Genomic DNA, 56,892 nt, shown 5'->3' with positions numbered 1-56,892 from the left:
GCCCGCTGAGCGAGATCGTCCTGCGTACGGTGCTGCTCGCCGTCGCGGCGTTCGGCGTGGCCGTCATGTTCAACCAGTACAAGGGCCTGCCGCTGGCCACGCTGCTCTTCGTGATCGTGCTCGTCGCGACGGACTTCCTGCTCCGCCGCACCGCGTACGGCCGGAAGATCTTCGCGCTCGGCGGCAGCGTCGAGGCCTCCCGGCGTGCCGGTATCAACGTCACGGCGGTGCGGATCTCGGTCTTCGCCATCGCGGGCTTCTTCGCGGCGGTCGGCGGTCTCTTCTGGGCCTCCAAGATCGCGGCTGCCAACCAGAGCGCCGGTGCCGGCGACCTCCTGATGAACGTCATCGCCGCGGCCGTCATCGGCGGCACCAGCCTCTTCGGTGGCCGGGGCCGCACGTGGAACGCGCTGCTCGGTGTCCTCGTCATCACGTCGATCCAGTACGGCCTTGCCCTGGAGGGCATCGCCACGCCGATCCAGTACATGATCACCGGTGGCGTCCTGCTCGCCACGGTCGTCATCGACTCGGTCACCCGCAAGACCCAGAAGTCGGCGGGTCGCGCGTAACCCCGCTTGCTGTACGCCGAAGCCCGGCGCCTCCTTCACGGGGGCGCCGGGCTTCGGCGTGTGGTCGGCTCCTGTGTGGTCGACTCCTGTGCGGTCGACTCCTGTGCGGTCAGCTCACGAGCCCGGTGTCCCAGGCCCACACCGCCACGGCCACGCGGTTGCGGGCGTTCAACTTCCGTTGGATCACCGCGAGATGGTTCTTCACCGTGCCGGGGGCCAGCGTCAGGGCGGCCGCTATCTCCGCGTTCGTCTCCCCGCGCGCAACGCGCTCCACGACCGCCGACTCCCGCTCGGTCAGCGGCTCGTACGGGCCGGTCGTCTTTGTCGCCGTACGGGTACGGGGAGCGGGCGTCAACTGCCGCAGCAGCCGCACCGTCACCTGCGGGCTGATCAGGGTGTCGCCCGCGACCGCGGCGCGCACCGCCTCCGCGAGGAGCGCCGGGCCCGAGCGCTTGAGCAGGAAACCCGAGGCGCCGTTGCGCAGCGCGGTGTGCACGTACTCGTCCAGATCGAACGTGGTGACCACGACCACCCGCACCGGCTCGGCCACGTCCGGTCCCGCCAGCGCCCGGGTGACCTCCAGACCGTCGAGCCCGGGCATGCGGATGTCGGCGAGCACCACGTCGGGGCGCAGATGCCGGGCCTGTTCGACCGCGGAGATCCCGTCGGCGGCCTCGGCGACGACCGTCATGTCCGGCTGTGCGTCGAGCAGAATCCGGAACGCGCCCCGGATCGCCTGCTGGTCATCGGCGAGGAGGATACGGATCGTCATGGGGCGGCCGTTGCGGTGGGGGGCGCGGGGTGGTCCATGGCGGCGATCATGCCACGCGGGGTCTGCCCCTGACCGGCCCTCGTGCGGACCTCCTGCCGAGCCCGAGTGCCTCCTGTCCCCGCCCTTCGAGCCCACCCCCACCGGCGATCGGGGCGGCGGACTGCGGGCGCGCGGCAGGTGCCGGGCGATCGCGCCTGACGTCCGCCTGCTCTGGCGCCTTGCTCCCCTGCAAGGCCCCCACGTCTGCCCCCTTCCCGGTCCTCGTGCCTGCCTCCTGCCCCGTGATCGCCACTGTCTTCCGCCACGCCCTCGCGTCTGCCTCTGCCGCGCGGCTGTGTCTGCCCACTGCCAGGCCTTGGCGCCTGCCCCTGCCCCCTGCCAGGCCTTCGCGCCTGCCCCTGCCCCTGCCGCACGGCCGCGCCTGCCTTGCGCCGCGCGATCCCGCTGCCTGCCTCCCGCCGGTCCTTCGCGCCCCTCACCGCACCGGCAGCCGCGCCCTGAGATGCCAGCCGCCGTCCTCCGCCGGTCTCGCCTCCAACTCCCCGCCGAGCGCCCGCACTTGGGCGGTCAGTCCGGCCAGACCGCGGCCCCCGCCGGTCCGCCCCGACCGCCGGAATCCCGTACGGGCGAGTCTGCCGTCGTCGCGTACGTCCACCCGGAGCCCGTGAGGTCCTGGCCCTGTCACCGCCACCTCCACGCGGGTCGCGTCCCGTGCGTGCCGCCGTACGTTCGTCAGCGCCTCGACCACCACGCGATACGCGGTCATCGACACCTCACGGGAGACGTCCGCGGCCTCGGCAGGGCAGTCGAGCACCGCGTCCGCACCGCTCGACGCGTCGAACCGGCGTACCAGATCAGGGAGTTCGGCAAGCCCCGGCAGCGGCGCCCGCCCGGCGTCCGGCACACCGGGTACCGCGCCGTCCGCGGCCCTTGTTCCGGCAGCGCCGCCACCGCCGGCCCCCGCCCCGCCACCGCCGGCCCCGGCGCCCACCGCACCCCCATCCGCATGCAGCACATGCACCGTACGATCCAGCGAGGACAACGCCCGCTGGGTCGCCGCCTCGATCGCGACCAACTGGGCGGCCCCCGCGGCCGGATCGTGCACGGCGAGCACCTGCCCCGCCTGGGCCAGCGCCAGCATCTCGCTCACGTCGTGCGCCACGAAGTCGTGCAGATCCGCCGCGAGCCGCAGCCGCTGCTCACGCTGTGCCTCCCGTACCGACCGCACGCGGCGCCGGTCGAGGTGCCTCAGATACAGCCCCGTACCCACGGCGGCGAGCGACAGGAGCAGCCAGAAGGCGACGCCGGCAACGAGCGCCTGCGTCACCGGCGTACGGCGCAGCAGCGACAGCGGTCCTGCGGCCGCGGCCAGCCCCGTCGTCGCCATCCCCCGACGCCCGGAGATCCAGCGCGCCGCGAACGCCGTCAGGGCCAGCAGCACCCCGAGCTCCACAACAGCCAGTACGTCAGGGCCTGTTGGCCCGTCCGCCGCGATGACGACGGCCGTCGCCATCAGCGAGACACCACCGAAGCCACCTGCGACGGGACCCGCCCAACGCCCCGCCGCCCACCACCCCTTGACGTTCATGACCGCGACCCTACGACCCGCCCCGGCACCGGACCCCTGCCGTTCGGCACCCCCGCCCGAACCCACCCGCCGCAAGCGGTGCCGATCGGCACGGGCGCGCCTGCGGCCCCGCGGCGAAAGATCGAGTCATCGCAGTCCACGACGCGAAAGGCGGGGCCCGATGAAGGCCACTTGGTTGGGATACGCGGCGGCGCTCTGGTCGCTGCTCTACGGAGTGTTCGGGGTGTACTGGGCGCTCGGCGGCGACGCGGTGGCCTACCCGTTCGCGCCGATCGACGAGGACCACCGGTCCGCGTCCCTCTTGGAGGGCGCCCCGGCGGAAGCGGTCGGCGCGGCAGCGGGCGTCCTCGGGCTGACTGGTGTCCTCGCCGGGGTGGCGCTGGCGCGCGGCTTCGGCAGCGGACGGCTGCGCACAACCCTCCTCTGGTACGGCTGGGGGCTCGGGGCCGTTCTGGCACTGGTGATCCCGGACTACACGCTGATCGCGCTGGCCGCGCTGTGGCCCGTCCTCATCGTGTTCGCGTTCACCGGGGTGCCCGGGCCGCAGGACGGGGTGGCGGACATCCTCTACTGGCACCGCGTCCACCTGATCGTCGTCTTCGCCGGCGGTCTCCTGTGGGTCCTCGCCGCCCTCGCGTACCGCCGCAGGACCGCGGGCGCGTGTGTGCGCTGCGGACGGGACGGCCGGCCCGGCACGGATCCGGCGAAGCTGCGGCGCTGGGGCCGGCGCGCGGTGTGGGTCGCGGTGCTCTCGCAGATCCCGTACGAGGTCACCCGGCTCGCGTGGTACTTCGGATGGCCCCTGGGCATCACCGACGAGTTTCTGAAGGAGATACAGGAGACCCCGGGCATGCTGACGATGGGCCTGGCCGCGGGACTCCTGTCCCTGGGCGGTGCGGCGCTCACCCACGGTCTGACGGCGCGCTGGGGCGAAGTGTTCCCGCGCTGGACGCTGTTCCTGGCGGGCCGCCGGGTGCCGCCGCTGCTCGCCGTGATCCCGGCGACCGTGGTCGCGGTGGCACTGATCCCCGCGGGCCTGATGAGCCTGCGCCTGGTCGGCGACGAGGCGGGCTGGGGCGTCACCGGCCCGAGCGTCTTCTGGACGGCCTGGGGCGCGGCGCTCGGCGTGGCCGCCCTCGCGTACCACCTGAGGCGCCGCGGGGTGTGCAAGCGCTGTGGGCAGGACGACCGCTCGCCGGGCACAGCACAGCCCCGCACAGCGGAGCCGGCCCCCGGAGATATCCGCCCACCGCGGACGCAACCCGCACCATCCGCCCGGCGTCCTCTCCGGACAGGGCCGGGCACGGACGTGCACAGGTACGGACCGGCCGAGTACACCCCGTAAACCCGCTGCGTACCGCCGAACGCGTGACATACCCGACGGCGCTCCCGCCGGGCGGAACATTAGACTCGACAGACCCGGCAAAGCTCGAACAGCTCTACCGAATCAAGAACGCTAGGAGGCACGGGTGGGCCTGCTGACCCGTATCAAGGGGCCGCGCGACCTGGACCGGCTCAGCCATGAGCAGCTGGACCAGCTGGCCGCTGAGATCCGGACCTTCCTGGTCGACGCGGTCTCCAAGACCGGCGGCCACCTCGGCCCGAACCTCGGCGTCGTCGAGCTCACCATCGCCCTGCACCGCGTCTTCGAGTCGCCCAAGGACAGGGTGCTGCTCGACACCGGCCATCAGAGCTATGTGCACAAGCTGCTCACCGGCCGCCAGGACTTCTCGAATCTGCGCGCCAAGGGCGGGCTCTCGGGATACCCCTCGCGCGCCGAGTCCGAGCACGACGTGATCGAGAACAGCCACGCCTCCACGGTGCTCGGCTGGGCCGACGGTCTGGCCAAGGCCAACGAGGTCCTCGGCAAGGACGACCACGTCGTCGCCGTGATCGGCGACGGTGCCCTCACCGGCGGTATGGCCTGGGAGGCGCTGAACAACATCGCCGCCGCCAAGGACCGCCCGCTGGTGATCGTCGTCAACGACAACGAGCGTTCCTACGCCCCCACCATCGGCGGTCTCGCGAACCACCTGGCGACCCTGCGTACGACGGACGGATACGAGCGTTTCCTGTCCCGTACGAAGGAAGTCCTGGAGAAGACGCCCGTCGTCGGGCGCCCGCTCTACGAGACGCTGCACGGCGCGAAGAAGGGCCTCAAGGACTTCATCGCCCCGCAGGGCATGTTCGAGGACCTCGGCCTGAAGTACGTCGGCCCGATCGACGGCCATGACATCGCGGCCCTCGAATCGGCGCTGATGCGCGCCAAGCGCTTCGGCGGCCCGGTGATCGTGCACTGCCTCACCGAGAAGGGCCGCGGCTACCAGCCCGCCGTCCAGGACGAGGCCGACCGCTTCCACGCCGTCGGTGTCATCCACCCCGACACGGGTCTGCCGGTCGCCGCATCCGGCGCGGACTGGACCAGCGTCTTCGGTGACGAGATGGTCGAGCTCGGCCGCGAGCGCAAGGACATCGTGGCGATCACCGCCGCGATGCTGCAGCCGGTGGGCCTCAAGAAGTTCCAGGCCGCCTTCCCGGACCGGATCTTCGACGTCGGCATCGCCGAGCAGCACGGCGCGGTCTCCGCGGCCGGTCTCGCCACCGGCGGTCTGCACCCGGTGTTCGCGGTGTACGCCACGTTCCTCAACCGCGCCTTCGACCAGCTCCTCATGGATGTGGCCCTGCACAAGTGCGGTGTCACCTTCGTCCTCGACCGCGCCGGGGTCACCGGCACGGACGGTGCCTCGCACAACGGCATGTGGGACATGTCGATCCTGCAGTGCGTCCCGGGCCTGCGCCTGGCCGCGCCGCGCGACGCGCAGCAGCTGCGCGCCCAGCTGCGCGAGGCGGTCGAGGTGGACGACGCACCGACCGTCGTGCGCTTCTCCAAGGGCCTGGTCGGCCCGGCCGTGCCCGAGGTGGGCAAGGTCGGCGGCATGGACCTGCTTCGCAAGGCCGGCACCGACCGGCCCGACGTCCTCCTGGTCTCGGTCGGCGCCCTGGCGCCCATGTGCCTGGAGATCGCCGGACTCCTCGACAAGCAGGGCATCTCCACCACCGTCGTCGACCCGCGCTGGGTCAAGCCGGTGGACGAGGCGCTCGCCCCGCTCGCCGAGCAGCACCGCGTCGTCGTCACGGTCGAGGACAACGGCCGCGCCGGCGGCGTCGGCTCCGCCATCGCGCAGGCCCTGCGCGACGCGGGCGTGGACGTACCGCTGCGCGACTTCGGCATCCCGCCGCGCTTCCTCGACCACGCCTCGCGCAAGGAGGTCATGGCCGAGATCGGTCTGACCGCACCGGACATCGCGCGTCAGGTCACCGGCCTGGTGTCCAAGCTCGACGGCCGGTACGAGAGCGCGTCGGTGGAACCGGCCCGCGACTGAGGTCCTTCCGCCACGTCATCAAGGCCCGGCCGTACCACCCTCAAAGGGTGGTACGGCCGGGCCTTTCGTGTGACATCGGGCCCCGTCTCGGGCACCCGTGCGCCGTACGTCCCGATCATGGCCGTCGACACGAGCGCAGGGAGGCACACCGGTGACCACACCGCAGGGAACAGGCAACGCCGGGAGCGGAGGCATGTTCCGCACCAAGTCCGTCGAGCAGTCGATGCGCGACACCGAGGAACCCGAGCACGCACTCAAGAAGTCCCTCTCCGCGCTCGACCTGACGGTGTTCGGCGTCGGCGTGATCATCGGCACCGGCATCTTCGTCCTCACCGGAAAGATCGCCAAGGAGACGGCGGGCCCGGCCGTCGCCCTCGCCTTCGTCGTCGCGGGCCTGGTCTGCGCCCTGGCGGCGCTCTGCTACGCCGAGTTCGCCTCCACGGTTCCGGTCGCCGGATCCGCGTACACCTTCGGCTATGCCTCCCTCGGCGAACTGCCCGCCTGGATCATCGGCTGGGACCTGATCCTGGAGATGGCGCTCGGCTGCGCGGTGGTCGCGGTCGGCTGGTCCGGCTATGTGCGCTCCCTGATGGACACCGCGGGGCTGCACCTGCCGGACTTCCTCACCGGCACCCGCGACGGCGAGTTCGGCTTCGACCTCCTGGCCTGTCTGCTCGTCCTGCTGCTCACCGGCATCCTGATCGCCGGGATGAAGCTGTCCTCGCGGGTCACCGCCGTGGTCGTGGCGATCAAGGTCACCGTCGTCCTGATCGTGATCGTCGTCGGCGCCTTCTTCATCACCGGCTCCAACTACAAGCCGTTCATCCCGCCCGCGCAGAAGGTGGAGGCGGGCAACGACATCACCTCGCCGCTGATCCAGCTGCTGTTCGGCTGGGCGCCCACCAACTTCGGCGTGATGGGCATCTTCACCGCGGCCGCCGTGGTCTTCTTCGCCTTCATCGGCTTCGACATCGTGGCCACCGCCGCCGAGGAGACCCGCAATCCGCAGCGCGACGTCCCGCGCGGCATCCTCGGCTCGCTGATGATCTGCACGCTGCTGTACGTGGCCGTCTCGGTCGTGGTGACCGGTATGCAGAAGTACACCGAGCTGTCGACGGACGCACCGCTCGCCGACGCCTTCAAATCCGTCGGCCATCCCTTCTGGGCGGGCCTGATCAGCTTCGGCGCGGCGGTCGGTCTGACGACGGTCTGTCTGATCCTCCTGATGGGCCAGACCCGGGTGTTCTTCGCGATGAGCCGCGACGGACTGCTGCCGCAGACCTTCTCCCGCGTCCACCCCCGCTTCGGCACCCCGTACCGCTCCACGATCCTGCTCGGTGTGATCGTGGCGATCGTGGCCGGCTTCACCTCCATCGACGAGCTCGCCGAACTGGTCAACATCGGCACCCTGTTCGCCTTCGTCGTGGTCGCCATCGGCGTGGTGATCCTGCGCAAGAAGCGCCCCGACCTGCCGCGTTCGTTCCGCACCCCGCTGGTCCCGCTGATCCCGATCCTCTCGGTCGCCGCCTCGCTCTGGCTGATGCTCAACCTGCCCGCGGAGACCTGGCTGCGCTTCGGGATCTGGATGGTGCTCGGCGTGATCATCTACTTCGTGTACGGGCGCAAGCACAGCCGCCTCGGCAAGCACCTGCCGCCGCGGGAGCCCGTGAGCGAGTGACGGGCACGCTCCACCGGCTGCGCAACTCCCGGTAGTCACACGCGAGTTTCTGCCTTAACCCTTCGACCCCGTATGTCCCGCTTCGATCAGGCATACGGGGCCGTTAGCTTGGCCCCTATGCTCGTCGAGCCCTCCGCGTCGTCACGTTCCGTACAGGAGCAGCCCGTTCACGGCACGAGTCCGGTGCCCCGGCCGCGTGCCGGTGAGGACCGGCCCGCGCCCCTCGCACCCGGCACCCGCTACTGGCCCAGGCTGCTCGCGGTCCTCGCCCTGCTCGCCTGCGTGACCCGGATCCCGTCCTTCGTCTGGCCGGTGTGGAACCCCGACGAGGGCTTCCTCGCCACCCAGGCCAGGATGCTGGCCTCCGGCGGCACGCTCTACGAAACGGTGGTCGACCGGAAACCGCCCCTCGTGCCCTGGCTCTACCAGGGCGCGTTCGCGGTGTTCGGCGACGACTCCCTCGTACCGCTGAAGATCCTCGCCATCGGGGCGGTGTTCACCTCGGCGGCCCTGCTCGCCGCACTCGCGCGCCGCCGCTGGGGCGACCGCGCCGGCTGTACGGCCGGGATCCTCATGGTGCTGCTCTCCATCGGCCTCAACCCCGAGGACACCCAGGCCGCCACCTTCGAGGTCTTCATGCTGCCGTGCACCGCGGCCGCGATGTGGTGTGCGGACCGCCGCCGTTGGGGCTGCGCGGGTCTCGCCGTGGCCGCGGCCTTTCTGACCAAGCAGACGGGTGCGGCGGTGCTCGTGCCGGTGCTCTGGCTGCTGTGGGAGTCGGGCCGGCAGCGTGGTGCGCTGACCCGCCTGGCCGTCGGGGGCGTGGCACCGCTGCTCGCCGTGGCGCTGGCGACCACCCCGACCGGCTTCCTCTTCTGGACGGTCACCGGCTCGGGCGCCTACGCCTCCTTCACCGGGTCCGAACTCCACGTGCTCTTCCGCGCGTTGGGCAACACCCTGCTGCTCGCGGTGGCCTCGGCCGGCGTCCTGCAGCCGATCGTGCGCGTGCTGCGCATCGCCCGCACCGGGGCCGCGGACCTGTGGCTGTGGCTGGCCTCATCGGTCGCGGCGGTCTGCCTCGGCTTCCACTTCTTCGGGCACTACTACCTCCAACTCATCCCGCCGCTGGTCCTGTTGGGCACCGCCGCGCTGCAGATCCTGCCCCGGGTCTGGCTCCCCACGGCCCTGCTGACCACGGCCTGCACCTGCGCGTTCTTCCTGCTGTGGGGCCTGGTCGCGCCCCGCCCGGAACTGGCGCACGCGGCCCGTGTGGCCTCGGCCGTCCAGTCCCGTACGCAGCCCGGCGAGCGGGTGCTCGTGTGGGGCATACACCCCGAGACGTACTGGCTGGCGGACCGGATGCCGGCCAGCCGCTTCCTGACGGCGGGTCTGCTCACCAACTACAGCGGCGGCCGCAACGGCCCGCAGGTGGGGGAGAAGTACGCGGTACGGGGCGGCTGGACGACCTTCCGCGAGGAGATGACCACGCACCCGCCCGCCCTCGTCGTCGACGACGCACGGGGGAAGCCGTACGGAGTGGAGCGGGTGAAGGGGCTGCGGCGGGTGCTCGAGCTCGGGGGGTATCAGCGGGCGGGGGTGGTCGGGGGGACGGTGCTTTACGTGAGGTCGGGGTGAGGGCTGCGGGCCGGGGTGAGGGCTGACCGGTGTGCGGGCGGAGGGCTCAGCATCCGCGCCGCGGCCCCGACCCTCCGTATACGGAACGGGGCCCGACGCACTGTGCCCCCGACTCGGCCAGCCTTCGGCGCAGCTCTCGATCGGCGGTGACCACGGTGCAGGGCACGTCGGTCTGCGCGGCGAGTTCGACGATCCGGTCGTCGCCGCTGCCCGGGGCCTCATCGATCCGTACACCTGGCACGGCCTCGACGCCCCGTGCCGCCCCTTCGAGCACCAGGACGATGTCGACAGGACCGGGGAGGCCGGGCGGCAGACCCTCGGCGGCCAGCGGCGCCAGCGCATCGCGCAACCGTCCCGCGGCCGCACGACGGTCGCGCCACCATCCGTCGGGGACGGAGCCGACGACATTGGCTCCGTCGACGATCAGCATGGGACGCGTTCGCGTGGTGTCCGCCATACAGGGATCCTTCCGCATCCGGGCTCGGTGATGCCCGCATGGTGTGCGACCGCTGCCGGCCGGAGGAGGAAGAAGCGAGCGCACCCGCCGGTCGTGCAGGGAGACGAGCTCACCCGCCGGTCGCGGGCGACTTCTTGGCGGACTCCGGAACTTCGCGGTCCTCCCGCAGAGCCTTCCAGAGCTGATCGCTCTGCGGCCGCGCCGCCACCACACGGTTGGGGTCGGCCGTGTCGTAGGCGACCGGAAGCATGATCGTTTCCATGGTGGCGGGATCGATGCCGTTCATGCTGCGCCCGAAATCGGCGAGTGCCGTGAGCGAGGCGAGTTCCTGATCGGTGGTGAGGGCGGAGGTCAGCCGGTCCGCGATCTTGTACGCCTTCGTCGGGCTGCCCAGGAGGTCCTGCTTCTTGATCTCGGAGAGCAGGGCGACAAGGAACTGCTGCTGGAGGCCTATGCGTCCCAGGTCGCTCCCGTCACCGACGCCGTGCCGGGTCCGGACGAAGGCGAGGGACTGGGTGCCGTCGAGCTTCCGGGTACCGGCCTTAAGGTCGAGGCCGCTCGACTTGTCCTTGATCGGCTTGTCGATGGTGACGGTCACACCACCGATGGCGTCCACGAGCTCTTTGAAGCCGGCGAAGTCGATCTCCACGAAGTGGTCCATCCGGACGCCGGACATCTTCTCGACGGTCTTGACCACGCAGGCCGGACCGGCCGAGGAGTACACGGAGTTGAACATCACCCGCTTCGCCGAGGGCACCGCCTTCCCGTCCCGCGCGGTGCACTCGGGGCGGGTGACCAGGGTGTCGCGGGGGATGCTCACGGCGATCGCCTGCGTGCGGCCCTCGGGTATGTGCATCACCAGAGCGGTGTCGGAGCGGGCGCCCGCCACCTGTCCGGTGCCGAGCTCCGCGTTGGCGCCGGACCGCGAATCGGAGCCGAGCACCAGGATGTTCTGCCCGGACGTCGGCAGCTTCTCGGGCCGGTCCTCGCCGATGGCCCGGTCGAGATCGACCGAGTCGATGTTGCCGTTCAGATCGCTGTAGAGCCAGTAGGCCGTGCCTCCGAGTGCCAGCACGACAACCAGCAGGGACAGCAGCACGATCCTGCCGGTGCGGCGCTTCTTCGGCGCTCGCCGGCTTCCCTTCCTGCCGGGTGCCGCCTGGTCGGAATGCGGCGCGGAGGTGCTCACGTCATGACTCACGGATGGTCCTCGCAACTCGTGCCCAAGGGGGCAAGGGCAGCAGGCGCTCCCGTGAGGGGCCGGGTCGATGCTGCTCACACTTGGCCGGTGGTGGTTCTCGGCCGGCACTGAACTCCGGCACCGAACTATAGACATGGGTTCGAGATGCACCGGAGCGACCGGCGTCGGTCGCCGTGCTGGGGCGCGACGCAGGCGTCGTCGGCCGGCGCACCACGGCCCCTGAGCACGAAGGAGGGCGCCCCCCTCCCGGGGTGCGCCCTCCTCAGTTGCCTACGGCGGTTACGCCGGTACGGAAGCAACTCCCGCAGCCAGGAACCGCTTCCCGTTCACGCGCTCGCTGACACCCTCACGGTCCAGGTACGGCGTGACGCCGCCCAGGTGGAAGGGCCAGCCGGCGCCCGTGATCAGGCACAGGTCGATGTCCTGGGCCTCCGCGACGACGCCCTCGTCGAGCATCAGCCCGATCTCCTGCGCCACCGCGTCGAGCACCCGGGCCCGCACCTGCTCCTCGGTCAGGACGACATCGCCCTGGACGAGCAGCGCGGCGACCTCCGGGTCGAGCTCCGGCTTGCCCGAGTCGTACACGTAGAAGCCGCGCTTGCCGGCCTTGACGACGGCGGCGAGGTTCGGGGACACGGTGAAGCGGTCCGGGAAGGAGCGGTTCAGCGTCTCCGACACGTGCAGACCGATGGCCGGGCCGACGAGCTCCAGGAGCACCAGCGGCGACATCGGCAGGCCCAGCGGCTCGACCGCCTTCTCCGCGACGGCGACCGGGGTGCCCTCGTCGATCACGTTCTGGATCTCGCCCATGAAGCGGGTGAGGATGCGGTTCACGACGAACGCCGGGGCGTCCTTCACGAGCACCGCGGTCTTCTTCAGCTTCTTGGCGACACCGAAGGCCGTGGCCAGGGAGGCGTCGTCGGTCTTCTCGCCGCGCACGATCTCGAGCAGCGGCAGGACGGCGACCGGGTTGAAGAAGTGGAAGCCCACCACGCGCTCGGGGTGCTTCAGCTTCGAGGCCATCTCCGACACGGAGAGCGAGGAGGTGTTCGTCGCGAGGATCGCGTGCGCCGGGGCGACCGCCTCGACCTCGGCGAACACCTGCTGCTTGACGCCCATCTCCTCGAAGACGGCCTCGATGACGAAGTCGGCGTCCGAGAAGCCGGCGGCCTTGTCGAGCGAACCCGTCACCAGGGCCTTGAGACGGTTGGCCTTGTCCTGGTTGATACGGGACTTCAGAAGCAGCTTGTCGATTTCGGCGTGGACGTAGCCGACGCCCTTGTCGATGCGCTCCTGGTCGATGTCGGTCAGGACGACCGGCACCTCGAGGCGGCGCAGGAAGAGGAGCGCGAGCTGCGAGGCCATCAGGCCCGCACCCACGACGCCGACCTTGGTGACCGGGCGTGCCAGGTCCTTGGACGGGGCGCCGGCGGGGCGCTTGCCGCGCTTCTGGACCAGGTTGAACGCGTAGATGCCGGAGCGCAGTTCGCCGCCCATGATCAGGTCGGCGAGCGCCTTGTCCTCGGCGTCGAAACCGGCCTGCAGATCACCGGACTTGGCGGCCTCGATGATCTCCAGGGCGCGGTACGCGGCCGGGGCCGCGCCGTGCACCTTGCTGTCCGCGATGAACCGGCCCTTGGCGACGGCCTGGTCCCAGGCCTCGCCGCGGTCGATCTCGGCGCGCTCGATCTTGATCTCGCCCTTGAGCACGGACGCGGTCCAGATCAGCGACTGCTCCAGGAAGTCCGCGCCCTCGAAGATCGCGTCCGCGATGCCGAGTTCGTAGACCTGCTTGCCCTTGAGCTGCTTGTTCTGGTTGAGCGAGTTCTCGATGATGACCGAGACGGCGCGCTCCGCACCGATGAGGTTCGGGAGCAGCGCGCAGCCGCCCCAGCCGGGGACGAGACCCAGGAACACCTCGGGCAGCGAGAAGGCCGGGATGGCCTGCGAGACGGTGCGGTACGTGCAGTGCAGACCGACCTCGACACCGCCGCCCATCGCGGCGCCGTTGTAGTACGCGAAGGTCGGTACGGCCAGCGCCGACAGACGCTTGAAGACGTCGTGCCCGCCCTTGCCGATGGCCAGCGCGTCCTCGTGCGTCTTGAGCAGCTCGACACCCTTGAGGTCGGCGCCCACGGCGAAGATGAACGGCTTGCCGGTCAGACCGACACCCACGATGTCACCGGCGGCGGCCTCGGCCTCGACCTGGCTGATCGCCACGTCGAGGTTGGCCAGGGACTGCGGACCGAAGGTGGTCGGCTTGGTGTGGTCCAGGCCGTTGTCCAGCGTGATCAGCGCGAATCGCCCGGCGCCGAACGGCAGTTCCAGGTGACGTACGTGCGCCTGCGTGACGACCTCGTCCGGGAAGAGCGCCGCGGCACCCTTCAGAAGCTCGGCGGTGGTGCTCACTTGCCCTCCCAGTGGGGGTTCTCCCAGATGACGGTCGCGCCCATGCCGAAGCCGACGCACATGGTGGTGAGGCCGTACCGCACCTGCGGCTGGTCCTCGAACTGCCGCGCCAGCTGCGTCATCAGACGCACACCGGAGGAGGCGAGCGGGTGACCGAAGGCGATCGCGCCGCCGTACTGGTTGACGCGCGCGTCGTCGTCGGCGATGCCGTAGTGCTCGAGGAACGCGAGCACCTGCACGGCGAAGGCCTCGTTGATCTCGAACAGACCGATGTCCTCGATGGACAGACCGGCCTGCGCGAGGGCCTTCTCGGTGGCCGGGATCGGGCCGTAGCCCATGACCTCCGGCTCGACACCGGCGAAGGCGTACGAGACGAGACGCATCTTGACCGGAAGGTCGTGCTCCCGGGCGAAATCCTCGGAGGCGATCAGCGAGGCGGTGGCGCCGTCGTTCAGACCGGCCGCGTTGCCCGCGGTGACCCGGCCGTGCGTACGGAACGGGGTCTTCAGACCGGCCAGGTTCTCAAGCGTGGTGCCCGGGCGCATCGGCTCGTCGGCCGTGACGAGACCCCAACCGGTCTCGCCCACATCGGGGTTGGTGTTGCGCACCGAGATCGGCACCAGGTCCTGCTGGATCTTGCCGTCGGCGTACGCCTTGGCGGCCTTCTCCTGCGAACGCACCGCGTACTCGTCGGCGCGCTGCTTGGTGATCGTCGGGTAGCGGTCGTGCAGGTTCTCCGCCGTCATGCCCATGAACAGGGCGGACTCGTCGACCAGCTTCTCGCTGACGAACCGCGGGTTCGGGTCCACGCCCTCACCCATGGGGTGACGGCCCATGTGCTCGACACCGCCGGCGATCGCGGCGTCGTACGCGCCGAAGGCGATGGAGCCCGCGGCGGTGGTCACGGCGGTCAGCGCGCCGGCGCACATACGGTCGATCGAGTAACCGGGCACGGACTGCGGCAGACCCGCGAGGATGCCCGCGGTACGGCCGATGGTCAGACCCTGGTCGCCGATCTGCGTGGTGGCGGCGATGGCCACCTCGTCGACCTTCGCGGGGTCCAGGTTCGGGTTGCGGCGCAGCAGCTCCCGGATGGCCTTCACGACGAGGTCGTCGGCGCGGGTCTCGTGGTAGATGCCCTTCGGGCCCGCCTTGCCGAACGGGGTGCGGACGCCGTCGACGAAGACGACTTCCTTGACGGTACGAGGCACGATGGCTCTCCTCCAGGGGGGTGCGGGATCGCTGCGTACGCACACGCCTGAGCGCGCGCTCACCCCCTCATGCTACTTGTCGGTAACCAAACGCGACAGGTCCCACGGCCCAAGCGGCGAAGGTCACACTCCGTCAGGCCGCGGCCTTGGCCCCGTCGAGCACCCGCAGCACCGCGTCGCGCACGAAGGAAGCGGCCGTGGCGGCGTCGTCGAGATCGCAGGCGATGGCGAGCCCGTCCCTGATCAGCATCAGCAGACCGGCCGTGCGCTCGGGGTCCGCGTCCCCGGCTTCGGCGAGCAGGTCGCGCATCAGGGTCCGGAACCAGCCCCGGTACTCCTCGACCGCCTGCCGTACGGGATGGGCCGGGTCGGGGTACTCCGCCGCCGCGTTGATGAACGGGCAGCCGCGGAAGTCCGCGAGGGCGCCGATCTGCCCCATGCGGTCGAACACGGCGAGCAGCTTCTCGCGCGGCCCGCCGGCGGCCAGCTCCTCGACGGCCGTCTGCTGCAGCCGCATCTGCTCCTCGATGTACGCCTTGACGAGGGAGTCCTTGGCCGGGAAGTGGTGATAGAAGGTCGCCTTCGCCACGCCGGCCTCGGCGATGATCCGGTCGATGCCGACCGAGTGCACCCCTTCCGCGTAGAAGAGGCGGGTCGCCGTGTCCAGGACGCGGCTTCGGGCGGGGCTCTTCGGGCTGTTCGCGGACATGACTTGACCGTACCAGACAGACCTGTCTAGTCTGCTGTCCATGGGAACAGACAGACCTGTCTGTTCGGCAATCGATGTTCGGGAATCACGTCCAGGAGGACCTCATGAGCGCTCTGTACACCGCGGTGGCGACGGCATCCGGCCGAGAGGGCCGCGCGGTCACCTCGGACGGCAAGCTCGACCTCAAGCTGTCCCACCCCGTCGAGCTCGGCGGCGACGGCTCCGGTACCAACCCCGAGCAGCTCTTCGCCACGGGCTACGCGGCCTGTTTCGCCAGCGCGATGCAGCTCGTGGCCCGCCAGCAGAAGGTCGATGTCTCGGACGTCTCGGTGACGGCCGAGGTCGGCCTCCTGAAGAACGACCCCGGCTTCAGCCTGGAGGTCACCCTCCGCGTCGAGATGCCGGACACCATCTCGCCCGAGGCGGGCAAGACCCTCCTCGACGCCACCCACCAGGTTTGCCCGTACTCGAACGCCACCCGCGGCAACATCCCGGTCAACCTGGTCGTCGAGTAATACGTAGCTGTGGGCAGTCGTGCCGCCCCCACCCACCCAGCTGTGGGCAGTCGTGCCGCAGGGCGGCACGGGTGGGCACAGCGGCACCCCAGCCGGAGGCGAAAAAAGAGGTGCCCCCGCGACCGAAAGGCCGCGGGGGCACCGCCACGTAAAACTCAGGCCGTCGCCGAAAGCGCCGCCACCAGCACCGGAGTCACCTGCTCCACCTGCCAAGCCCGAGCCCCGTACGAGCTCAGCACCGCGGCAACCGACTCCGCATCCGGCACCGCCGGCGGCTCCCAGCAGAGCCGGCGCACCGTGTCCGGAGTGATCAGGTTCTCCTGCGGCATGTTCAGCTGCTCTGCCAGCGCCATCACCGCCGCCCGCGCCGCCGTCAGACGCGCGGCCGCCACCGGATCCCGGTCGGCCCACGAGCGCGGCGGCGGGGGACCGGCATGCGGCTGGCCCGGCTGCGGCAGCTCGGAGTCGGGCAGCGCCTTGGCCCGGTCGACCGCGGCCTGCCACTGCTCGAGCTGGCGCCGCCCCATCCGGTGCCCGAACCCGGTCAGCGAGCTCAGCGCATGCACATTGGGCGGCAGCGCGAGCGCGGCCTCGACGATCGCGGTGTCGCTGAGCACCTTGCCGGGCGAGACATCGCGCCGCTGCGCGATCCGGTCCCGCGCGTTCCACAGCTCGCGCACCACGCCCAGCTGACGGCGCTTGCGCACCTTGTGCATGCCGGAGGTGCGGCGCCACGGGTCCTTACGGGGCTCCGCGGGCGGCGCCGAGGCGATCGCGTGGAACTCCTGGTGGGCCCAGTCGAGCTTGCCCTGCCGGTCGAGCTCCTTCTCCAGGGCGTCGCGCAGATCCACGAGCAGCTCGACATCGAGCGCCGCGTAGCGCAGCCAGGGCTCGGGCAGCGGCCGTGTCGACCAGTCGACGGCGGAGTGCCCCTTCTCCAGGACGAAGCCGAGCACCGATTCGACCATCGCGCCGAGCCCGACGCGCGGGAAGCCCGCGAGCCGTCCGGCCAGCTCGGTGTCGAAGATCCGCTCGGGAATCATGCCTATCTCGCGCAGGCACGGAAGGTCCTGGGTCGCCGCGTGCAGCACCCACTCGGCATCGGCGATCGCCGCGCCGAGCCCCGACAGATCGGGGCAGGCCACAGGGTCGATCAGCGCGGATCCCGCGCCGGCGCGGCGCAGCTGTACGAGGTACGCGCGCTGTCCGTAGCGATAGCCGGAGGCACGCTCGGCGTCCACCGCGACAGGGCCGGTACCGGCGGCGAAAGCGGAGACCACCTCGGCGAGCGAGGCGGCGTCGGCGATCACCGGCGGAATGCCGTCACGGGGTTCGAGCAGGGGAGTCGGCGACGCTGCATCAAGAGCGACGTCGTCCGGAGGGCCGCCTCCGGTGGTTCGCAGTGAGCTGTCTGCTGCGGTCTCTTGGGCGTCGGTCACCAGTCAAGGGTATCCGTGTATGAACAGCGCCCGTCGACGGAACGTTCCGTCGACGGGCGTCTGAGCTGAGTGGAACAGGGATCAGTGGATGATTCCGGTCCGCAGAGCGACCGCGACCATCCCGGCGCGGTCACCCGTGCCGAGCTTGCGGGCGATGCGGGCGAGGTGGCTCTTGACGGTCAGCGCGGACAGGCCCATCGAGACGCCGATCGCCTTGTTGGACTGGCCCTCCGCCACCAGTCGCAGGACCTCGACCTCACGTCCGGACAGTTCGCGGTAGCCGCCCGGGTGGCTCGGGGCACCCGGCGGGCGCCGGTGCATCCGGGAGGCTGCGGCACCGATCTGCGCGGCGCCGTGGCGCGTGGGCAGACCGATGTTGGTGCGGGTGCCGGTGACGACGTAGCCCTTCACACCGCCGGCGAGGGCGTTGCGAACGGCACCGATGTCATCGGCCGCCGACAGGGCCAGGCCGTTCGGCCAGCCCGCGGCGCGGGTTTCGGAAAGGAGGGTCAGGCCCGAGCCGTCGGGCAGGTGGACATCGGCGACGCAGATGTCGCGCGGGTTGCCGATGCGGGGACGGGCCTCGGCGATCGAGGACGCCTCGATGACGTCGCGTACTCCGAGCGCCCAGAGGTGACGGGTGACGGTGGATCGGACGCGCGGGTCCGCCACGACGACCATGGCGGTCGGCTTGTTCGGGCGGTAGGCGACCAGGCTTGCGGGCTGCTCGAGGAGAACGGACACCAGGCCTCCTGGGTGCGGGACGGGGGGAGCCGGCTGCGGGGAAGAAGCCGGGCGAACCGTGCTTTCAGGGTCACGTTCGTCTTCGGCACGGTTGCCGTTCGGCTTTAGCGAATGATCACGAATTAGTGAAACGGGTTGGTTTCGTCCGCGTCTGCCGCGGTTCGAACCAACCCGTGTGATCACATCCGCCCGCGCACGCCCCCGGGCGCGCGAAAAGCGCGTCAGTGCGCCTGAGGACCCCGGCGCTGGGGCAGCGAGACCACCGAGGCGTCCGGCGTCGCGACCGGCGGCAGGCCCGCGATCTGGCACAGCAGATCGCACCAGGCGGTCAGGTGCGAGGCCGCGTCCGGAACGCCGCCCATGCCCTCACGCGGGGTCCAGGAGGCGCGGATCTCGATCTGGGAGGCGGGCGCACGTTCGGAGAGGCCGCCGAAGTAGTGCGATCCTGCGCGGGTGACCGTGCCGCTCGGTTCTCCGTACGAGAGGCCTCTGGCCTGCAGTGCGCCGGTCAGCCAGGACCAGCAGACCTCCGGCAGGAGCGGGTCCGCCGCCATCTCGGGTTCCAGCTCCGCGCGCACGAGCGTCACCAGGCGGAACGTGCCCTGCCAGGCGTCGTGGCCCGACGGGTCGTGCAGGAGCACGAGGCGCCCGTCCGCCAGGTCGTTGCCGTCGTCGACGACGGCGGCCTCCAGGGCGTATGCGTACGGGGCCAGCTTTTTCGGTGCACGTACCTGCTCGACCTCGATCTCCGGCCGCAGCCGCGCTCCACGCAGTGCGTCCGTGGCCGCGCGGAACGGGAGCGGCAGGGCATGCGCCGCGTTCCCCTCCGTACTGTCCATCCCTTCAGCACCCTCCGACAGTCTTCCCTGAGCCGCAGCCATGCGGGGAAGGTTAAGGGGAACAGGGCCCTCGCGCAGTCAGGGACACTCGGGCCGGGCCGGGCACTTCACGGCACATGGGAGACTTTCCGGTGTGAGTGCCATGGACAGCCCGAAGGGCCAGCAGAGCAAGACGTACGATTCCGCCTTCCTGAAGGCGTGCCGGCGCGAGGAAGTGCCGCACACTCCGGTGTGGTTCATGCGCCAGGCCGGGCGCTCACTCCCCGAGTACCGCAAGGTGCGCGAGGGCACCGCGATGCTCGAGTCCTGCATGATGCCGGAGCTCGTCACCGAGATCACGATGCAGCCCGTGAGGCGGCACAACGTGGACGCGGCGATCTACTTCAGCGACATCGTCGTGCCGCTCAAGGCGATCGGCATCGACCTCGACATCAAGCCCGGTGTGGGCCCCGTCGTCGAGCAGCCGATCCGTACGCGGGCCGATCTGGCGCGGCTGCGGGACCTGACGCCCGAGGACGTCTCGTACGTCACCGAGGCGATCGGGATGCTGACCGAGGAGCTCGGCGAGACGCCGCTCATCGGTTTCGCGGGTGCGCCGTTCACTCTTGCGAGCTATCTCGTCGAGGGCGGCCCGTCCCGCAACCACGAGAACACCAAGGCCCTGATGTACGGGGACCCGCAGCTGTGGGCCGATCTGCTCGACCGGCTCGCCGAGATCACCGGCGCCTTCCTGAAGGTGCAGATCGAGGCCGGCGCGAGCGCAGTGCAGCTCTTCGACTCGTGGGTCGGCGCGCTGTCCCCGGCCGACTACCGCGCCCAGGTGATGCCCGCTTCGACGAAGGTCTTCCAGGCCGTCGAGTCGTACGGCGTGCCGCGGATCCACTTCGGTGTGGGCACCGGTGAGCTGCTCGGGCTGCTCGGCGAGGCCGGCGCGGATGTCGTCGGCGTCGACTGGCGCGTGCCGCTCGACGAGGCCGCGCGCCGTGTCGGTCCCGGCAAGGCGCTGCAGGGCAACCTCGACCCCGCGGTCCTGTTCTCGACGACCGAGGCCGTCGAGACGCGCACCCGCCAGGTGCTCGACGCCGCCGCCGGGCTCGAAGGCCACATCTTCAACCTCGGCCACGGCGTGCTGCCGACCACCGACCCGGACGCCCTGACGCGTCTCGTCGAGTACGTGCACACGCAGACGGCTCGCTGAGCGCTCAAGGACCTCTCAAGTCCCAGGAACCTCAAGGGGATCGGCAGACGTCGTACCGGGCATGATCGTCATTGATGATGCCCGGACGGCCGAGCTGTACGAGCAGTGGCGGCATGTGCACGCCACCACGGAGCGGGCGGTGGCCGAGCCGCTCGCCCGCGACTGCATCCGCCGTCTCGCCGCCGAACCCGGTGGCGGGGCGGCGCACATCTGGGTGGCCGGGCTCGCGGAGCTGACCGCGTATCTCGCCTGCCGTCCGGAGCCGGGGATCGCGCGGGCCGCCGCCGACGCGCTGGCCGCCGCGGCTGCCGCGCTGGGCGAGCGGGAGTGCGGGCACGGCACGCACCCTTACGAGGAGGACCTGACCCGGGTCGGCGGGCCGACCGGCTGGTATCTGATCGGCGAGCACCCCGAAGTCCCCCGCGGGGAGGCCGACTTGTGCCCGCGCAATGTTGCGGGCGTGGCGCGGTTCGCTGCCGATGTCATCGCCCCGTTCTCGGTGGCCGGGATACCCGCGGCCGTGTCCGAGGACCACGAGCAGGACGTGAAGGATCTGCTCGACTTCCTGAACGACTACCCCTACGGCGATCCCGCTTCGACGATCGAGTCCAACGCCGGTGCTCCGCCGGCGGACTGCACCAGGGGAGTGCTCGCCGGGTACGTCATCACGCAGCACGTCTCGACCCCGTACGTCTACTACCGCATCGGGGTCCGGCCGGTCTTCGACGCCATGATCGAGGGGCTCGGGCAGGCGCTGGAGATGCTCGACGCGACGGGTGCGCAGTGCCCGCATGAGGCGGGCGAGCACCCGGACTTGGAGGAGATCTACTACGAGACCGAGGCGGAGATCGCGTGCCATGTGCGGACTCCGGGCGGCCGGGCGTACCTCGTGGAGAACGCGCTCGACGAGGGCGAGGGGCCGCTGTGGGTGTGCCCGGGGTTCCTGCGGGAGCTGGCCGAGGACGCGCTCGGGCAACTGCGGCCGCGGTACGCGGAGTTGTTCGGGCGGCGAGACACGAGCGGCCTGGACGCCACGTTCGTACGGTCGGACGGCAGGCTGGACATCGACGCGCTGACCCGGGTGGTCGTCGCGGCCGACGAGTACTCCGCCTCGGGCGAGGCCGGCGAGAACGCGGGGCTGTGGGCCGCCCGCCGGCACGCGTCCGCCACCGATCCGCACGAACGGCTGCTCCTGCTGCACCTCGCCCTGTGGTGCGCCTCCGTCTTCGACCTGCCGTACGGCGTGGGCCGCGAGGTGCGCGCGCTGCTGCGCTCCGTGGAGCAGGAGCCGCTCGACCACGACTGCCCGCACGGTGACGGCCACCCGGACTCGGGGCTGCGGGACAACGCCTACCGGCGCGCCGAGATGAAGCCGCACCTCGATTACCTGTACGCGCCGGGGGAGTTCACGGCGCCGGAGGATGCGTCTCCGGCGGACGCGTGGGCCTGCCCGAAGCTGCTTGCGGCGTGGGCGCAGGGGCCGATCGAGGAGATGGACGAGCGGTACGAGCAGATGGACGAGGAGGACGGCGACGACGCATCCGTCCTCCGGTGAGCAGGTGCGCGCCGCGTCGGCGTCCGTGGACGAACTGATCGAGGCCTGGGACGAGATGAGGGAGTCCGTCGACCTGGACCCCTCCGCGTACGACCGGCTCGTCCTGCAGTGCGCCCGCGAACTGTCCGCCGACCCGGGCGGACCGCTCGCCCACCACTGGACGACGGGTCTGGTGATGGGGCTCGGGTACCTGGCCACGGACCCGGGGGCCGGTGTGGCCGAGGCGGCCTTCGACGCGGCGCGGGCCGTCGATGCCGCGTCGCGGGACCTCTCCAGGACCGTCGACGTGGCCCTGAATCTGTCCCTGCGGGCCGCGGCGCTGAACGAGGCCGAGGCGGACGGCACGGTCGGCATCCAGGAACTCATCGAGGGGCTGACCGGCGCCTTCGAGCGTGCCCTCGGCCTGCTCGACCGCGCGGCCTGCACCCATGACGCCCACCCCGAGCTGCCTGCCGACTGCACCCAGACCTTGTCGATCGGCATACATCTGGCCAGTGCCCGGGGCCGCGCGACGTACGAGAGATGGCCCGAGGAGTGGGCGATTCCCCTCGGCACGGCCCTGTGCCCCGCCTTCGTCGCCGCCGTGGCCGAGGACTCGCTGAGACGACTGAGGAACACCCCATGACGTACGAAGAGTTGGTCCGCGCCTGGAGCGGGGTCGCGTACGACCGGCTGCCCGCCGAGGAACAGGACCGGCTCGCCCTCGACTGTGCGCGGGAGATGGTGGCGGCGGCCGGTGGCGAGCGGGCGTATCGGTGGGTGCTCGGGCAGGTCCTGATGCTGCCGCACACCGAACTGGCCGGCGGGGATGTGCCGCAGGTGGTGGCGGGCGCGGCGCGTGCTGTGCGGCGGGCGACTTCCGTCGCGGACTGTGCTCACGAGGAGCACCCGTACGACGAGGAGTGGGTGGACCTGGCCGACTGGATCCCGGACGCGCTGCGCATGCTGGCCGACGACCGCCTGGAATGGCTGGACAACTACGACAAGGACGTCTGGCTCTGCCCGCGTACCGTCGACGCGTTCGCGGCCATGATCCTGGGCGTGCTGGAACCCGGCTCGGCTCCGGAGGCTCCGCCGCTGCTGCCGTTCTCGGACCGGCGCGTCATCGAATCGTTCACCGCGGTCCTGGAGGGCTACCCGCAGGCGGGTACGGACATCGGCTGGGAAGTCGCCTGCGCAGGACAGGAGTTGGCGCGGTCGCGGGGAGAAGACCGCGCGGGCCGGGTGATCGCGGCCGCCGCGCTGACCTGGTGGCGCGGGACCGCCGAGAGCTCCGACGCGGCGTATGACGCCCTCGTGCGGGGGTTCGAGACGGTGCTCGCCGCAATCGTGGACCCGCCGTGCTCCCACGATGAGCACCCCGCCCTGCCGCGGTGGGCAACCGACGCCGTCAGTCTGGGAGTTCACCTCAGCAGCCCCGGCGGACGCGGTGTCTACGAGCGGCACGGTCCCGGTCTGAAGAACCCGCCGCCCCTCGAGCCGCTGCTCTGCCCGCAGTTCACGGCGGCGGTGGCAAGGGACTCGCTGGCCCGGCTCCGGGAGATGCGTGCGGAGCCGGGCGCCGACGAGACTCCCTAACCCGCCTTCCGTACCGCCGTCACCGCCTTGCGGGCCGCGACCAGGATGGGGTCCCAGACCGGGGAGAACGGCGGGGCGTAGCCCAGGTCGAGGGAGACCATCTGGTCGACCGTCATGCCCGCCGTGAGGGCGACCGCCGCGATGTCCACGCGCTTGGCGGCGCCCTCGCGGCCGACGATCTGGACGCCGAGCAGCCGGCCGCTGCGGCGTTCCGCCAGCATCTTGACCGTCATCAGGGCCGCGCCCGGGTAGTAACCCGCCCTGTTGGTCGACTCGATGGCCACCTTCACGTACTGCAGGCCCGCGGCCCTCGCGTCCTTCTCGCGCAGGCCCGTGCGTGCGATCTCCAGGTCGCAGACCTTGCTGACCGCCGTACCGACGACGCCCGGGAAGGTGGCATAGCCGCCGCCCGCGTTGGAGCCGATGACCTGGCCGTGCTTGTTGGCGTGGGTGCCGAGGGCGATATGGCGTTCGCTGCCCGAGACCAGGTCGTGCACCTCCACGCAGTCGCCGCCCGAGAAGACGTTCTCGTGCCCGCGCACCCGCATCGCGCGGTCCGTGAGCAGTCCGCCGTGGGTGCCGAGGGGCAGGCCCGCCTCGCGGGCGAGCTCGGTCTCCGGGCGTACGCCGATGCCGAGGATCACCACGTCGGCCGGGTACTCGGCGTCCTCCGTGGCCACGGCGCGGACCCGTCCGTCGTCGCCGGTGAGGATCTTGGTGACCTCCGCGTCGTTCACCATCTCGATGCCCATCCCCGCCATCGCCTCGCCGACGAGGCGGCCCATGTCGGGGTCCAGGGTGGCCATGGGCTGCGATCCGCGGTTGACGACGGTGACCTCGTAACCGCGGTTCATCAGCGCCTCGGCCATCTCGACGCCGATATAGCCCGCGCCGACCACGACGGCCTTGCGCCCCTCCGTCCGCTGCAGGGTGTCGAGCAGGGCCTGGCCGTCGTCGAGGGTCTGCACACCGTGCACGCCAGGGGCGTCGATGCCCGGCAGCTGCGGGCGGACGGGCCGGGCGCCGGTGGCGATCACGAGCTTGTCGTACGAGGTCCAGTACTCCTCGCCGGATGCCAAGTCCTTGGCCCGTACGCGCTGTTCGGCCACGTCGATGCGCACGACCTCGGTCTGCATCCGCAGGTCGATGTCCCGCTCACGGTGCTCCTCCGGGGTGCGGGCGATCAGCTCGTCGCGCTCGGCGACGTCGCCGCCCACCCAGTACGGGATGCCGCAGGCCGAGAAGGACGTGAAGTGGCCGCGCTCGAAGGCCACGATCTCCAGCTCGTCGGGGCCCTTCAGCCTGCGTGCCTGGGACGCCGCGGACATTCCCGCGGCGTCTGCTCCGATGACCACCAGTCGTTCGCTCATGCGTTCACGCTACGTCGAGGCTCGGACAACTAGCTCGGGAGTACCACGTTCTGGCCCACCGACAGCTTGTCCGGGTCCTTGATGTCCGGGTTCAGGCGGCGGAGTTCGTCCACCGACGTGCCGTATGCCTCCGCGATCCAGCCCAGGGTGTCGCCCGCGCGGACCGTGAACGTGGGGGGAGCGCTCAGGCGGGCGGCGATCGACGTGCGGAAGGAGTCCATCGAGATGCCCGGGCCCTTGGGGTCGATCTTGCCGGGCTGCCATTCGGAGTGGCCGATCACCGAGGTCATGCCGGTGGTGCCCCAGCCGTGCGCCCTGCACAGTGCCGCACCGACCCGTACGACCGCGTCCACCTGCGCGGCCGGCCAGGGGTCCTTGCCGTCGCCGAGGTTCTCGCACTCGAAGCCGTAGAAGTGCCGGTTGCCGTCCTTGGACGCCTCGTTCACCTTGGGCAGCGGGCCCTCCGCGATCACCGCGTCGAGGACCGCAGGGTCGCCGAGGCCCGCGTGGTTGGCGCGCCCGTACCCGATCACATGGACCGTGCCGTCCTTGGCGATCACGGCGTGGCACAGCGGGCCCGGCAGATCGCCGTGCCCGTCCACGCAGAGCTTGACGGTGGCGTCGGTGCCGCGGGTGACGGTGTGGTGCACCATCACCCCGTTCACCGGGCCCCACTTGCCCTTGTGGTTGCGGTTGCGGGTGCGCCAGCCGTCGTGCTCGACGACCTTGACGCCCTCGCCCTTGAGCGCGGCCACAAAAGCGTCGGCGCTGAGCGGATCAGCCACGGGAAGTTCCTTACTTCGGCGGGAGCTTGAGCTACTTCGGCGGGAGCTTGAGCTTCTGACCGACCGTGATGTGGTCCGGGTTGGGGATGCCGTTGAGCTGGGCGATCTCCGGATAGCGCGCGGCGTTGCCCAGTTTGGTCTGCGCGATCGCACCGAGCGTGTCGCCCGCCTTCACGGTGTACGTGGAGGGGCGGGGCGCGGCCTTCTTGGCGGTCGTCTTGCGGGCGGTGGTCTTCTTCGCCGCCGTCTTCCGAGCCGTCGACTTCTTCGCACCGCCCGCCTTGGCGACACCATGGCTCGCGAGATACGCCATCGGGTCGGTGTGGCTGTTGTAGTTGTTCGCCGTACGGGCCTCGAAGTGCAGATGCGGGCCGGTCACATTGCCGGTCGCGCCCGACAGGCCGAGCCGCTGCCCGCCGGCCACGCCCTGGCCGGTCTTCACCTCGACCGAGCTGAGGTGGGCGTACAGCGTGAAGCGGCCGTCGGCCATCTGCACGATCACGCAGTTCCCGTACGCGCCTTGGTCACCGGCGACCACCACCGTGCCCGGGCCCACCGAGTTCACCGGGGTGCCGGTCGGGCAGCCGAAGTCGACGCCGGTGTGGAAGCCTGCGGCCCAGCCGCCGGGCTGCTTGTACTTGGCGGTCACGCGGCCCTTGCCGACCGGCATGGTCCAGGAGCTCATCTTCCGTGTCCTCTCGGGTGGTTGGGGGCGGGGTCTCGGGGGCTGAGGGGCGGGTGTTGTCAGTGGTGGCCGATAGCCTGGAAAGGGCTTCGGCCCCCGGGAGGGAGGGGACTGTCCGGCCCGCCGCTACAGGAGCAGCCCGAAGACGGTCGCGATCAGCAGCAGGATGGTGACCACCGGCCAGTACAGAAGACGTGCGGCCGCGTTGCCGCGCCAGTCGACCACCGGGACGGTCTTGTTCGCGGTGTGCTCGATGGCGTTCAGGGCGACCAGGCCGATCACCAGGTAGAGGATGAAGTAGAAGTACTCGGCGTAGACCACGCCGTCGGACTGCGTCTCCGCGCGCAGACCGCTGTGCTGCACCGAGACCACCAGCATCATCGAGCCGCAGAAGCCGATCACGGCCCAGGTCGTGAAGCCGGAGAGACTGCGCCGGTCCGAATCCGTGGTGATCACGAAGAGCGAGCCGAAGACGAGGAGCGCGATCACGAGCAGCGGCACGAGCCGGTTCAGGAGCGGGCTCAGATACTGCCGGCCGACACCGATCGAGTACGTCAGCTCGGAGTGCGTGCCGTCGACGGCGCGCTGAGGCCGCCCATAAGTGGTCCGGTCGGCATCCTGCGCCATGCCGTACGTGGTGAACTGCGCCTTCCAGTCGCCGCCGACGAGCCCGCTGTAGATCCCGTAGTTCTCGTCCGGGTCCCAGGGCGGATACGCGGAGAAGTCGGGCACGAGGACCGTGTCGACGGCGCGGGGCCACATGACCAGCCAGACGGCCTGGTTGTCGAGCGGGTAGTGCGTGTAGTCGAAGGCTTCGCGGAGTGTGGTCTTCAGTCGCCAGCCGACGACCTGGCCCTCGGGGGTCTCGTCCCGGTAGAACTCGTCGCCCACACCGCCGTCGATGGCGTCCGGGAACTCCACCTCCGGCCGCGTCACGTCCTCGCCGGCCGGCAGATGCTGCCAGAGGAAACCGGTGAGCCGGACGTTGTTGGCGCCCGTGAACTCCATGGTCTCGATCATCACGCCGGTACGGATCTGCCGCTTCTCGCCGTATCCCTGCCGCGCGAGCACGGCCGTGGCCTGGTCCTGGGTGGACACCCGTGAGCCCAGGGCGCTGTCGAGCGAGTGCCCGGTGCCGACCGCGACCCAGATGAACGCCGTCGCGAGGACACAGAGCGAGCTCACCACCATGGCCATCCAGCCGAGGCGGCGCGGCCGCGCGGGGGAGGGGCGGAGCAGCAGGGCGGCGATGATCGACAGGCCGAGTACCGCGCAGACCACGGTCACGGCCGCGCGTGTGTGGTGCGGGCTGAAGTCGTGCAGCGGATTGCCGAGGCCGCTCGCCGCGACCGCCGCGATCACCAGCAGGGCCACCGCCACGACGGCGGCGAGCACAGTGCGGGGCTTGCGGGCGGCAGGCGGCATCGGCACCTCACGGCTGTGGGGGCGGGACTCCTGCCAGCTTCGGCGGCAGGAGTCCCGCTCTCACTCGCTGCGGGGCCGAACGGGTGACATCAGGAGTCCGGACCTCCCGGGGCCTTCGGGGGCGTGGACGGGCTCTGACCAGGTGTTTCACCCGGAGACTGCGGGGCGGTTCCAGGGCCGCCGCCGAGGCCTGTGCCGGGACCGCCGCCGAGGCCGGGGCCGCCCGCCGGCTCCAGGACCGGGGTGCGGCGGCGCGGCAGCCGCGCGGCGAGCACACGCCAGAGAAGGAAGAGCAGCAGCAGGACGGCCGCCCACGGGGCGATCGCGGCGAGGACGATGACGATCCACTTCGCCACGCTCACGAGCGCGTTCCAGCCGCCCGACAGCGCGTCGAGGAAGCCGGGGTCGTCGTCGTCCTTCGGCTCGGGCTTCTCGCCGGTCTCGTTGAGATGCAGCGTGATCGTGGCGAGGCTTGTGCGGTCCTTGAGGGAGGCCTGCTGGGCGAGCAGGGACTCCAGGTCCGCCTGCCGGGTGCTCAACTCCCCTTCCAGTGTGACCACATCGCTCAGCTTGGTCGCCTTGTCCATCAGCTCACGGATACGCGCGACGCTCGCCTGCTGCGTCTTGATCCGGCTGTCCACGTCCACGACCTGCTCGGTGACGTCCTCGGCGTTCTCCTTGCGCTCCAGGAGCTTGCCCGTGCCTTCGAGGTCCTCGAGCACCTGGCCGTAGCGCTCCTGCGGGATGCGCAGGACGATCCGCGAGCGCTCGTTGCCCTTGCCGTCGCGGTCCGTGGTCTCACTGCCGACGATCCCGCCGGCGTTCTCGGTGGTCGTGCGCACCTTGTCGAGCGCGGACGGCACGTTCGAGACCCGGACCCGCAGGGTGGCCGTACGGATGATGTGCTGGGTGAGCTTCGGGTCCTTGGCCTGCTCGTCCGTCTTGCCGCCGCCCGGCGCGCCTTCGGCGCTGTCTGCCGCGCCGGCCCCGTCGGCCCTGCTGCCCTCTCCTGCCTCCTCGGGAGCGGCCACGCCGTTCTTGGCGTCACCGCCACTGTCGGAGTCCCCGGCCCCGACCCCGCTGCACCCCGCCCCCGCGAGGGCCACCGTCAGGAGCAGCGCGGCCATGGCCGTGCCCCGCCTTCTGTTCCTCCACGCTGCACGCATCTCGACGTCATCCCCCAAGGTCCGTTGGCTGTTGCTCCTTCGACGCCCAGCGTCCGGGAAACGTTTGGTGCCGGACGATTCCGAAGCGGTCACGGTCCGGACGCGAAAGGGGTGGTGCGGAGCGCCGGACGCCATCTGAGAGGCTGGGGCCATGCGCGAAACGGACACACGTACGGAACCTGGACACGTCGTGGTGATCGGCGGGGGTATCGCAGGGCTCGCCGCAGCCCACCATCTGCTGCAGCGCGGTGCCCGCGTCACCGTCCTCGAAGCCTCGGACCGGCTCGGCGGCAAGCTGCACGCCGGTGAGATCACGGGTGTACGGGTGGACCTGGGCGCCGAGTCGATGCTCGCGCGCCGCCCGGAGGCCGTCGCGCTCGCGCGCGAGGTCGGCCTCGGCGAACGGCTGCAGGCACCGGCCACGGCGAGCGCCTCGCTGTGGACGCGGGGCGCGCTGCGGCCCATGCCCAAGGGGCATGTGATGGGTGTGCCGGCCGATGCGGACTCGCTGGCCGGCGTGGTGTCCGAGGAGGGGCTCGCCCGCATCGCGCGCGAGAGCGAGCTGCCGCCGACCGAGGTCGGCGAGGACATCGCGGTCGGTGAGTACGTGGCGGCCCGGGTCGGGCGCGAGGTCGTCGACCGCCTGGTCGAGCCGCTGCTCGGCGGGGTGTACGCGGGAGACTCGTACCGCCTTTCGCTGCGGATGGCCGTACCGCAGCTGTACGAGGTGGCGCGGGCCGGCGGGTCCCTGCTCGACGGGGTGCGGGAGCTGCAGGAGCGCGCGGCCGCACGCCAGGCGGCCGGCCCGGTGTTCATGGGCATCGAGGGCGGGGTCGGTCAACTGCCGCTCGCCGTGGCGGAGTCGGTGCGGGCGCGGGGCGGTGAGATCCGTACGGGGACCCCGGTGACCGGGCTTTCACGGGACGGCGGCTGGACCGTCCGTACCGCAGAAGGCACCGTGCAGGCGGACGCGGTGGTCGTCGCGCTGCCCGCCCCGCAGGCCGCGCGGCTCCTCGACACCCTGGCCCCCGCCGCCGCCACGGAACTCCGCACCGTCGAGTACGCCTCCATGGCGCTGACCGCCCATGTCTTCCGCCGTGACGAGACCGATCTGCCGCCGGGCAGCGGCTTCCTGGTCCCGCCCGTCGACGGACAGCGCATCAAGGCCGCCACCTTCGCCTCGCAGAAGTGGCAGTGGATCGCCGACGAGGACCCCGAGCTCGTCGTCGTACGGACCTCCGTCGGGCGGTACGGCGAGACGGAGATCCTGGAGCGCGAGGACGGCGAGATCGTCGAGATCTCCCGCGAGGACCTCAAGTCCGCACTCGGCGTGACCGCCGAGCCGGTCGCCTCACGCGTCATCCGCTGGAACAACGGGCTGCCCCAGTACCCCGTGGGCCACCAGGCCAAGGTCGCCCGCATCCGTGAGCACCTCGCCCACCTCGAGGGCCTCGCCGTCTGCGGAGCCGCGTACGACGGAGTGGGCATTCCGGCCGTGATCGCGAGCGCACGGGCCGCCGCCGACCAGGTGCTGCAAGGCACAGGTCAGCTGAGCGTGAACCCGGGCGAGACCATGTTCGGCGGCGCGGGACAATAGCGGCATGAGTGACGCCCCTGAGAAGATCCCGAACGCCGGCAAGAAGGCCAAGGACCTCAACGAGGTCATCCGCTACACGCTGTGGTCCGTCTTCAAGCTGCGCGATGTGCTCCCCGAGAACCGGGCCGGTTACGCGGACGAGGTGCAGGAGCTGTTCGACCAGCTCGCCGCCAAGGACGTGACCGTGCGCGGCACCTACGACGTCTCCGGTCTGCGCGCCGACGCCGACGTCATGATCTGGTGGCACGCGGAGACCGCCGACCAGCTGCAGGAGGCGTACAACCTCTTCCGCCGCACCCGGCTCGGCCGCGCGCTCGAGCCGGTCTGGTCGAACATGGCGCTGCACCGCCCCGCGGAGTTCAACAAGTCCCACATCCCGGCGTTCCTCGCCGACGAGACGCCCCGCAACTACGTCTCGGTCTATCCCTTCGTGCGCAGCTACGACTGGTACCTGCTGCCCGACGAGGACCGCCGCCGCATGCTCGCCGACCACGGCAAGATGGCCCGCGGCTACCCGGACGTGCGCGCCAACACGGTCGCCTCGTTCTCGCTCGGCGACTACGAGTGGCTGCTCGCCTTCGAGGCCGACGAGCTGTACCGCATCGTCGACCTGATGCGTCACCTGCGCGCCTCCGAGGCGCGGATGCACGTACGCGAAGAGGTGCCGTTCTACACCGGCCGCCGCAAGAGCGTCGCCGACCTGGTGGCCTCGCTCGCCTGACATACACGGGCATACGAAAGGGCCGCAGCCGGACATCCGGCTGCGGCCCCTTCGCTTACGGGGACGGCTACTTGGCCGCGCCCGCCGGCTTCGGCTCCGGGTGCGGGGCGCAGGCCGCCGCGCGCCGTACCGGCAGCTGGCCGTTGATGAGGTACGCGTCCATGTGCCCGTTGATGCACGGGTTCGGACCGCCGCTGATGCCGTGCGTACCGGCCTCGCGCTCGGTCACCAGGGCCGAGCCGGGCAGCCGCCGGTGCAGTTCGAGCGCACCCTCGTACGGGGTGGCCGCGTCGCGCTCCGCCGCCATGATCAGCGTGGGCGGCAGCGCGCCCTCGGCGACCCGGACGTCCACCGGCCGCTGCCGGGGCGCGGGCCAGTAGGCGCACGGCAGGTTCATCCAGGCGTTGTCCCAGGTCTCGAACGGGGCGATACGGGCCAGACGGCTGTTGTCGCGGTCCCAGACGCGCCAGTCGGTCGGCCAGGGCGCGTCATTGCACTCGACGGCCGTGTAGACGGCGTTGCCGTTCTCGTCCTCGGCCGCCGCCTCCGGGTGGTTGGAGGCCTGCGCGACCAGCGGCTTCTCGTTGCCCTTCAGATACTCGGCAAGGGCGTGCGCACGCTGCGGCCAGTAGTCGTCGTAGTAACCGGCCTTGAGATACGCGGCCTGCAGCTGGGCCGTGCCCACCTTGCCGCCGGCCGGCTTCGCGGCGATCTGCGCCCGCGCCTTGTCGTAACTGCGCTGCACCTCCTCGGGCGTGCTGCCGAGCCCGTACGTCTTGTCGTGCTTGGCGACCCAGGAGCGGAAGTCGGCCCAGCGGCGCTCGAACGCGAGCGACTGGTCGAGGTTGTTGCGGTACCAGATCTGGTGCGGCGCGGGGTTGACCGCCGAGTCGAAGACCATGCGGCGCACGTGGGACGGGAACATCGTCGCGTACACGGCGCCGAAGTACGTACCGTACGAGGCGCCCACGAAGTTGAGCTTCTTCTCGCCGAGCGCGGCCCGCAGGACGTCCAGGTCGCGGGCGTTGTTGAGGGTGTTGTAGTGCTGCAGCGCGTCGCCCGCGTTCTTCAGACAGCCCTGCGCGTACGCCTTGGCGCGGGCGATCCGCTCCTTCTTGAAGGTCAGGTCCGGGTCGCTCGGCGAGACGGTGGGCGCCTTCGCGAAGTCCTTCGGGTCCTGGCAGGACAGCGGCGCCGAACGGCCCACGCCGCGGGGGGCGTAGCCGATCAGGTCGTAGGCGCGTGCGATGTTCTTCCACTCGGGCATGGAGCCGACGAACGGGAAGTACATCCCGGAGGCGCCGGGGCCGCCCGGGTTGAAGACCAGGGCGCCCTGGCGCTCGTCCTTCTTGCCGGCCGCCGGCATACGGCTGACCGTCAGCTTCAGCTGACGGCCTTCCGGCTGGGCATAGTTGAGGGGAACGAGCATCGTGCCGCACTGGATGGGCGAGGGCAGACCCTCCACCGTCGGGCACTTGCCGAACGTGATCCCGGCGGCCGCGGCGCGCTCCGCGGCGAGGGCGACCCCGCGCATCTCGGACGCGCCTGCGGGCGGCTGGTCCGCGGGGACGCCGCCCGCAGGGCCGACGGAAAGAACGGTCAGGGCCAGTGAGCCGGCGAGGCCGTACAGGAGAGGCGCTCTCATCGCGCTGCGGCATCCCTTCGAGCGGTACAGGGTGGGGTGAAAGGGATACTTCGGCGGTCAGTTGAGCTTGGCAAGCACCGGGTGCGGCGCTGTCGGGGCAACAACCCCGATGCGCGAGTGCGGGGCTGTCCTCAGGCGCGGTCAGGTGTCGCGGTCAGGTGCGCAGGCCGCTGCCGTACGGCGCGCGGCGGGTGGCGTCGAGGAGCGCGTGGATCTGCGGCCTGACCTCGTCGGGGTGGTCGACGGGGGAGGAGAACGGCAGCCGTGCGTCGGTGTGGGTGTCCGCGTATTCGAGGCGGAGGGTCATGCCGTAGCGGTCGAGGGCGACGGGCAGCACCCGCAGCAGACCGGGCCGCGGATACGGCCGTACGAGACGGACGAGCAGTGGGACGAGTTCGCTGTGCCGGTCGACGAGATGGGTGAGCATGCCCGCCTCACAGGCCGCGAGCGGATCGGCCTCGCACGCGTGGAGTTCTTGCAGCGTGACGAAGGTGCGTCCCCGCTCGGTCTCCAGGAGCGCCTGGCCGTACTCCATGCAGAAGCTTTCCGTGGCGTGCGCCGCGTAGGGCGCCTCCAGGATCCCCGTCACGGTGAGCCGGGCGCGCAGCCGGTCGCGTACCGCGGTGGGCGCGATGTCCGTGAACTCCAGGCGCACCGGCGTGCGTCGGGCCTCGGGGTGCAGCGCCGCCTCGGCGGGATCGTGCAGATGGACATGGCCCATGGCGTCGGAGCCGTCGAGCCGGTGCACCTCCTCCGCCCGGCCGTCCGCGACCACGGACATGGAGTGGGCGGTGGCAAGGAGGGTGCGGACCCGCTCGGCCGCGGTGGGTTCGAGGGCGCGGACGCGCTCGGCGGGGTCCGGCTGCGGCGTGCGGGGGCGGTAAAGGCGCATGGATGTTCTCCCGAGGGCAGGTGGAGACGCCCGAGTCGCAGTCCCTTGCGACTTAGGCATGCCTAACCTAACCCCATGGGGGAGGTGGAGGGAAACCCCTGCGCCGAGCCGTTGCGCCGAACTCCTGCGCCCGGCTGTCAGCGGCCCTTGTCGAACGCGGCGCGCAGCGCGGGGTCGGTCACGGCGCGCGGACCCCGTACCGCCACCGCCGTCAGGAAGCCGCGCTCGTCGTCGGGGCGGTCGGTGTCGAGCATGCCGAGCAGCTGCTGGCCCTCGCTCGAAGCCCAGCGCGTGTACGGGTGCACCTCGAAGCGCGCTATCGCCAGGCAGCCCAGCGTCAGGATCAGCGGGAGCAGGAACCAGGCGACCAACGGGCCCATGCTGCCCTCGTGATGGGGCCACATCAGCAGTGATACGGCGCCGAGCGCGACCACCGCGAGGGCCGCGGCCTGCACCTGGCGCACCGCAGCCTCGATACCGCCGCGTGCCCCGTCCGGTACGGCGAGTCCCGCGGACGTGAGGCGTTCGGCGAGGCTGTGCACCGCCTCGCCGCCGGCGGCGCGATGCCGTACGGGAGCTATCGGCGACTGGCCGTCCGGTCCGAACGCACCGAGCACCGAGCGCTCCAGATCGTCCTTGCCGTCGGGGTCCACGACGGTGGCCCAGCCCGTGTGCGCGAGCAGCAGCCGGCGCTGGCGGGCCATCGCGATCATCGTCGTGGCGGCGACGCGGTCGGGGCCGCCGGATAGGAAGGCCGCCTCGTAGATGCTCAGCTCGGCCTCGAGGCGCGCATCGGCCGGGTGGCCGGCGCCGCGGCTCGCGACGAGGCAGAGCCTGATGCAGGCGATGCCTGCCACGGCCCAGGCGAGGAGGAGGAAGGGGACCCAGAACATGGCGGTGTTTCTATGGGAACGGGCGGGTGTTGCGCCATGGGGTGTTCATTATCCGGACGTCAGGTGACGGAAATGTGACCAAGCGTTGTTCCGCTATCCACCAGTATCCGTCGGCTTCGGGTGGGATGCGCACCCGAAGCCGACGGACACGGAGAGTTCCGGTGTGCTCCTGCGGGTGTGCACCTACGAGGAGCTGCCGCAGCTGGAGCCGCCGCCTCCGCCGCAGGAGGAACCCCCGCTGCTCGACCCGCAGCTGGAGCTCGAACCGCCCCCGCAGGAGCTGCTGCCGGACGAGCAGCCGCCGCCGGAGCTCCAGCCGCTGTCGCCGGACGAGGATCCGCAGGAGGAGCCGCCGCACGCCGAGTGGCCTGAGCCGCCGCCGCACCAGCTCACCGTGGTCGCGAACAGCACCGGGCCGGGGTCCGTGGAGGTGGACGAAGCCTGGTAGCGGGCGCCGGGGCCGGTGGAGTTGGTCAGCCGCAGGTACAGGGCACGGTCCGGGATCTGGGTCCGGCCGTGCAGGGCGACCCGGACCGCGAGGTCCGTGCTCGACTCGTGGATGCGGCGGTACCGGGCCAGGGCGGCGCGTCCCTCGGTGGTGATCCGCAGGTGCGGTGTGCCGATGACCACGAGGAGCGCGATCAGGCCGAACACGGCGAGCGGGACGGCGGCGAACGGTTCGACCAGCGCCCCCACGCACAGCACCAGACCGATCACGGACAGCGGAAGTCCGGGGCGCGACGGGGGATTCGGGTCGGTCGGCCGGCGCGCCAGACCACGATCCGCCAACGCGTCCCCGAGCGCCTGTACGGCGGCTGAGCGCATGACCGCGATCCGCAGCCAGTACAGCGAACTGGTCGGTGTGGTGCGGAAGGCCTCGAGGAAGCCCGCCTCGACGGGGTGGCGCGGCGCGAACTCCCGTACCGACACGATGCCCGGGTCCCGGATCTCGATCCGTCCGTCGGACGCCAGGACCGCGAGCACGGTGTCGGCGACACGTCCGGGGCCCGCGCTGAGGAAGGCCGCCTCGTACGCGTCGTTGATCGTGCCCTGCGGTCGCGCCGGCTCGTGCCGTGCGCGGAACCTGCGGACGAGGTGGACCAGGCACGGCAGACCCACGGCCGCGCTCATGACGTAGGCGAAGATCTCCATGCGGTCAGCCCCTTCCCAGAGCGAGTCGTACACGGCGCGCGATCCGTGCCACAGGACGCTGAGACAGCGGCTTCGGGCCGACGCGGTCCAGCCACCAGTCGGTCAACGCACGGCGTGCGTCCGGGTCTTCGGGCTTTCCGGCCGCGAGCAGGTGCTCGGTGAAGTCGAGCGCGTCATGGCGGTAGCCGTTGGTCATGGGCCGCCTTTGCGCGTACGAGACGAACGCGGGCCGGTAGATGTCGCCGAGGATCACCGGGAGTTCGGGCGCGACCTTCGCGACCACGTCCGCCCGCTTGCCGATCAGCGCCCGGCTCTGCACGGCGAGCCGCTGCCGGTCGAAGCCTTCGGGCGCCGGGGTCCCGGCGACCAGGGCCGAAAGCAGCGAGGTCTGGGCGAGCGCGAGGCGGTCGCGGGCCGGTTCGGTGGACGCGCCGGTCGGTGCGGCGGGCCGCGGCGGCTCCGAAGTGACGGGTGCGGCAGGGCGGTTGACCCGTACCGTCTCGCGGATCGCGTCGAGCTCGCGCTCCAGCTCCGCGGGCTCGGGGAAGTGCTCGTCGCGCTCCAGGAGCACACCGGGCGGGGTCACGCGGGAGGCGAGGTCGGCCAGGATGTCGAGCACCGGCTGCGGCACCGGGTGCGCGTGGCTGTCGTGCCAGACGCCGTCCCGCTCGAAGCCGCCGGCGACGTGCACGTACGCGATGGCCTCGACCGGCAGCTCGGACAGGGCCTTCGCAGGGTCCTCGCCGCGGTTGACGTGGTTGGTGTGCAGATTGGCCACGTCGATGAGCAGCCGTACGCCCGTGCGCTCCACGAGCTCGGTGAGGAACTGCCCTTCGGTGAGCTCCTCGCCGGGCCAGGCGACGAGCGCGGCGATGTTCTCCAGGGCGAGCGGAACGGGCAGCGCGTCCTGGGCGATCCGTACGTTCTCGCAGAGCACGTCGAGCGCGTCCCAGGTGCGCGGCACCGGAAGCAGATGCCCGGCCTCCAGCGTGGTGGACGCGGTCCGCTCGCCTCCTGCCCGTACGAACGCGATGTGCTCGGTGACCAGCGGCGCGCCCAGGGCCTCGGCCCGCTCGGCGAGCGCGGTGAGCCGGCCGGCGTCGGGCCGCTCGGCGCCCCCGAGGCCGAGCGAGACGCCGTGCGGGACCACGGTCACGCCGCGCTCGCGCAGCCGTGTGAGCGAGTCGGGCAGATGGCCGGGGCAGGTGTTCTCCGCCACCACCTCCACCCAGTCGATCCCGGGCATCCGTTCCACGGCTTCGGCGATCTCCGGTCGCCAGCCGATCCCCGTACCCAGTACTGGAAGTGTCTTCATCTGTCGCCCCCCTTGCTCCTGCGGCTTGCACCTGTCCGGCCTTCTGGAGCACGACGCTGTGCTGTGCAGGTGTCATGGCCCCGGCGTGCGGCGGTGAATCCCTTCAGGGGGACGTTCAGAGCTTGATTTGAGGTTTCGCCGCGAGGTCTCGCCGTACGGGGCGGGGTCAGTCCCCGGGCTCCGGGCGGGAGGTGTTGATGTCTCCGGAGCCGGGAGCGGACGGCCGTGACGTGAAGGACTTGTCATCGGCGGTCGGTGAGACCGGCGGCGCGCTCGGCACCGGGTCGTCGGAGGGCGGCGGGGGGCCGGTCGGGCTCGCGGTGAGCTTGCCTGCGGCCTCGTCGGCGATGCCGTCGAAGTCGACGCGGCCGGTGCGTTCCAGCATGGTGATGTGGTCGAGCACGGTCTGGTTCGCGTCGGTCGCGAGCTGCCGTACGAGGGTGTTGCGCGTGGTGTGCCGTACCTCGGCGATCAGGGCGAAGACCTTGCCGTGCGCATTGCGCAGCAGATTCGCGAACTTCCGCTCGTACTCCACCCCTTCGGCGTCCGTCAGCTCCTTCAGCCAGCCCTGCTGCTGCTCGTTGGGCTGGTTGGGCAGCTCGATGGCCAGCTGCGCCGCCACGGAGCGCACCCGCCGGTCGAGATCGGTGTGGCCGACCACGAGATGGTCGCCGCACTCCTTGATCGACTCGGTCGGCGCGCGCTCGATGGCCTGCTGTCCGGCGGGCAGTTCCCACAGCCCTGCCAGCCGGACCTTCACTATGAAGTCACGGTCGGTCGCGGTCAGCGGCCCCCACTGCGTGGCGACCGTACCGGCGTCGACATTGGCCTGTCCGGTGCCCGAGCGGTCCGCGTACGACCAGACCGGAAAGGCGAGCGCGCCGAGCGTGGCCACGAGCGCCGCGATGATGAGGGCTGTTCCGTTGACGCGTCGCAGCAAGGGTGCCTCCCGGGGTAGTGCGTCGTTCCCGCACGAACCAACCGCCAACTGACCGGTCGTTCAACCGAGTTGGAAGTATTGAGAGATACGCAATGCCGGGATGTTGTGTTCAGAGTGACCGTGGCGGTTCCTGGTCGTCCGGTGACCAGTGAGGGTCGCGGCCGAGCAGGTTCAGGGTCGCGGTGAACGGGTCGGCGTCCTCGGGCGGCCGCAGCGCGGGCCCGAAGAACGGGGCCCGGCCCTCGTCGGGGATCCGGCGGGCGATGCGCAGCGCCGCCTCGCCCACGGCGGACGGCAGCCGGGGCGTGCTGCCGAGGGCGGCCGCCAGGTCCCACGCGTGCACCGCGGAGTCGAGCAGATGGAAGGATACGGCGACGCGGGCCGGGAAGGCGCCGCCGAGCAGGGGAAGGGTGAACGGCCGCTCCCCGCCGCCGTGTTCGGCGAACGGCACGATGAGTGCGGCCACCGATTCCCCGTGCGCGCGCACCGGATCCGTGCCGAAGGCCGCCGGCACCCGCCAGTGCGCGGGCAGTCCGCCTTCGCCCCGTGCGGCGGCCGCGTAGCCGTTGTTCTCGGCCGTCATGTGGGCGACCAGATCGCGGACCGTCCAGTCGGTGCAGGGGGTGGGACGGTCCCAGTCCTTGTCGTCCGTCATACGGACAAGTCGCAGTGTCTCCTGTACGGCGAGGCGGTCGAGCTCGACGTAGTCGGGCAGCCGGTTGTGGGTCGTCACGCTTCCTCCAGGTGAACGGGGGTGTGGAGCGCGGGAGTTGTGCCGATGAGGGGCCAGGGGGCGGCGCCGGTCAGCAGTGCGTGGGCCCGGGTCCACACCTCGTCCGGCTCGAAGTCCTCCAGCGCCCAGGAGGTGGCGCGCAGGGCGCCGCGCCCCCGGTGGGCCCGGACGGTCTCGATGTGGTCGGGGCGGCCCACGAACTCCTTGAGCGCGATGTCGTCGCGCCACACGGATACGGAGCCGGACCGCCGGCCGGCGAGGTCGGCCCAGAGCCACATGCCGAGCGCGCCCGGTGTCGTCGGCCAGGTGCGGCGCAGACGCAGTCCGGCGAGGGCGACGGCGGCGGCGTGCGCCCGGGTCCCGGCGGTGAACTCGGTGACGCTCACGTGGGCGCCGCACAGGGTCAGGGGGACGGGACCGTGCTTCCAGCGGGTGCGCAGCAGACGGGGTGGTCGGGACGCTCGGGTGGTCTCCATGCGCCGAGCTTAAAACTAAACGACCGGTCGTGCTACTTCTTTTTCAGCCTTCGAGAACCTTGCTGAAGGCTTCGAGAGAGCCCCAACACCCGGGCGTATCAGGAGATTTGAGGCACACGATCCGCATTCGTCGCGGCCGCGCGCAGCCGGGACACGATCCCGGTGCGCGCACGGTCGTACGGAGTGGAGGCGCCGGTGAGGAGCGAGTGGGCGTTGGCCGCCTCCTGCAGCGCCACGAGCTCGAAGGCCAGCTGAGCGGGGTCGATGCCCGGGTCGATCTCCCCGGCGGTCTGCGCCTCGGCGACCAGTTGCTCCACGTAGGCCATCCAGTGGTCGAGCGACCTCACGACGGCGTCGTGTACGGGGCCCTGGCGTGCGTCGAACTCGGCCATCACCGCGTAGAAGAAACACCCTCCGGGAAACACCCGGCCCTGCGAGTACCGCAGCCACTCCGCGCACAGCCGCGCCACCTTGCCCACGCCGGCGGGCAGGTCGGCGACCGGGGCGAGGACCTCGTCGCTGTAGATCCGTCCGGCGGCCCGGATCGTGGCGAGCTGCAGCTCCTCCTTGGAGCCGAACAGCGCGAACACCCCGCTCTTGCTGAGCCCGAGCTCGGTGGCGATCCGCCCCACCGACAGCGCTTCGAGTCCTTCGACGGAGGCGATGTCGACGGTGTGGCGCAGGACGAGGCGCCGGGTGCGATTCCCTCGCTCGACCCGCCCGTCGACCCCTTTGGCTGCTGCGGTCACCTGCGGTTGTTCCTCCTGGGTGCGTGCCTTCCTGGAAGCATAGGCGCACCGCGCGGGCGGGGGAGGCGGTGCGGGCGAGCGCGCTCCCGGGCGCCTGAGTCAGGTCGCCGTGCCGCCGGGGTGGATGGTGCGGGCGGTGACCAGAGGGTTGATGGGTACGACGAGTTGGGCCAGGGCCACGGTCACGAACTCCCGCGGCGCCCGCCCGCCGAGCAGCCCGTCCGCATAACGGAGGGCTTGGGCCGGGGAAAGGCCCCGCAGGCGCCCCCGAAGCATCCGCGCGGCCTGCAGACGCCCGTGCAGTCCGGCGGTCTCCCGCACCTCGTCATGCAGATCGTCCACCGCTGTGCGCACGGGAATGCCGCGGATGCGCGCGCGGTAGTCCGGCTCCCATTCCCCGGTCCGCTCGGCGACGGCACCGATCTCATGCAGGCCGCCGTCCACGCGGTCCACCAGATACGGCCCGTGGCCGACCAGCATGCTGCGCATGTCCCGTGTGCGGAGGTACTCCACGGACTGGACGTAGACCTTCCACACGAGTTCGTGCTCGGCGACGCGCAGCACCGCGACGGGCGCGGAGTCGATGCCGAGCCCGGCCTGGAACTGGTGCTCGCGGACCAGCTCGTCCTCGACGATGCGTACCGCGGTTTCCCGGTCGATCATTGGGGCAGCATCGCCGATGACCGTCGAGCCGACCAGCGAATTCGCCGCGCGAGGGGTGCGAGGGACGGTGCCGGAGACGGACTCTCAGACGTGGCCGGGCGCGGACTGGCCCAGGACGGCGGCCAGTTCGTCCTCGGTCAGGGTGAGGTCGAAGGTGTCCGTGAGGAGTGTGCCGAGCCGGGACGGCTCGATGTCCTTCTCCACCGTGATGCCGTCGGGGGTGTGGGTCTTCCAGGTGGTGCCGTCGAGCTGGTGGTGCTCGGGGCCGGTGAAGCGCTGGGCGAACAGGCGGGTGACGAACGGCGAGCGCGGGTGCGTGCCGACGTAGTGGCTGCCGACGCGGTAGTCGATCGGGTACTGCTGCACGGGGACGAAGGTGTTGCGCTCGAACCAGCCGTCGGCGCCGCGCTGTTGCAGTGACCAGACGTCGGTCAGCGGCCCGGTCCTGCGCAGGAGGCGGTAGTGCCAGCCGTCGGCCTCCAGGGTCGCGCCGTCGGCGAGTTCGATCGGGGCGGTCGGGCCGCTGCCGAAGCCCACGTCGCACAGCCGGAGGCGCGCGTCGCCGGGGAAGCGGACCACGACCATGGCGTGCGTGGCCGGCGTGACCTTGGACGGGTCGATCGTGACGCGCCCGGTGATCCCCGTGAAGTCGAACCCGAGCCGCTCCAGCGCGGCGGCGAAGAGCAGGACGTGTTCGAAGCAGTAGCCGCCGCGGCGCCGGCGCACCAGGCGTTCCTGGACCGAGGCGAGGTCGAGAGGCAGGGGGACGCCCCGGACGGCGTGCACGTTCTCGAAGGGGATCGAGGTGGTGTGGGCGCGCTGGAGCCGGGCGAGGGTCTCCAGGGTCGGCTCGCGCGGACCGTCGAACCCGATCCGCTCCAGATAGGCCTCGAGGTCCAGTTCCCCGCCCTGCCATACCAATGCCACTGCGTCCCCGCTGTTCATCCCGCACCTCTCGTACGTGTTCCGGTGCGGCTGCCTGCGCCCGCTTCCGTATGCGCGGCAGCCACCCTCACGAACCTAGCCTCCGTGCCGTACGGACCACCTCACCGGAAGGTCGGGACCGGCCTCCGCCGTTGGACCTAGGGCGTGCGGCGGTGGGAGCGGTGGGAGCGGTGGGCAGGGGCGGGGCGAGCGGCTACTTCTGCAGCCGTCCGATGGGGCAGTAGTGCAGACCGCCCTCGGAGACGACCGTGCACGAGCCCGGGGCGATCTCCGTGAAGCCCGCGTCGCGGACGACCGGGAGGCCGCTCGTCGTCAGGGCCGCCCATCGCTCGGGCGTCGCCGTGCGGACCGCGAGCGGGAAGCCCGCCTCGCGCCATGCGTCGCGGTCGGCGTCGGACAGTTCCCACCAGGCCAGTTGGGCGCCGTGGCCCGCCTGCGCCATCGCCTTGCCCGCCGACATGTCGACATCGGGGCTCATCCACAGGACCGGGGCGGCCGGGTCGGGCGCGGGCGGCTGCTCGGGGTCGTCGAGTTCCGTGCCCGAGACCTGGAGCTTGGCGAGCTCCTTGGGCCAGCCGTCCAGAGGGACCGGCGGGAAGACGCGGACCTCGGCGGACTTGCCGGTGACCGTGATGCCGGGCAGGGCCGAGGCCTTGCGCCACTCGCCGCCCCGAGCGCGCCGGACCACCTTGCGGATCCGCGCGTCCTGCCAGTCCGACATCGCCTGCGCCCACTCCCCGTCGCCGACCGAGCGCGGATCACTGAGCATCACGAGCACCGCACGGGCCGCCGTCTCCAGGGCGTCGGTGCGCGCCGGGGGAGCGGTCTTCTCCAGGCGGACGACGAGGGGGAGGACGAACTGAGGGGCCTCGTCCCGCGACACGTTCTCGTGCTGGAAGGGGCTGTCCGGGACCGGGGCACCGCCGGGCTCCTGGGAGGTGCTGGTGGCCGGGGCACCGCCGGGGTCCTGGGAGGTGCCGGTGGCCGGGGCGCTGCTGGGGTTCTCGCTGCTCACCCGCCCAGTCTGCCAAAGGCGGCACGGGCGCGATCCGGCCGTATACGAAAGTACGTCCGCCCTTGGCCCTTGGTCTCTTGGCGTCGTCGGGACCGCACGCCAGGATGCACAGCATGAAGAGCGACCTCTTTGCCACGCAGCACATGGCTCAGCCGGCCACCGTGCCGGGGATGAGCCTGCAGAACTCCAAGTCGATCAAGTACGTGGTCAACGGTGAGATGTTCGCCCGCCAGGGCGCCATGGTCGCCTACCGCGGAAGTCTGCAGTTCGAGCACAAGGGGCAGGGCGGGATAGGCGGGCTGCTCAAGCGGGCCGTCACAGGCGAGGGGCTGCCGCTGATGGCGGTGCGCGGCCAGGGTGAGGTCTGGTTCGCGCAGCAGGCCGCCAACTGCTTCGTCGTCGACATCGAACCGGGGGACGCGCTCACCATCAACGGGCGCAACGTCCTGTGCTTCGACCCGACGCTCTCGTACGAGATCAAGACCGTGAAGGGGGCGGGGATCGCCGGGGGCGGTCTGTTCAACAGCGTCTTCACCGGACACGGCAAGCTCGGCGTGATCTGCGAGGGCGAGCCGATCGTCATCCCCGTCACACCGCAGGCCCCGGTCTTCGTGGACACCGACGCCGTGGTCGGCTGGAACTCCTCCCTGCACACGTCCCTGCAGCGCTCGCAGAGCCTCGGCTCGATGGTGCGCGGCGGTTCGGGAGAAGCCGTACAGCTCAAACTGGAAGGGGAGGGATACGTCATCGTCCGCCCCAGCGAAGCCCCTGCCGTCCAGCCGAAAGCACATTGATGCCCCGCACGTTCCACCAGGTCGGACGCCGCTACGGGCTGCGCGGACCCTGGGTGCTGCACGCAGTCGGCCTCGCGCTGTCCGCCGGCACCCTGGTCCGCGTCGGCGGCGTCAACGGCTCAGGAAAATCAACTCTGTTGAGACTCGCGGCGGGCATCGACACCCCGAGCGCGGGCCGCATCGAGGGCAGGCCGCGCACCGCGTACGTGCCCGAACGCTTCCCGCCCGCACTGCCCTTCACGGCGTACGGCTACCTCACTCACCTCGGCCGCATCCACGGTCTGTCCCGGCGTACGGCGCGGCTCCGCGCGGAACACTGGCTCGACCGGTTCGGTGCGGGCGCCTACGGGGACATGCCGCTGTCCGAGCTGTCCAAGGGCACCGCCCAGAAGATCGCCGTGGCCCAGGCCCTGCTCGCCGAGCCGGAGTTGCTCGTCCTCGACGAGGCCTGGACGGGTCTGGACGCCGAGGCCCGCGACGCGCTGGACGACGCGGTGACCGAGCGGGTCGCCGGGGGTGCGACGGTGCTCTTCGTCGACCACGATCCGGGCCGGCTCGCGGGCGCGGTGACGGCGGCGTACGAGGTGTCGGGCACGTCGTTGGTCCCCGTGGCGCAGAGCGCGCCGCGCGTACGGATCGACGCGCAGGCACCTCCCGGGACGAAGCTGCCCGACGCACTCCCACCCGAGGCCACCCACGAGACCGACCCCTCGGGTACGGTCCGCTTCAGCGTGCCGGCCGCCCACTCGGACGCGCTGCTCCGCGCCCTGCTCACGGCGGCCGGCACCTGGCACATCCACCGCGTCCACCCTCTCGCCGCCCGGGAACGATGACCGCACTGCTCGGCTACCACACCGCCCTCCTCCTGCGCTCCCAACGCTGGCTTCCGCCCGTCGTGTTGTACGGGGCGCTGCTCGCCGTCGGCGTCGGCATGGGGGATCCCTTGCTGGACTCGCTCGGTTACGCGGCGGCCGCCCTGCTCCCCGTCGCCGCCTGGCTGGTCCGCATCTGCGCCACCCAGGAGCCGTACGCGGCCCGCCATGTCACCGCCACCGCGGCGGGCGGTCCCGTGCGGGCCCAACTCGCCGTCCTGGTCACGGCCCTGGCGGCCGCCGGGCTGCTCGGGGCGGTCGGCACGGTGCTCACCGTGCTGCTCGGCGACGCCCGTACCACCGACCGTACGGCGGCGATCCCGCTGCCCGGCGCGCTCGCGTCCGGCCTGCTCGCCGCCGCCGTCTGCGCCCTGACCGGGGCGGCCCTGGGCGCCCTGTGCACCTGGCCGGTCCTGACCGGCCGCGGCTGGTCCCTGGCGGCGCTGAGCCTCGGAGCGCTCCTGCTCCTGGTGACCGCGGGATCCCCGGCCCGTACCGCCGTCTCCGCTCTCATCAGCGGCTCCCGTACGGGCGATACACCGCTCTCGCTCCTGCCGCTCGCTGCGGCGGCGGCCGTCGCGACCGCGGCCGCGGCGCTCTCGTGCGGGCTCAGTTCACGGCGTACCTGAAGCTCAACTCGCCTCATACGCATAGGATTCGGGCCACCCGCCCTCCTCCGCGGGCTCCCACACCGAGCAGTCGTGCGCGAACAGCACCCGCCGCGGGTCGAAGTCGGCGAGGCGGTCCAGCCACGGCCGGTACGCGGGGAGAGGTTCGTGCGCACCGTGTGCCCGCGCCTCGCGGGCGAGCTGCTCCGCGGCGTAGTCGGAGGCGCGGTCGCGGGCCTGGCCGGCGAGAACCACCCCGCCGTCGGGGCGCCGGACGACAAGCGACTGGTGGCCGGGCGTATGCCCCGGCGTCGCGACCACCCAGACGTCCGGCCAGATCTCGGCGTCCCCGGTCAACTCCTCGTAGCGGACGCCCGGGAAGTCGACCAGCTCGTCCACCGTGTAGCCGCCCGCACGGGCAGTGGCCAGTTCCGTCGCCTGGACGACGACGGGTGTCCCGGCGAACAGGGGGTTGCCGCCGCAGTGGTCGAAGTGCAGATGGCAGTTGACGACGAGGGAGATCTCATCGAGTGAGACCCCGGCGGCCGCAAGCGCGTCCGGCAGGGGGCGGCGCCGAGGCCGGTACCGTGCCTCGGTCGCGGCGTCCGCCACGCCGATCCCCATATCGAAGAGGATCAGGCCCCGGTCGTGGCGGACCAGATAGGCGAGCGCAGACTCCACGCGCGGTGCGGCGCCGCCTGCTTCGGCGGCGGGGCGGATGAAGGTGCCGAGGTCGAGCCGGCGTATCGCGATGTCACTACCCATGCAGGCCATGGTGGCCATCGGCGGGAGCGAGCGCCCCGAGCTCTGCCGAAAGCAGAGCCGCCCGTCGCCTCACCCCGAGCAGGCCACCCGCTCCGCCTCCCGCCACTCGCATACGGGGCAGAGCGTGCTGCCCTTGGTGGACTCCGGGTACTCGGTGGGCTCGCGGCACAGCACGCACTCCGCGAAGGGCTCGTCCGTCACGCGGTTCGCGAGGGGCTCTTCCGTCACGTACTCGGGGAGGGGCTCTTCCGTCATGCCTCCAGCGTAGTTGTGCGCCGTACGACGCACTGCCGCCCGGACCGACTGCAGGTCCGGGCGGCAGCTGCCAAGGAGCAGGTGGATCAGATGCCCGACAGTTCCCTGCCCACCCGGGCGGGCGCCGAGGCGGATCCGTTGATCACGAACTGCGAGCCGGGCTCGATCAGGATGTCGCCGTCCCGCGAGTCGCTGATGTCGACGTTCGTCAGCGTCGCGCTGCCGCGCGCCCCGCCCATCGCGAGGATGCCCGAGCCGTTGTTGGACTTCGAGATCGTCACGTTCTCGATCTTCACGCCCGGCATCGCGCCGCCACCCGTCTTGAACTGGATGCCGTCGTACGTCGAGTCGTGGATGTCCGTGTCACGGATCGTGACGCCGGGGATGTCCGGACCCTGCGCGAAGAGCGTGATGGCGCCGAACTCCTGGTCCTCGTTCCAGAACGCACCGCCCGTGCGGTAGAGCCCGTTGTTCGCGATCAGCGTCTGACCCGTGAACGGAATCGGGTCGTGGTCGGTCGCGAGCATGATGCCCGGGTAGTTCATGGTGTCGTACACGAGGTTGTTCTCGATCCTGTTGCCGTAACCGCCGTACACCGCGATCCCGTTGGCCCGCCACGGCAGCTGGACGGTGTTGTTGCGGAACACGTTGTCGTGCCCGATGTCCACCGACGTGTCCTTCACGTACTTGCTGGCCCAGACCGCGAGCGAGTCGTCCCCGGTGTTGCGGAAGGACGAGTTGTAGACGGTCGAGTTACGGGTGCCGTTGGTGAAGTTGATGCCGTCCGCGTACGTGTTGCGGATGCGCATCCCGCTGAACTCCAGGCCGTCGCCCGGGTTCCACAGTTCCGGGATGTTGGAGTAGTCGCGGCCCACCCACGCGCCGACGTTGGCGTGCTCGATCCAGACATTGCTGATCTTGGTGTTCTTGCCGAGCCTGCCGTTGATCCCGACGCCGCCCTCCGCGTTGCCGTCGCCGCCGCGGATCCGGCCCGAGCCGAAGATGGCGATGTCGGAGATCTTGGTGTTGTCGTCGATGTCGAAGCCGAAGTTGCCCTCGTGCGGGTGGTTGATCCCGCCCGCGTCCTGCGGCTGCGTGAGCGTGTACAGCTGCGCGTGCCACATGCCCGCGCCGCGGATGGTGACATCGCGGATGCCCACCTGGTTGAACTGACCGCGGTTCAGCGGGTCGTCGGTGAGGATCTTCTGCTCCTGGCGCCACTGCCCCGCCGGGATCCACACACAGGCGATGTCACCGTTCTGGTCGGCCGTCACGGCCTTCTGGAGCGCGGTCGTGTCGTCGATCCCGTCGTTCGGGATCGCGCCGTACTCGGTGATCGAGGTGCACTCGGCGGGCTTCGACGCCGGCGGCGCCACCTGCTCCAGGTCGATCAGGTCGACGATGTAGTACGCGGCGTCGTCACCGGCGTCGCGCTGCAGCCGGAACTTCGTGCCTGCGGGGTAGGTGTTCGCGAGCAGCGCGTGCGACTCGTCGAAGAGCCGGCGCGCGTCGCCGCCCGGGGTGTTGGTCAGGCCCTCCGGCTGGTCGGTGTTCCCGTACAGCCAGCTGTGCTTGGAGGAGAGCTTCACCTTCTGCACGAACTGGCCGTCCGCGTACAGGCTGAGCGTCTTCTCCTGGCCGCCGCCACCGGGTGCGTCCGGGATCGAGTTCCGTACGACGATCGAGTTCGCCGCGCTGGTCGAGGTGAACTCGACGTACTGACCGGTCGAGTTGAGCCGTACCGACTTGCGGCCCGAGGACTCGGTGGCGAAGTTGGTGTGCCCGAAGGTGCGCTCGGCGTCCGCTTCGAGCAGCGTGCCCTCGTAGCGGCCCTCCTCCGCCTCGTACTCGATGTACGGGACGGCGGCGCCGCGGCCGACGACGATCGAGCGGGCGAAGACGTTGTTGTCCTCATTGGTCTCGTCGACCGTGTCCGTGGCGTCGGCGGTGGCCGTGAGCGTGGCGCCGCCGCTGGTCGCGGTCCAGGTGCCGGAGAGCTCCACGGTCTCGGTGGCGCCGGCCGCGAGGGCGGGCGCATTCCCGTTCAGCGTCTTGTCGCCGACGGTCAGCCGGGTCACCGAACCGGCGGCGACCGGGGAGGTCCCGCGGTTGTGCACCTTCACGGAGAAGGAGACCTGGGCTCCGACCGCCGGGCTCGACGGGTTGGAGGAGATCCCGGTGACCTCCAGGTCGGGTCCCGGGGTCTGGCCGACGGTGAGCTTGCCCTCGGCGGTGACGCTGTTGTTCTCGTTGTCCTGCTCGGCCACGGTGTCCAGCGGGTCGACCACCGCGGACACGGTGTAACTGCCCTGCGCCCGCTTGCCGAGTGCCACATCCACGGCCGCGGACTCGCCCGCACCGAGCGCGGGCACCTGCGCGGTCCCGGCCACCGTGCCGCCGAGGCTCACGTCGACGGTGGTCGCGGCGGCGGCCGCGTTGCCGGTGTTGCGTACGGTCGCCTTCGCCGTGATCGCGTCGCTCTCGCTGGGGGAGGACGGAGTCCAGGTGAGACCGGAGACCGAGAGGTCGGGGCTGGGGGCGGGCTCACCGTTGACCTGGAACTCGGCGATCTGTCCGGCGTATCCGGAGGTGTTGCCGGTGATCCGCAGCTGGACGTCCGCGTAGCGCCCGGAGACCGGGATGCTCACCGCGTTCTGGTTCGCGGCGGGATCGAAGACGTACTCGGCCTGCGCCTTGATGGAGGTGAAGCTCTGCTCGCCCTGCTTGCGGGCGAGGACCTCGATGGTCTGGGTGCGCTTGGACCAGGCCGGGTCCGGGTTGAGCTTGAGCACCACCGACGAGAGCTCGGCGTCCGCACCGAGCTTCACGGTCAGCGTGGACGGGTGGCCGCTCGCCTCCCAGTAGGTGCTCGTGGAGTTGTCGTTGGCGTTGGTCGCGACGTAGTTCTGGATCGAGGAGGAGGCCTCGATCGGCTTGCCCAACGCGAGATTGGTGACTGCGGCCGCGGCCTGCTGCGCGGAGTGCGCGGCCCGTGGGGGTGCGGCCGCGGCGACAGTCGCCGGCACCAGCGCGCCGGCTATCAGCCCCGCGCCGAGACAGGCTGCCAGCAGCCGTCTGTTGCGCTGTCTTGCTCTCATCGCATTCGTCATGTGCGGGTGCGCCTTCCTGGTGGGGGAACGGGGGGAGCGGCGGCCCGGGCGCCTACGGCCGCACACTCAAGCAGTGCGACCAGACGAGCACAAGATGTCGGCGAGATATTGCAAATATTCGACAGTAAGTTGGAACAGGCGATCATGGTGCGGGGCAGGCAAGGTCGAGGCGCCCTCTATCGGGGTGGCCTGGCGGTCGGCCGCCGCGGACCGCTCGTGACGCAGTCGTAATCTTGCAATGTTGGATCGAAATCTTGCGTACCCCTGCTCGTCGTCCTAATGTGACGCACCGATCAGGGCAGTGCCCTGGGCGTCACCCAGAGGAGCCGTAATGAAGCCCCGTAACCTCGCGATCTTCCTGATCTCATCAGGCCTCGTTCTCACCGCCACGGCGTGCGGCGGCGACTCGGAGTCCGATGCGGGAGGCGGAGTCACCATCACCGTGGCCTGCCAGCCTGCGAAGACCGCGCCCAAGACGCGTCAGGCGTGGGACGACGACGTCAAGGCGTTCGAGAAGGCGCACCCGGGCGTGAAGGTCAAGAGCACCGACCAGCAGCCGTGTTACGACCCGAAGACCTTCGCCGCGAAGATCGCCGGCGGCCAGATGGAGACCGTGTTCGTCGTGCCGGTCACCAACTACGCGGATGTCATAGCCAAGAAGCAGGCGAAGGACATCACGGGCGTCACCAACCTCGTGAAGAACTACGGCGATATCAAGCAAGAAGCCCGCGACATGGTGACCAAGGACGGCAAGGTCTACGGCGTCCCCAACGTGAACTACAGCGTCGGACTCGTCTACAACCGGGCCCTGTTCGAGAAGGCGGGCCTCGACCCCGACGCCCCGCCGCAGACCTGGGACGAGGTCCGCGCAGCGGCCAAGAAGATCGCGGACCTGGGTGACGGCCACGTCGGCTTCGGCGAGTACGGCGGCGGCAACACCGGCGGCTGGCACTTCGCGCAGTCCATCTTCAGCCGCGGCGGCGAGATGGTCGTCGACGGCAAGGCCGCGTTCAACAGCCCCGAGGGCAAGGCCGTCCTGCAGACGCTGCACGACATGCGCTGGGAGGACAACAGCACCGGCTCCAAGGTCCTCATCGGCTGGGAGTCACTGATGCAGCAGATGGGCGCGGGCAAGACCGGCATGATGCTCGGCGCACCGGACGTCGTCACCGACGTCGTGCAGAAGTTCCAGGGCAAGGTCGAGGACTACGGCATCACCGGCATCCCCGAGGGCAAGGCGTCGCTCACCGGCGGCGAGGCCTACATGATCAACCCCAAGGCGAACGCCGCCGAGACCAAGGCGGCCATGCAGTGGATCGACTTCCAGTTCAACACCCCGGGCAAGGGCCGGCACGACTACGCGCGCGGCAAGGCCAACGGTGACCCGGTGGGCGTGCCCAACAACGACTACATGGGCGACTCGCCGACCGGCCAGGAGATCATCAAGCTCCGTACCGAGAACGCGAGCCTGCCGGTCGAGAACTACCAGACGTACATCGACGCCTCGACCAAGGTCATGCCCAAGCTCGAGCCGCCGAAGGCGCAGGAGCTGTACGCGGTGCTCGACGTGGCCATGTCGGCGGTCCTGACCCGCGAGAACGCGGACATCGACCAGCTGCTCGCGGACGCCGAGACCAAGGCCAACAAGATTCTTGCGCAGGGCTGACGTCGCGGAGCAGGCGCCGATCGGGGGTGCCGCGTCCGCTGTCGGCGGAGCGTGGCACCCCGCACCACGGCCGGGAACGGGAGATCACATGGACACACTCACCCTGCAGACGAAGCGGCCGGCGAGGCCGCCGCGTCGCAGGCCACCGACCAAGCGGAAGCGGGCGGTTCGCACCAACATCACCGCGTACGGATTCCTGTGTGCGGCGCTGTTCTGCTTCGCGCTGTTCGCCTGGTGGCCGATGATCCGCCAGATCATCATGAGCTTCCAGCAGACCAATCTGGTCGACGACCCCCAGTGGGTGGGCCTGGACAACTTCCGTACGGTCGTGGAGGACCCGGCGTTCGGACAGGCCTGGAAGAACACCATCGCCTTCACGTTCCTCGCCCTCATCTGCGGCTATGTGATCCCGTTCGCCGTGGCCGTGGTCCTGAACGAACTGCGGCACGCCCGCGCGTACTTGCGGTTCGTGGTCTATCTGCCGGTGATGCTGCCGCCGATCGTCTCGGTGCTGCTCTTCAAGTGGTTCTACGATCCCGGACCCGGCCTGTTCAACTACGTGCTCGACTCCGTGGGCCTGCCGACGCTCGCCTGGCTCGACTCCACGGACACCGCGCTGATCTCCCTGGTGCTCGTCTCCACCTGGATGAACATGGGTGCCGGCGTGCTGATCTACCTCGCCGCGCTGCAGAACATCCCCGGTGATCTCTACGAGGCGGCGGAACTCGACGGCGCCGGCATCTTCAAGCGGATCTGGAACGTCACCGTTCCGCAGACCCGGCTGATCCTGCTGCTCATGCTGATGCTCCAGATCGTCGCCACGATGCAGGTCTTCATCGAGCCCTACCAGCTCACCGGCGGCGGACCGGAGAACGCGACGGTCACCGTCGCCTTCCTGATGTACCAGTACGCCTTCGTCTACGGCGGCAACTACGGCGCCGGCAGCGCGCTCGGCGTGATGCTCATGATCGTTCTCCTTGCGGTCGCCGCAGTCCAGCTCCGGCTGACCCGCGACGAGAAGAGGTAGGCCCGTGACCGACACCACCCACACCGTGCACACAACAGCCCACCGGGACACGGCAGATGAGACCCGCAAGGTGACCCCGCCCTCCGTACGCACCAGGAAGAAGCCGCGCCGCCGCGCCGCCTGGGCCGACGGCCACGCGCGCACCATCGTCTCGCCGCTCGAGCTCAAGTCCCGCTGGGGGACGAGGATCTACTGGGCCGTCCTCGCGGCCGTCCTCACCGTCTTCACCCTGGTCTTCGTCTTCCCGCTGTACTGGATGGTCACGGGCGCGATGAAGTCGGGCGAGGAGATCGCCCAGATGCCGCCGACCCTGTGGCCCGAGAACCCTGACTTCTCCGTGTTCTCGGACGCCTGGGAGCTCTTCGACATCGGCACGCTCCTGCAGAACACCCTCTACTACGCGATCGGCGCCTGGCTCTTCGCTCTCGCCGTCGACGTCACCGCCGCCTACGCCCTGTCCAAGCTCCGGCCGATGTTCGGCAACGCGATCCTCGGCGCGATGCTGGCCACGCTGATGATCCCGCCGATCGTGGTGATGATCCCGGCGTACGTCACCGTCACCGACGTGCCGATCTTCGGCTGGCAGCTGCTCAACTCGCCCTGGGCGATCTGGTTCCCGGTGGCCGCCAACGGGTTCAACATCTTCCTGCTCAAGCGGTTCTTCGACTCGATTCCCGACGAGATCCTCGAAGCGGCCGAGATCGACGGCGTACCGCCCTGGCGGGTGCTCGTCTCGATCATCCTGCCGATCTCGCGGCCCATCCTCGGTGTGGTCTCCATCTTCACCATCGTGATGGTGTTCAAGGACTTCCTCTGGCCGCTGCTCGTCCTGCCGGACAGCGAGAAGATGACGCTGAGCGTGGGTCTGTCGCAGACCGCGGGAGCCGTCAGCCAGAACCAGATCATGGCCGGTCTGGTGATCGCGAGCATCCCGATGATCATCGTGTTCTTCTTCTTCCAGCGCAGCATCATGGCGGGCCTCACCGCAGGCAGCCTCAAGGGCTGACTCCCACAGCCGCTACGGCCGATCCGCACCAGCCTCCAGGGCCGCCGGCACCGGCCCTCGACGACAGCACCCCTCTCCGAAAAGCACTCCGCCGCCGGTCGGCACCTCCATGCCCCCGCTACGACCGGCGGCGGAGTCCCACCTGCCCGAAAGGACCTCCCGTGGCAGTTGTTGAATCGTCCCGCACCGACGATGGGCCGTCCCGCACCACCGACGACTGGTGGCGTGACGCCGTCATCTACCAGGTCTACCCACGCAGCTTCGCGGACGGCGACGGCGACGGCACAGGAGACCTCGCGGGCGTCCGTGCGAACCTGCCGTACCTCGCCCAACTCGGCGTGGACGCCGTGTGGTTCACGCCCTGGTATCTCTCGCCCCTGGTCGACGGCGGCTACGACGTGGCCGACTACCGCACCATCGACCCCGCCTTCGGCACCCTCGACGAGGCCGAGAAGCTGATCTCGGAGGCCGCAGAGTACGGGATCAGGACGATCGTCGACATCGTCCCCAACCACCTCTCCGACCAGCACCCCTGGTTCCAGGCCGCCCTCGAAGCAGGCCCCGGCAGCGCGGAGCGGGAGCGCTTCCACTTCCGCCCCGGACGCGGCGAGAACGGTGAACTGCCGCCCAACAACTGGCCGTCCCAGTTCGCCGGCGACACCTGGACCCGCGTCCCCGACGGCGAGTGGTACCTGCACCTGTTCGCCCCCGAGCAGCCCGACCTCAACTGGTCGCACCCCGAGGTCCGCCGCGAACACGAGGACGTCCTGCGCTTCTGGTTCGAACGCGGCGTGGCCGGCGTCCGTATCGACTCGGCCGCCCTGCTCACCAAACACCCGGACCTGCCCGACTTCACGGAGGGCGTCGACCCGCACCCGTACATCGACCAGGACGAGATCCACGACATCTACCGCTCCTGGCGGGCGATAGCCGACGAGTACGGCGGCATCTTCGTCGGCGAGGTCTGGCTGCCCGACAGCGAGCGGTTCGCCCGCTACCTGCGCCCCGACGAGCTGCACACCGCCTTCAACTTCAACTTCCTCGCCTGCCCCTGGGACGCGGACCGCCTGCGCCGCACCATCGACGACACCCTCGCCGAGCACGCGCCCGTCAGGGCCCCGGCCACCTGGGTCCTGTGCAACCACGACGTGACCCGTACGGTCACCCGCTACGGCCGCGAGGACACGGCGTTCGACTTCGACACCAAGGCCTTCGGCACCCCCACCGACCTGGAGCTCGGCACCCGCCGCGCCCGCGCGGCCGCCCTGCTCACGCTGGCCCTGCCCGGCTCCGTATACCTGTACCAGGGCGAGGAGTTGGGCCTGCCCGAGGCCGACATCCCGCTCGACCGCATCCAGGACCCGATGCACTTCCGCTCCGGCGGCACCGACCCGGGCCGCGACGGCTGCCGCGTCCCGCTGCCGTGGGCGTCCGGCGAACCGCACAGCGGATTCGGCGCGGACGCGGAACCGTGGCTGCCGCAGCCCGCGGACTGGGCGCAGTACGCGGTGGACCGGCAGAGCGCCGACCCGGACTCGATGCTCGGCCTGTACCGCACGGCGCTCCGGCTGCGCCGCTCGGTGCGCGGCTTCGGCGACGGCCCGATGACCTGGCTGCCCGCCGACGACGGCGTCCTCGCCTTCGCTCGCACCGACGGCCTGGTGTGCGTCGTGAACCTCTCCACCGCCCCGGCCGCCCTGCCGCCGTACGAGGAACTCCTCCTCGCCAGCGGCCCCTTGGACGCCGACGGACGACTGCCGTCCGATACGGCGGTATGGCTCCGCCGGTGACCTGACCCGCCGGCGGACGAGCCCGGCCCCGCCTGGTGGGGAGGCCGGGGCCGGGCTCGCCGTACCCCCCTGTTCCGCTCACGAAATGCCCCCGTCGCAAGGCCCCTTCGACTCCAGGCGGACCTCCATGAGCAGAGCCATCGAGTTGCGCGAAGTGAGCAAGAGATACGGCGATACGTACGCCGTGCGCCGGGTCTCCCTGACCGTGGAGCCCGGCGAGTTCCTGGTGCTGCTCGGACCTTCGGGCTGCGGCAAGTCCACCGTCCTGCGCATGATCGCGGGCCTGGAGGACATCACCGAGGGCGAGCTGCTGCTCGGCGGCGAACCCGCGAGCGATGTGCTGCCTCGCGAACGGGACATCGCGATGGTGTTCCAGAGCTTCGCGCTGTACCCGTCCATGACCACCCGCGAGAACATCGCATTCCCGCTGCGGCTCAGGGACCCCTCGACCGACCATGACGACGAGGTGCGAACCACCGCACGGATGCTCGCCATCGAGGACCTCCTGGAACGCCTGCCCGCCCAGATGTCCGGCGGCGAGCGCCAGCGCGTGGCGATGGGCCGGGCGATCTCCCGCCGGCCCTCGGTGTTCCTGCTCGACGAGCCGCTGTCCAGCCTGGACGCCAAACTCCGCGGCCATCTGCGCGCCGAGATCGCCCGTATCGTCGCCGAACTCGGCGTCACCACCGTCTATGTGACACATGATCAGGCCGAGGCGATGTCGCTCGGCGACCGTGTCGCGGTCATGCGCGACGGTGTGCTCCAGCAGGCGAGCCCGCCCCGCGAGCTGTACGCACGCCCGGCGAACGTCTTCGTGGCGGCCTTCGTCGGCACCCCGCGCATCAACCTCCTGGAGGGCGTGGTCCACGCCCCGCTCGACGGCCCCATGGCTCTGGATCTCGGCCGTCAACGCCTGTGTCTGCCCCAGCCGTTGACCACCGACCACCAGCTGCTCCGTATCCAGCAGGGACGTCCGGTGATCGTGGGCCTGCGCCCCGAGGCCGTAAGGATCGGGCCGCCGAGCCAGGCGCGGCCGGGCGAGGCCGCGATCGGCGGAATCGTGGAGCATGTGGAGTATCTGGGGCACGAGGTGCTCGTTCATCTGAACACCGGCTCCCGGCGGGCCGTCGTTCCCGACCTGGAATCCTCCCGGCCCGCCGTGGACGCCGGCCCCGCGCGCCCGGCCCGCAGGCCCTGGATCGACCGGGCCCTGCACCGCGTGAACTCCGTTGTGGTGTCCAGGAGTTCAGCGCCCGGTCCGGCGCAGCAGCCGGCCGCGGTGCCACCGGAACGCCGTACGACGGCAGCCGGCGATCTGGTCCTGCGTTCCGGCCCCGAACACCGCGTACGCGTCGGCGGTCACGTCCCGCTCCTGGTCGATCTGGAGCGGCTTTACGTCTTCGACCACACCGGCCTGCGCATCTGCCCAGCCCCGGACCGGATGCCGGCGCTGCACACCTGAGAGCGCCGTGTGCGGCGGCCGGTTCAGCGCGCGGGGCCCGCGGCGGGCCCCGCCGCCCCGATCAGCTCCGACACCCGTACGAAGCGGTAGCCCTGCTTGCGCAGCTCCGGCACGATCGTGCGGATCGCCTTCTCGGTCGCGGGCGCCGCGCTGCGGGTGCAGTGCATGACGACCACCGAGCCGGGCCTGACCCCGCCGAGCACATCCGCCGCCACCGCGTCCGCGTCCGTGGCGAACGCGTCCCCGCTCACCACGTCCCACTGCACGGCCGTCACGCCGCCGGCCGCGAGCGCGCGCAGCGCCGTACGGTCGTAGCACCCGCCGGGGAAGCGGAAGTAGGGCACGGCGTCGGCCACGCCCGCCTTCTCGAAGGCCTTGAACGCCCGCTCCACATCGGCCTTCATGTCCTTCGGCGCGATGGTCGGCAGGCCGTAGCAGTCCTTGGTGAAGGCGTAATGGCTGTACGAGTGGTTGGCGACCTCGAAGAGCGGGTCCGCGCCGATGGCCTTGGCCTGGGCCGGGTACTCCTCGGCCCAGCGGCCCGTCATGAACACGGTCGCCGGCACCTTGTACTGCTTGAGCGTCCGGATCAGCTCCGGATTGTCGAACCGCTCGCCGCGCGCGGCCCGCTTCCCCTGGTCCGCGGTCATGTCCGCGTCGAAGGTCAGCGCGACCACCTTCTCGCTCCGCACCCCGTTCTTGAACACGGGCGCGAGTCCCTGCGGACCGGGCGCGAGCGTGGGCGGCCCCGAGGCCTTCGCCTTGGGGGAGGGGAGCGGTTCGGACTTCTTCGGCGCCGCCTCGGAGCCGCACCCGGCGACGGTTACGGCGGCGAGCAGCGCGCAGACGGCAAAGGCGGGTACGCGAGCGGTGAGGGTCGTCACGCGCAG

51 protein-coding genes (1 of these 51 only partly in view) are annotated in these 56,892 nt (G+C 70.8%); 20 read left to right on the top strand and 31 right to left on the bottom strand.

Annotation, left to right across the window (positions count from 1 at the left end):
• On the top strand, positions 1-569 hold the 3' end of the coding sequence (locus tag H9Y04_RS11165; RefSeq protein WP_187813575.1) for a sugar ABC transporter permease. 718 nt of this gene lie to the left of the window's left edge; 569 of the gene's 1,287 nt are visible here — the last part of the coding sequence; its start codon lies off the left edge, out of view; its stop codon occupies positions 567-569.
• Positions 570-678: 109 nt separating this feature from the next.
• Here the strand turns inward: H9Y04_RS11165 and H9Y04_RS11160 are convergent, their stop codons facing one another.
• Both H9Y04_RS11160 and H9Y04_RS11155 read right to left on the bottom strand, forming a co-directional pair.
• Entirely contained in the window at positions 679-1,341 is a 663-nt protein-coding gene (locus H9Y04_RS11160; protein WP_187813574.1) for a response regulator, read from the bottom strand.
• A 475-nt stretch (positions 1,342-1,816) separates the two neighbouring features.
• Positions 1,817-2,929, bottom strand: coding sequence for a sensor histidine kinase (locus tag H9Y04_RS11155; protein ID WP_187813573.1), 1,113 nt, complete (start codon positions 2,927-2,929; stop codon positions 1,817-1,819).
• A 160-nt stretch (positions 2,930-3,089) separates the two neighbouring features.
• On the opposite strand from H9Y04_RS11155, the gene H9Y04_RS11150 reads away from it, so the two are divergent.
• The 4 genes from H9Y04_RS11150 (at position 3,090) to H9Y04_RS11135 (ending at position 9,625) form a co-directional block, all read left to right on the top strand.
• Positions 3,090-4,274: an NYN domain-containing protein gene (locus H9Y04_RS11150; protein WP_187813572.1), complete on the top strand. Its 1,185-nt coding sequence runs from the start codon at positions 3,090-3,092 to the stop codon at positions 4,272-4,274.
• A 124-nt stretch (positions 4,275-4,398) separates the two neighbouring features.
• Positions 4,399-6,312, top strand: coding sequence for a 1-deoxy-D-xylulose-5-phosphate synthase (gene dxs / locus H9Y04_RS11145; RefSeq protein WP_187813571.1), 1,914 nt, complete (start codon positions 4,399-4,401; stop codon positions 6,310-6,312).
• A 193-nt stretch (positions 6,313-6,505) separates the two neighbouring features.
• The gene (locus tag H9Y04_RS11140; RefSeq protein WP_187813570.1) at positions 6,506-7,990 is read left to right on the top strand and encodes an amino acid permease; all 1,485 of its coding nucleotides are present in this window, start codon (positions 6,506-6,508) and stop codon (positions 7,988-7,990) included.
• A gap of 117 nt (positions 7,991-8,107) precedes the next feature.
• The gene (locus tag H9Y04_RS11135; protein ID WP_187813569.1) at positions 8,108-9,625 is read left to right on the top strand and encodes an ArnT family glycosyltransferase; all 1,518 of its coding nucleotides are present in this window, start codon (positions 8,108-8,110) and stop codon (positions 9,623-9,625) included.
• Between the two features lie 46 nt (positions 9,626-9,671).
• Here H9Y04_RS11135 and H9Y04_RS11130 read toward each other — a convergent pair whose 3' ends face one another.
• From H9Y04_RS11130 to H9Y04_RS11110, 5 genes are all read right to left on the bottom strand, one after another.
• Positions 9,672-10,082 carry a PIN domain-containing protein gene (locus H9Y04_RS11130; RefSeq protein WP_187813568.1) on the bottom strand — a complete coding sequence of 137 codons (411 nt, stop codon included), beginning with the start codon at positions 10,080-10,082 and terminating at the stop codon, positions 9,672-9,674.
• Between the two features lie 109 nt (positions 10,083-10,191).
• Complete coding sequence (locus H9Y04_RS11125; RefSeq protein WP_187813567.1) at positions 10,192-11,283, bottom strand: LCP family protein; 1,092 nt, start codon at positions 11,281-11,283, stop codon at positions 10,192-10,194.
• Positions 11,284-11,562: 279 nt separating this feature from the next.
• Positions 11,563-13,692, bottom strand: coding sequence for a 3-hydroxyacyl-CoA dehydrogenase NAD-binding domain-containing protein (locus tag H9Y04_RS11120; RefSeq protein WP_187813566.1), 2,130 nt, complete (start codon positions 13,690-13,692; stop codon positions 11,563-11,565).
• Entirely contained in the window at positions 13,689-14,903 is a 1,215-nt protein-coding gene (locus H9Y04_RS11115; RefSeq protein WP_187813565.1) for a thiolase family protein, read from the bottom strand. Before H9Y04_RS11115 ends, H9Y04_RS11120 begins: the two co-directional genes overlap by 4 nt.
• A gap of 133 nt (positions 14,904-15,036) precedes the next feature.
• Positions 15,037-15,612, bottom strand: coding sequence for a TetR/AcrR family transcriptional regulator (locus H9Y04_RS11110; protein WP_187813564.1), 576 nt, complete (start codon positions 15,610-15,612; stop codon positions 15,037-15,039).
• Positions 15,613-15,716: 104 nt separating this feature from the next.
• Here H9Y04_RS11110 and H9Y04_RS11105 point away from each other — a divergent pair, with 104 nt between their 5' ends.
• Complete coding sequence (locus H9Y04_RS11105) at positions 15,717-16,127, top strand: organic hydroperoxide resistance protein (protein WP_187813563.1); 411 nt, start codon at positions 15,717-15,719, stop codon at positions 16,125-16,127.
• Positions 16,128-16,282: 155 nt separating this feature from the next.
• Here the strand turns inward: H9Y04_RS11105 and H9Y04_RS11100 are convergent, their stop codons facing one another.
• The 3 genes from H9Y04_RS11100 to H9Y04_RS11090 form a co-directional block, all read right to left on the bottom strand.
• Positions 16,283-17,566 carry a ribonuclease D gene (locus H9Y04_RS11100; RefSeq protein WP_187813562.1) on the bottom strand — a complete coding sequence of 428 codons (1,284 nt, stop codon included), beginning with the start codon at positions 17,564-17,566 and terminating at the stop codon, positions 16,283-16,285.
• Between the two features lie 81 nt (positions 17,567-17,647).
• Positions 17,648-18,310, bottom strand: a complete 663-nt coding sequence (locus H9Y04_RS11095) for a helix-turn-helix transcriptional regulator (protein ID WP_052575743.1) — start codon at positions 18,308-18,310, stop codon at positions 17,648-17,650.
• Between the two features lie 221 nt (positions 18,311-18,531).
• A complete protein-coding gene (locus H9Y04_RS11090; RefSeq protein WP_187813561.1) occupies positions 18,532-19,191 on the bottom strand; it encodes a DUF3000 domain-containing protein in 660 nt (219 codons plus the stop codon).
• Between the two features lie 91 nt (positions 19,192-19,282).
• Between H9Y04_RS11090 and hemE the strand changes: the two genes are divergently transcribed.
• From hemE to H9Y04_RS11070, 4 genes are all read left to right on the top strand, one after another.
• Positions 19,283-20,347, top strand: a complete 1,065-nt coding sequence (gene hemE, locus H9Y04_RS11085) for a uroporphyrinogen decarboxylase (protein ID WP_187813560.1) — start codon at positions 19,283-19,285, stop codon at positions 20,345-20,347.
• A 61-nt stretch (positions 20,348-20,408) separates the two neighbouring features.
• Positions 20,409-21,902 (top strand): hypothetical protein, encoded by a 1,494-nt coding sequence (locus tag H9Y04_RS11080; RefSeq protein WP_187813559.1) that lies wholly within the window; start codon positions 20,409-20,411, stop codon positions 21,900-21,902.
• A 4-nt stretch (positions 21,903-21,906) separates the two neighbouring features.
• Positions 21,907-22,527, top strand: a complete 621-nt coding sequence (locus H9Y04_RS11075) for a hypothetical protein (RefSeq protein WP_187813558.1) — start codon at positions 21,907-21,909, stop codon at positions 22,525-22,527.
• Complete coding sequence (locus tag H9Y04_RS11070) at positions 22,524-23,480, top strand: hypothetical protein (RefSeq protein WP_187813557.1); 957 nt, start codon at positions 22,524-22,526, stop codon at positions 23,478-23,480. The genes H9Y04_RS11075 and H9Y04_RS11070 overlap by 4 nt, the downstream gene beginning before the upstream one ends.
• On the opposite strand, the gene H9Y04_RS11065 is transcribed toward H9Y04_RS11070, so the two are convergent.
• The 5 genes from H9Y04_RS11065 to H9Y04_RS11040 form a co-directional block, all read right to left on the bottom strand.
• The gene (locus H9Y04_RS11065) at positions 23,477-24,850 is read right to left on the bottom strand and encodes an FAD-dependent oxidoreductase (protein WP_187813556.1); all 1,374 of its coding nucleotides are present in this window, start codon (positions 24,848-24,850) and stop codon (positions 23,477-23,479) included. The two genes, H9Y04_RS11070 and H9Y04_RS11065, sit on opposite strands and share 4 nt — an antisense overlap.
• A 29-nt stretch (positions 24,851-24,879) precedes the next feature.
• Complete coding sequence (locus H9Y04_RS11060) at positions 24,880-25,635, bottom strand: N-acetylmuramoyl-L-alanine amidase (RefSeq protein WP_187813555.1); 756 nt, start codon at positions 25,633-25,635, stop codon at positions 24,880-24,882.
• A 31-nt stretch (positions 25,636-25,666) separates the two neighbouring features.
• Complete coding sequence (locus H9Y04_RS47715) at positions 25,667-26,320, bottom strand: peptidoglycan DD-metalloendopeptidase family protein (protein ID WP_306660127.1); 654 nt, start codon at positions 26,318-26,320, stop codon at positions 25,667-25,669.
• Positions 26,321-26,446: 126 nt separating this feature from the next.
• The gene (locus H9Y04_RS11045; RefSeq protein WP_214661078.1) at positions 26,447-27,745 is read right to left on the bottom strand and encodes a hypothetical protein; all 1,299 of its coding nucleotides are present in this window, start codon (positions 27,743-27,745) and stop codon (positions 26,447-26,449) included.
• Between the two features lie 89 nt (positions 27,746-27,834).
• A complete protein-coding gene (locus H9Y04_RS11040; protein WP_236070715.1) occupies positions 27,835-28,872 on the bottom strand; it encodes a DUF4349 domain-containing protein in 1,038 nt (345 codons plus the stop codon).
• Positions 28,873-29,062: 190 nt separating this feature from the next.
• Between H9Y04_RS11040 and hemG the strand changes: the two genes are divergently transcribed.
• Both hemG and hemQ read left to right on the top strand, forming a co-directional pair.
• Complete coding sequence (hemG, locus tag H9Y04_RS11035) at positions 29,063-30,508, top strand: protoporphyrinogen oxidase (RefSeq protein WP_187813552.1); 1,446 nt, start codon at positions 29,063-29,065, stop codon at positions 30,506-30,508.
• Positions 30,509-30,512: 4 nt separating this feature from the next.
• Positions 30,513-31,229, top strand: a complete 717-nt coding sequence (hemQ, locus tag H9Y04_RS11030; RefSeq protein ID WP_187813551.1) for a hydrogen peroxide-dependent heme synthase — start codon at positions 30,513-30,515, stop codon at positions 31,227-31,229.
• Positions 31,230-31,296: 67 nt separating this feature from the next.
• On the opposite strand, the gene H9Y04_RS11025 is transcribed toward hemQ, so the two are convergent.
• The 12 genes from H9Y04_RS11025 to H9Y04_RS10970 all read right to left on the bottom strand — a co-directional run bounded on the left by H9Y04_RS11025 (position 31,297) and on the right by H9Y04_RS10970 (position 42,515).
• Positions 31,297-32,874 (bottom strand): alpha/beta hydrolase, encoded by a 1,578-nt coding sequence (locus H9Y04_RS11025; protein ID WP_187813550.1) that lies wholly within the window; start codon positions 32,872-32,874, stop codon positions 31,297-31,299.
• Between the two features lie 154 nt (positions 32,875-33,028).
• Positions 33,029-33,766 (bottom strand): DUF2470 domain-containing protein, encoded by a 738-nt coding sequence (locus tag H9Y04_RS11020; RefSeq protein ID WP_187813549.1) that lies wholly within the window; start codon positions 33,764-33,766, stop codon positions 33,029-33,031.
• A 137-nt stretch (positions 33,767-33,903) separates the two neighbouring features.
• Positions 33,904-34,659 carry a TIGR04222 domain-containing membrane protein gene (locus H9Y04_RS11015; RefSeq protein ID WP_187813548.1) on the bottom strand — a complete coding sequence of 252 codons (756 nt, stop codon included), beginning with the start codon at positions 34,657-34,659 and terminating at the stop codon, positions 33,904-33,906.
• A 183-nt stretch (positions 34,660-34,842) separates the two neighbouring features.
• A complete protein-coding gene (locus tag H9Y04_RS11010) occupies positions 34,843-35,811 on the bottom strand; it encodes a TIGR04222 domain-containing membrane protein (RefSeq protein WP_187813547.1) in 969 nt (322 codons plus the stop codon).
• A gap of 4 nt (positions 35,812-35,815) precedes the next feature.
• A complete protein-coding gene (locus H9Y04_RS11005; RefSeq protein ID WP_187813546.1) occupies positions 35,816-37,126 on the bottom strand; it encodes an MbnB/TglH/ChrH family RiPP precursor modification enzyme in 1,311 nt (436 codons plus the stop codon).
• A gap of 166 nt (positions 37,127-37,292) precedes the next feature.
• Complete coding sequence (locus H9Y04_RS11000; RefSeq protein WP_187813781.1) at positions 37,293-38,063, bottom strand: DUF4142 domain-containing protein; 771 nt, start codon at positions 38,061-38,063, stop codon at positions 37,293-37,295.
• Between the two features lie 112 nt (positions 38,064-38,175).
• On the bottom strand, positions 38,176-38,799 hold the full coding sequence (locus tag H9Y04_RS10995) for a TIGR03086 family metal-binding protein (protein WP_308800939.1): 624 nt from the start codon (positions 38,797-38,799) through the stop codon (positions 38,176-38,178).
• A complete protein-coding gene (locus H9Y04_RS10990; protein WP_187813545.1) occupies positions 38,796-39,275 on the bottom strand; it encodes a hypothetical protein in 480 nt (159 codons plus the stop codon). Before H9Y04_RS10990 ends, H9Y04_RS10995 begins: the two co-directional genes overlap by 4 nt.
• 98 nt (positions 39,276-39,373) lie before the next feature.
• Entirely contained in the window at positions 39,374-40,024 is a 651-nt protein-coding gene (locus H9Y04_RS10985) for a TetR/AcrR family transcriptional regulator (protein ID WP_187813544.1), read from the bottom strand.
• 99 nt (positions 40,025-40,123) lie between these two features.
• A complete protein-coding gene (locus H9Y04_RS10980) occupies positions 40,124-40,687 on the bottom strand; it encodes a YrhB domain-containing protein (RefSeq protein WP_187813543.1) in 564 nt (187 codons plus the stop codon).
• A gap of 84 nt (positions 40,688-40,771) precedes the next feature.
• Complete coding sequence (locus H9Y04_RS10975; RefSeq protein WP_187813542.1) at positions 40,772-41,632, bottom strand: arylamine N-acetyltransferase family protein; 861 nt, start codon at positions 41,630-41,632, stop codon at positions 40,772-40,774.
• Positions 41,633-41,825: 193 nt separating this feature from the next.
• Positions 41,826-42,515 carry a peptidyl-tRNA hydrolase gene (locus tag H9Y04_RS10970; RefSeq protein ID WP_308800956.1) on the bottom strand — a complete coding sequence of 230 codons (690 nt, stop codon included), beginning with the start codon at positions 42,513-42,515 and terminating at the stop codon, positions 41,826-41,828.
• Between the two features lie 245 nt (positions 42,516-42,760).
• Between H9Y04_RS10970 and H9Y04_RS10965 the strand changes: the two genes are divergently transcribed.
• Genes H9Y04_RS10965 through H9Y04_RS10955 form a run of 3 tightly spaced genes read left to right on the top strand, consistent with a single transcriptional unit; the run spans position 42,761 to position 44,942 of the window.
• The gene (locus H9Y04_RS10965; RefSeq protein ID WP_187813540.1) at positions 42,761-43,441 is read left to right on the top strand and encodes an AIM24 family protein; all 681 of its coding nucleotides are present in this window, start codon (positions 42,761-42,763) and stop codon (positions 43,439-43,441) included.
• Positions 43,441-44,274: an ATP-binding cassette domain-containing protein gene (locus tag H9Y04_RS10960; protein ID WP_187813539.1), complete on the top strand. Its 834-nt coding sequence runs from the start codon at positions 43,441-43,443 to the stop codon at positions 44,272-44,274. Before H9Y04_RS10965 ends, H9Y04_RS10960 begins: the two co-directional genes overlap by 1 nt.
• A complete protein-coding gene (locus H9Y04_RS10955) occupies positions 44,271-44,942 on the top strand; it encodes an ABC transporter (RefSeq protein WP_187813538.1) in 672 nt (223 codons plus the stop codon). Before H9Y04_RS10960 ends, H9Y04_RS10955 begins: the two co-directional genes overlap by 4 nt.
• Before the next feature lie 3 nt (positions 44,943-44,945).
• Here the strand turns inward: H9Y04_RS10955 and H9Y04_RS10950 are convergent, their stop codons facing one another.
• The 3 genes from H9Y04_RS10950 to H9Y04_RS10940 all read right to left on the bottom strand — a co-directional run bounded on the left by H9Y04_RS10950 (position 44,946) and on the right by H9Y04_RS10940 (position 49,039).
• Positions 44,946-45,686 (bottom strand): N-acyl homoserine lactonase family protein, encoded by a 741-nt coding sequence (locus H9Y04_RS10950; RefSeq protein WP_187813537.1) that lies wholly within the window; start codon positions 45,684-45,686, stop codon positions 44,946-44,948.
• A 69-nt stretch (positions 45,687-45,755) separates the two neighbouring features.
• Entirely contained in the window at positions 45,756-45,941 is a 186-nt protein-coding gene (locus tag H9Y04_RS10945; RefSeq protein ID WP_187813798.1) for a hypothetical protein, read from the bottom strand.
• An 86-nt stretch (positions 45,942-46,027) separates the two neighbouring features.
• A complete protein-coding gene (locus H9Y04_RS10940) occupies positions 46,028-49,039 on the bottom strand; it encodes a CARDB domain-containing protein (protein WP_187813536.1) in 3,012 nt (1,003 codons plus the stop codon).
• 343 nt (positions 49,040-49,382) lie between these two features.
• On the opposite strand from H9Y04_RS10940, the gene H9Y04_RS10935 reads away from it, so the two are divergent.
• From H9Y04_RS10935 to H9Y04_RS10915, 5 genes are all read left to right on the top strand, one after another.
• A complete protein-coding gene (locus H9Y04_RS10935) occupies positions 49,383-50,717 on the top strand; it encodes an ABC transporter substrate-binding protein (RefSeq protein WP_187813535.1) in 1,335 nt (444 codons plus the stop codon).
• Between the two features lie 88 nt (positions 50,718-50,805).
• Positions 50,806-51,744 carry a carbohydrate ABC transporter permease gene (locus tag H9Y04_RS10930; protein WP_187813534.1) on the top strand — a complete coding sequence of 313 codons (939 nt, stop codon included), beginning with the start codon at positions 50,806-50,808 and terminating at the stop codon, positions 51,742-51,744.
• Between the two features lie 145 nt (positions 51,745-51,889).
• Entirely contained in the window at positions 51,890-52,750 is an 861-nt protein-coding gene (locus H9Y04_RS10925; protein ID WP_308800955.1) for a carbohydrate ABC transporter permease, read from the top strand.
• 161 nt (positions 52,751-52,911) lie between these two features.
• Positions 52,912-54,540, top strand: a complete 1,629-nt coding sequence (locus H9Y04_RS10920; RefSeq protein WP_187813533.1) for a glycoside hydrolase family 13 protein — start codon at positions 52,912-52,914, stop codon at positions 54,538-54,540.
• A 127-nt stretch (positions 54,541-54,667) separates the two neighbouring features.
• Positions 54,668-56,002 (top strand): ABC transporter ATP-binding protein, encoded by a 1,335-nt coding sequence (locus H9Y04_RS10915; RefSeq protein WP_187813532.1) that lies wholly within the window; start codon positions 54,668-54,670, stop codon positions 56,000-56,002.
• Between the two features lie 23 nt (positions 56,003-56,025).
• On the opposite strand, the gene H9Y04_RS10910 is transcribed toward H9Y04_RS10915, so the two are convergent.
• Positions 56,026-56,886, bottom strand: coding sequence for a polysaccharide deacetylase family protein (locus tag H9Y04_RS10910; RefSeq protein WP_308800938.1), 861 nt, complete (start codon positions 56,884-56,886; stop codon positions 56,026-56,028).
• Positions 56,887-56,892 lie beyond the last annotated feature (6 nt).

The organism is Streptomyces polyasparticus (assembly GCF_014493765.1).
Lineage (GTDB): Bacteria > Actinomycetota > Actinomycetes > Streptomycetales > Streptomycetaceae > Streptomyces > Streptomyces polyasparticus.
This window is presented reverse-complemented; position numbering and strand designations above follow the sequence as displayed.

What these genes read in the sequence shown, in the direction of transcription:
- H9Y04_RS11160 (WP_187813574.1), bottom strand. Translation starts at nt 1,341, where the DNA reads ATGACGATCCGTATCCTCCTCGCCGATGACCAGCAGGCGATCCGGGGC.
- H9Y04_RS11155 (WP_187813573.1), bottom strand. Translation starts at nt 2,929, where the DNA reads ATGAACGTCAAGGGGTGGTGGGCGGCGGGGCGTTGGGCGGGTCCCGTC.
- H9Y04_RS11150 (WP_187813572.1), top strand. Translation starts at nt 3,090, where the DNA reads ATGAAGGCCACTTGGTTGGGATACGCGGCGGCGCTCTGGTCGCTGCTC.
- H9Y04_RS11140 (WP_187813570.1), top strand. Translation starts at nt 6,506, where the DNA reads ATGTTCCGCACCAAGTCCGTCGAGCAGTCGATGCGCGACACCGAGGAA.
- H9Y04_RS11135 (WP_187813569.1), top strand. Translation starts at nt 8,108, where the DNA reads ATGCTCGTCGAGCCCTCCGCGTCGTCACGTTCCGTACAGGAGCAGCCC.
- H9Y04_RS11130 (WP_187813568.1), bottom strand. Translation starts at nt 10,082, where the DNA reads ATGGCGGACACCACGCGAACGCGTCCCATGCTGATCGTCGACGGAGCC.
- H9Y04_RS11110 (WP_187813564.1), bottom strand. Translation starts at nt 15,612, where the DNA reads ATGTCCGCGAACAGCCCGAAGAGCCCCGCCCGAAGCCGCGTCCTGGAC.
- H9Y04_RS11105 (WP_187813563.1), top strand. Translation starts at nt 15,717, where the DNA reads ATGAGCGCTCTGTACACCGCGGTGGCGACGGCATCCGGCCGAGAGGGC.
- H9Y04_RS11090 (WP_187813561.1), bottom strand. Translation starts at nt 19,191, where the DNA reads ATGGCTGCGGCTCAGGGAAGACTGTCGGAGGGTGCTGAAGGGATGGAC.
- H9Y04_RS11080 (WP_187813559.1), top strand. Translation starts at nt 20,409, where the DNA reads ATGATCGTCATTGATGATGCCCGGACGGCCGAGCTGTACGAGCAGTGG.
- H9Y04_RS11070 (WP_187813557.1), top strand. Translation starts at nt 22,524, where the DNA reads ATGACGTACGAAGAGTTGGTCCGCGCCTGGAGCGGGGTCGCGTACGAC.
- H9Y04_RS11065 (WP_187813556.1), bottom strand. Translation starts at nt 24,850, where the DNA reads ATGAGCGAACGACTGGTGGTCATCGGAGCAGACGCCGCGGGAATGTCC.
- H9Y04_RS47715 (WP_306660127.1), bottom strand. Translation starts at nt 26,320, where the DNA reads ATGAGCTCCTGGACCATGCCGGTCGGCAAGGGCCGCGTGACCGCCAAG.
- H9Y04_RS11045 (WP_214661078.1), bottom strand. Translation starts at nt 27,745, where the DNA reads ATGCCGCCTGCCGCCCGCAAGCCCCGCACTGTGCTCGCCGCCGTCGTG.
- H9Y04_RS11040 (WP_236070715.1), bottom strand. Translation starts at nt 28,872, where the DNA reads ATGGCCGCGCTGCTCCTGACGGTGGCCCTCGCGGGGGCGGGGTGCAGC.
- hemG (WP_187813552.1), top strand. Translation starts at nt 29,063, where the DNA reads ATGCGCGAAACGGACACACGTACGGAACCTGGACACGTCGTGGTGATC.
- hemQ (WP_187813551.1), top strand. Translation starts at nt 30,513, where the DNA reads ATGAGTGACGCCCCTGAGAAGATCCCGAACGCCGGCAAGAAGGCCAAG.
- H9Y04_RS11025 (WP_187813550.1), bottom strand. Translation starts at nt 32,874, where the DNA reads ATGAGAGCGCCTCTCCTGTACGGCCTCGCCGGCTCACTGGCCCTGACC.
- H9Y04_RS11020 (WP_187813549.1), bottom strand. Translation starts at nt 33,766, where the DNA reads ATGCGCCTTTACCGCCCCCGCACGCCGCAGCCGGACCCCGCCGAGCGC.
- H9Y04_RS11015 (WP_187813548.1), bottom strand. Translation starts at nt 34,659, where the DNA reads ATGTTCTGGGTCCCCTTCCTCCTCCTCGCCTGGGCCGTGGCAGGCATC.
- H9Y04_RS11010 (WP_187813547.1), bottom strand. Translation starts at nt 35,811, where the DNA reads ATGGAGATCTTCGCCTACGTCATGAGCGCGGCCGTGGGTCTGCCGTGC.
- H9Y04_RS11005 (WP_187813546.1), bottom strand. Translation starts at nt 37,126, where the DNA reads ATGAAGACACTTCCAGTACTGGGTACGGGGATCGGCTGGCGACCGGAG.
- H9Y04_RS10990 (WP_187813545.1), bottom strand. Translation starts at nt 39,275, where the DNA reads ATGGAGACCACCCGAGCGTCCCGACCACCCCGTCTGCTGCGCACCCGC.
- H9Y04_RS10980 (WP_187813543.1), bottom strand. Translation starts at nt 40,687, where the DNA reads ATGATCGACCGGGAAACCGCGGTACGCATCGTCGAGGACGAGCTGGTC.
- H9Y04_RS10975 (WP_187813542.1), bottom strand. Translation starts at nt 41,632, where the DNA reads ATGAACAGCGGGGACGCAGTGGCATTGGTATGGCAGGGCGGGGAACTG.
- H9Y04_RS10965 (WP_187813540.1), top strand. Translation starts at nt 42,761, where the DNA reads ATGAAGAGCGACCTCTTTGCCACGCAGCACATGGCTCAGCCGGCCACC.
- H9Y04_RS10960 (WP_187813539.1), top strand. Translation starts at nt 43,441, where the DNA reads ATGCCCCGCACGTTCCACCAGGTCGGACGCCGCTACGGGCTGCGCGGA.
- H9Y04_RS10955 (WP_187813538.1), top strand. Translation starts at nt 44,271, where the DNA reads ATGACCGCACTGCTCGGCTACCACACCGCCCTCCTCCTGCGCTCCCAA.
- H9Y04_RS10950 (WP_187813537.1), bottom strand. Translation starts at nt 45,686, where the DNA reads ATGGGTAGTGACATCGCGATACGCCGGCTCGACCTCGGCACCTTCATC.
- H9Y04_RS10945 (WP_187813798.1), bottom strand. Translation starts at nt 45,941, where the DNA reads ATGACGGAAGAGCCCCTCCCCGAGTACGTGACGGAAGAGCCCCTCGCG.
- H9Y04_RS10940 (WP_187813536.1), bottom strand. Translation starts at nt 49,039, where the DNA reads ATGAGAGCAAGACAGCGCAACAGACGGCTGCTGGCAGCCTGTCTCGGC.
- H9Y04_RS10935 (WP_187813535.1), top strand. Translation starts at nt 49,383, where the DNA reads ATGAAGCCCCGTAACCTCGCGATCTTCCTGATCTCATCAGGCCTCGTT.
- H9Y04_RS10930 (WP_187813534.1), top strand. Translation starts at nt 50,806, where the DNA reads ATGGACACACTCACCCTGCAGACGAAGCGGCCGGCGAGGCCGCCGCGT.
- H9Y04_RS10915 (WP_187813532.1), top strand. Translation starts at nt 54,668, where the DNA reads ATGAGCAGAGCCATCGAGTTGCGCGAAGTGAGCAAGAGATACGGCGAT.